Annotated in this window: 43 protein-coding genes; 26 read left to right on the top strand and 17 right to left on the bottom strand. The window is 70.1% G+C overall.

Annotation, left to right across the window (positions count from 1 at the left end):
* Window positions 1-327 precede the first annotated feature (327 nt).
* Window positions 328-1,902: a serine hydrolase domain-containing protein gene (locus tag ACYVD1_RS22385; protein WP_460776200.1), complete on the top strand. Its 1,575-nt coding sequence runs from the start codon at window positions 328-330 to the stop codon at window positions 1,900-1,902.
* 83 nt (window positions 1,903-1,985) lie between these two features.
* Window positions 1,986-3,599, top strand: a complete 1,614-nt coding sequence (locus ACYVD1_RS22380) for a serine hydrolase domain-containing protein (RefSeq protein ID WP_460776196.1) — start codon at window positions 1,986-1,988, stop codon at window positions 3,597-3,599.
* Window positions 3,600-3,657: 58 nt separating this feature from the next.
* Here ACYVD1_RS22380 and ACYVD1_RS22375 read toward each other — a convergent pair whose 3' ends face one another.
* Window positions 3,658-4,350 carry a response regulator gene (locus ACYVD1_RS22375; RefSeq protein WP_460776192.1) on the bottom strand — a complete coding sequence of 231 codons (693 nt, stop codon included), beginning with the start codon at window positions 4,348-4,350 and terminating at the stop codon, window positions 3,658-3,660.
* Window positions 4,343-5,644, bottom strand: a complete 1,302-nt coding sequence (locus ACYVD1_RS22370) for a sensor histidine kinase (protein WP_460776190.1) — start codon at window positions 5,642-5,644, stop codon at window positions 4,343-4,345. The genes ACYVD1_RS22375 and ACYVD1_RS22370 overlap by 8 nt, the downstream gene beginning before the upstream one ends.
* A gap of 207 nt (window positions 5,645-5,851) precedes the next feature.
* Here ACYVD1_RS22370 and ACYVD1_RS22365 point away from each other — a divergent pair, with 207 nt between their 5' ends.
* Window positions 5,852-6,265, top strand: coding sequence for an SdpI family protein (locus tag ACYVD1_RS22365; RefSeq protein WP_460776187.1), 414 nt, complete (start codon window positions 5,852-5,854; stop codon window positions 6,263-6,265).
* Between the two features lie 17 nt (window positions 6,266-6,282).
* Here ACYVD1_RS22365 and ACYVD1_RS22360 read toward each other — a convergent pair whose 3' ends face one another.
* Window positions 6,283-7,167: a 3-methyladenine DNA glycosylase gene (locus ACYVD1_RS22360; protein ID WP_460776185.1), complete on the bottom strand. Its 885-nt coding sequence runs from the start codon at window positions 7,165-7,167 to the stop codon at window positions 6,283-6,285.
* A gap of 50 nt (window positions 7,168-7,217) precedes the next feature.
* Between ACYVD1_RS22360 and ACYVD1_RS22355 the strand changes: the two genes are divergently transcribed.
* A complete protein-coding gene (locus ACYVD1_RS22355) occupies window positions 7,218-7,814 on the top strand; it encodes an HD domain-containing protein (protein WP_460776181.1) in 597 nt (198 codons plus the stop codon).
* Between the two features lie 33 nt (window positions 7,815-7,847).
* Here ACYVD1_RS22355 and ACYVD1_RS22350 read toward each other — a convergent pair whose 3' ends face one another.
* Window positions 7,848-9,668, bottom strand: coding sequence for a hypothetical protein (locus ACYVD1_RS22350; protein WP_460776178.1), 1,821 nt, complete (start codon window positions 9,666-9,668; stop codon window positions 7,848-7,850).
* Between the two features lie 223 nt (window positions 9,669-9,891).
* Between ACYVD1_RS22350 and ACYVD1_RS22345 the strand changes: the two genes are divergently transcribed.
* Complete coding sequence (locus tag ACYVD1_RS22345) at window positions 9,892-11,316, top strand: aldehyde dehydrogenase family protein (RefSeq protein WP_460776175.1); 1,425 nt, start codon at window positions 9,892-9,894, stop codon at window positions 11,314-11,316.
* Between the two features lie 73 nt (window positions 11,317-11,389).
* On the opposite strand, the gene ACYVD1_RS22340 is transcribed toward ACYVD1_RS22345, so the two are convergent.
* Together ACYVD1_RS22340 and ACYVD1_RS22335 are read right to left on the bottom strand one after the other, a co-directional pair.
* Entirely contained in the window at window positions 11,390-12,451 is a 1,062-nt protein-coding gene (locus ACYVD1_RS22340) for a trypsin-like serine peptidase (protein ID WP_460776172.1), read from the bottom strand.
* A gap of 139 nt (window positions 12,452-12,590) precedes the next feature.
* Entirely contained in the window at window positions 12,591-14,225 is a 1,635-nt protein-coding gene (locus tag ACYVD1_RS22335) for a CocE/NonD family hydrolase (RefSeq protein ID WP_460776169.1), read from the bottom strand.
* Window positions 14,226-14,496: 271 nt separating this feature from the next.
* Between ACYVD1_RS22335 and dxr the strand changes: the two genes are divergently transcribed.
* The 7 genes from dxr to ACYVD1_RS22300 all read left to right on the top strand — a co-directional run bounded on the left by dxr (window position 14,497) and on the right by ACYVD1_RS22300 (window position 24,184).
* A complete protein-coding gene (gene dxr, locus ACYVD1_RS22330) occupies window positions 14,497-15,699 on the top strand; it encodes a 1-deoxy-D-xylulose-5-phosphate reductoisomerase (RefSeq protein WP_460776204.1) in 1,203 nt (400 codons plus the stop codon).
* Between the two features lie 28 nt (window positions 15,700-15,727).
* A complete protein-coding gene (locus ACYVD1_RS22325) occupies window positions 15,728-17,086 on the top strand; it encodes a M50 family metallopeptidase (protein ID WP_460776167.1) in 1,359 nt (452 codons plus the stop codon).
* Window positions 17,087-17,292: 206 nt separating this feature from the next.
* The gene (gene ispG / locus ACYVD1_RS22320) at window positions 17,293-18,444 is read left to right on the top strand and encodes a flavodoxin-dependent (E)-4-hydroxy-3-methylbut-2-enyl-diphosphate synthase (protein ID WP_460776165.1); all 1,152 of its coding nucleotides are present in this window, start codon (window positions 17,293-17,295) and stop codon (window positions 18,442-18,444) included.
* Window positions 18,445-18,855: 411 nt separating this feature from the next.
* Window positions 18,856-20,316 carry an amino acid permease gene (locus ACYVD1_RS22315; RefSeq protein ID WP_460776162.1) on the top strand — a complete coding sequence of 487 codons (1,461 nt, stop codon included), beginning with the start codon at window positions 18,856-18,858 and terminating at the stop codon, window positions 20,314-20,316.
* A 198-nt stretch (window positions 20,317-20,514) separates the two neighbouring features.
* Window positions 20,515-21,318, top strand: coding sequence for a carbon-nitrogen hydrolase family protein (locus ACYVD1_RS22310; RefSeq protein WP_460776160.1), 804 nt, complete (start codon window positions 20,515-20,517; stop codon window positions 21,316-21,318).
* A 108-nt stretch (window positions 21,319-21,426) separates the two neighbouring features.
* Entirely contained in the window at window positions 21,427-23,148 is a 1,722-nt protein-coding gene (locus tag ACYVD1_RS22305) for a flavin monoamine oxidase family protein (RefSeq protein WP_460776158.1), read from the top strand.
* Window positions 23,149-23,413: 265 nt separating this feature from the next.
* Window positions 23,414-24,184, top strand: a complete 771-nt coding sequence (locus ACYVD1_RS22300) for an IclR family transcriptional regulator (RefSeq protein WP_460776155.1) — start codon at window positions 23,414-23,416, stop codon at window positions 24,182-24,184.
* A 2-nt stretch (window positions 24,185-24,186) separates the two neighbouring features.
* Here the strand turns inward: ACYVD1_RS22300 and ACYVD1_RS22295 are convergent, their stop codons facing one another.
* Both ACYVD1_RS22295 and ACYVD1_RS22290 read right to left on the bottom strand, forming a co-directional pair.
* The gene (locus ACYVD1_RS22295; RefSeq protein ID WP_460776153.1) at window positions 24,187-25,575 is read right to left on the bottom strand and encodes an MFS transporter; all 1,389 of its coding nucleotides are present in this window, start codon (window positions 25,573-25,575) and stop codon (window positions 24,187-24,189) included.
* A 286-nt stretch (window positions 25,576-25,861) separates the two neighbouring features.
* Window positions 25,862-26,326, bottom strand: a complete 465-nt coding sequence (locus ACYVD1_RS22290) for an Lrp/AsnC family transcriptional regulator (RefSeq protein ID WP_460776150.1) — start codon at window positions 26,324-26,326, stop codon at window positions 25,862-25,864.
* A 143-nt stretch (window positions 26,327-26,469) separates the two neighbouring features.
* On the opposite strand from ACYVD1_RS22290, the gene ACYVD1_RS22285 reads away from it, so the two are divergent.
* Window positions 26,470-28,167 carry an alpha/beta hydrolase gene (locus ACYVD1_RS22285; protein WP_460776147.1) on the top strand — a complete coding sequence of 566 codons (1,698 nt, stop codon included), beginning with the start codon at window positions 26,470-26,472 and terminating at the stop codon, window positions 28,165-28,167.
* An 87-nt stretch (window positions 28,168-28,254) separates the two neighbouring features.
* Window positions 28,255-29,097, top strand: coding sequence for a GNAT family N-acetyltransferase (locus ACYVD1_RS22280; protein WP_460776145.1), 843 nt, complete (start codon window positions 28,255-28,257; stop codon window positions 29,095-29,097).
* Between the two features lie 126 nt (window positions 29,098-29,223).
* On the opposite strand, the gene ACYVD1_RS22275 is transcribed toward ACYVD1_RS22280, so the two are convergent.
* A complete protein-coding gene (locus ACYVD1_RS22275) occupies window positions 29,224-29,799 on the bottom strand; it encodes a CGNR zinc finger domain-containing protein (RefSeq protein ID WP_460776143.1) in 576 nt (191 codons plus the stop codon).
* Window positions 29,800-29,901: 102 nt separating this feature from the next.
* Here ACYVD1_RS22275 and ACYVD1_RS22270 point away from each other — a divergent pair, with 102 nt between their 5' ends.
* From ACYVD1_RS22270 to ACYVD1_RS22250, 5 genes are all read left to right on the top strand, one after another.
* Complete coding sequence (locus tag ACYVD1_RS22270) at window positions 29,902-31,074, top strand: epoxide hydrolase family protein (protein WP_460776141.1); 1,173 nt, start codon at window positions 29,902-29,904, stop codon at window positions 31,072-31,074.
* A gap of 268 nt (window positions 31,075-31,342) precedes the next feature.
* Window positions 31,343-32,572: a multidrug effflux MFS transporter gene (locus ACYVD1_RS22265; protein WP_460776138.1), complete on the top strand. Its 1,230-nt coding sequence runs from the start codon at window positions 31,343-31,345 to the stop codon at window positions 32,570-32,572.
* A 252-nt stretch (window positions 32,573-32,824) separates the two neighbouring features.
* Window positions 32,825-33,538, top strand: a complete 714-nt coding sequence (locus tag ACYVD1_RS22260; protein ID WP_460776135.1) for a type 1 glutamine amidotransferase domain-containing protein — start codon at window positions 32,825-32,827, stop codon at window positions 33,536-33,538.
* Between the two features lie 149 nt (window positions 33,539-33,687).
* The gene (locus tag ACYVD1_RS22255; protein ID WP_460776132.1) at window positions 33,688-34,647 is read left to right on the top strand and encodes an NAD(P)H-quinone oxidoreductase; all 960 of its coding nucleotides are present in this window, start codon (window positions 33,688-33,690) and stop codon (window positions 34,645-34,647) included.
* A 98-nt stretch (window positions 34,648-34,745) separates the two neighbouring features.
* Entirely contained in the window at window positions 34,746-35,867 is a 1,122-nt protein-coding gene (locus ACYVD1_RS22250; protein ID WP_460776130.1) for a saccharopine dehydrogenase family protein, read from the top strand.
* A gap of 87 nt (window positions 35,868-35,954) precedes the next feature.
* On the opposite strand, the gene ACYVD1_RS22245 is transcribed toward ACYVD1_RS22250, so the two are convergent.
* Window positions 35,955-37,214, bottom strand: a complete 1,260-nt coding sequence (locus ACYVD1_RS22245; protein ID WP_460776127.1) for an NADH:flavin oxidoreductase/NADH oxidase family protein — start codon at window positions 37,212-37,214, stop codon at window positions 35,955-35,957.
* Between the two features lie 96 nt (window positions 37,215-37,310).
* Between ACYVD1_RS22245 and ACYVD1_RS22240 the strand changes: the two genes are divergently transcribed.
* Window positions 37,311-37,910 (top strand): TetR/AcrR family transcriptional regulator, encoded by a 600-nt coding sequence (locus ACYVD1_RS22240; RefSeq protein ID WP_460776125.1) that lies wholly within the window; start codon window positions 37,311-37,313, stop codon window positions 37,908-37,910.
* A gap of 79 nt (window positions 37,911-37,989) precedes the next feature.
* On the opposite strand, the gene ACYVD1_RS22235 is transcribed toward ACYVD1_RS22240, so the two are convergent.
* From ACYVD1_RS22235 to ACYVD1_RS22205, 7 genes are all read right to left on the bottom strand, one after another.
* The gene (locus tag ACYVD1_RS22235; RefSeq protein WP_460776123.1) at window positions 37,990-39,267 is read right to left on the bottom strand and encodes an aldehyde dehydrogenase family protein; all 1,278 of its coding nucleotides are present in this window, start codon (window positions 39,265-39,267) and stop codon (window positions 37,990-37,992) included.
* A 149-nt stretch (window positions 39,268-39,416) separates the two neighbouring features.
* Window positions 39,417-40,370, bottom strand: a complete 954-nt coding sequence (locus ACYVD1_RS22230) for an alpha/beta hydrolase (protein WP_460776120.1) — start codon at window positions 40,368-40,370, stop codon at window positions 39,417-39,419.
* 33 nt (window positions 40,371-40,403) lie between these two features.
* On the bottom strand, window positions 40,404-41,321 hold the full coding sequence (locus ACYVD1_RS22225; RefSeq protein ID WP_460776118.1) for an acetoacetate decarboxylase family protein: 918 nt from the start codon (window positions 41,319-41,321) through the stop codon (window positions 40,404-40,406).
* Window positions 41,322-41,593: 272 nt separating this feature from the next.
* Window positions 41,594-43,033: an MFS transporter gene (locus tag ACYVD1_RS22220; RefSeq protein ID WP_460776115.1), complete on the bottom strand. Its 1,440-nt coding sequence runs from the start codon at window positions 43,031-43,033 to the stop codon at window positions 41,594-41,596.
* Between the two features lie 1,305 nt (window positions 43,034-44,338).
* Window positions 44,339-45,664 carry an HNH endonuclease signature motif containing protein gene (locus ACYVD1_RS22215; RefSeq protein WP_460776111.1) on the bottom strand — a complete coding sequence of 442 codons (1,326 nt, stop codon included), beginning with the start codon at window positions 45,662-45,664 and terminating at the stop codon, window positions 44,339-44,341.
* Between the two features lie 829 nt (window positions 45,665-46,493).
* The gene (locus ACYVD1_RS22210) at window positions 46,494-47,687 is read right to left on the bottom strand and encodes a sialidase family protein (RefSeq protein WP_460776108.1); all 1,194 of its coding nucleotides are present in this window, start codon (window positions 47,685-47,687) and stop codon (window positions 46,494-46,496) included.
* Window positions 47,688-47,735: 48 nt separating this feature from the next.
* On the bottom strand, window positions 47,736-48,542 hold the full coding sequence (locus ACYVD1_RS22205; RefSeq protein WP_460776105.1) for a FadR/GntR family transcriptional regulator: 807 nt from the start codon (window positions 48,540-48,542) through the stop codon (window positions 47,736-47,738).
* 105 nt (window positions 48,543-48,647) lie between these two features.
* On the opposite strand from ACYVD1_RS22205, the gene ACYVD1_RS22200 reads away from it, so the two are divergent.
* The 6 genes from ACYVD1_RS22200 to ACYVD1_RS22175 all read left to right on the top strand — a co-directional run.
* On the top strand, window positions 48,648-50,225 hold the full coding sequence (locus ACYVD1_RS22200) for an ABC transporter substrate-binding protein (RefSeq protein WP_460776101.1): 1,578 nt from the start codon (window positions 48,648-48,650) through the stop codon (window positions 50,223-50,225).
* 69 nt (window positions 50,226-50,294) lie between these two features.
* The gene (locus tag ACYVD1_RS22195; protein ID WP_460776098.1) at window positions 50,295-51,245 is read left to right on the top strand and encodes an ABC transporter permease; all 951 of its coding nucleotides are present in this window, start codon (window positions 50,295-50,297) and stop codon (window positions 51,243-51,245) included.
* A gap of 4 nt (window positions 51,246-51,249) precedes the next feature.
* Complete coding sequence (locus ACYVD1_RS22190; protein ID WP_460776096.1) at window positions 51,250-53,235, top strand: dipeptide/oligopeptide/nickel ABC transporter permease/ATP-binding protein; 1,986 nt, start codon at window positions 51,250-51,252, stop codon at window positions 53,233-53,235.
* Window positions 53,232-54,212 (top strand): oligopeptide/dipeptide ABC transporter ATP-binding protein, encoded by a 981-nt coding sequence (locus ACYVD1_RS22185; RefSeq protein ID WP_460776094.1) that lies wholly within the window; start codon window positions 53,232-53,234, stop codon window positions 54,210-54,212. Before ACYVD1_RS22190 ends, ACYVD1_RS22185 begins: the two co-directional genes overlap by 4 nt.
* Window positions 54,209-55,138 carry a dihydrodipicolinate synthase family protein gene (locus ACYVD1_RS22180; RefSeq protein ID WP_460776091.1) on the top strand — a complete coding sequence of 310 codons (930 nt, stop codon included), beginning with the start codon at window positions 54,209-54,211 and terminating at the stop codon, window positions 55,136-55,138. Before ACYVD1_RS22185 ends, ACYVD1_RS22180 begins: the two co-directional genes overlap by 4 nt.
* Window positions 55,135-55,574: ROK family protein (locus tag ACYVD1_RS22175; protein ID WP_460776088.1), on the top strand; the 440-nt coding region annotated here is incomplete at its 3' end. The genes ACYVD1_RS22180 and ACYVD1_RS22175, both read left to right, overlap by 4 nt.

The raw sequence follows: 55,574 nt of genomic DNA, 5'->3' as shown, positions 1-55,574 counted from the left end.
TAGCCGCCAACCCGCCGTCGTAGCGGAGCGGGTCAAGGTGGAGCGCCGTTGATGCGCGAAGCGCTCGATGGCGACGACCTTGAGGCGCGCAGCGGAGACGGCCACAATCGGGCGGCGGGAAAGGAGGACACACCAGCCAACAGGGCGACCCCCACCAGCGAGGGCACCCCAGCCCAGCGAGGGCACCCCCACCAGAGCAGGCAACCCCCACTGTGCCAATACAGGATCTGTTGATGACAGTTGTCATCCCGGAACCATCGGATTGTCATGGCAGGGCGATGACAGCAGCGACTACCGTTGGACAGCAGTCCGCGAAAGCCTGGAGGTATGGCTCTCTCCTACTCCCCGCGCCCCCGGGCGGATCCACGCCCCCTGGCGGCCCCGCGTGGTGTCTGGCTGGTCGCCCTGGCTGTCGGCATCGTCGTGGCGGTTCTGGCCCACCTGTTCGCGCCGGTGCGGCCCACGCCAGCCAGCGAGGTCACCGGGGACGGGCCCCTTGCCGCTGACGTCGAGGAGACCCTCGGCGACCGGCTCAACGAGATCCAGGGGCTGGCCGTCGCCCGCTTCGACCTCGACGACCCGGACGCGGTCGAGTGGGCCCAGGCCGGTACCGCCGACGGGACCGTCCACTTCGACGAGCACACACCCGTCGAGACCGGTTCGATCTTCAAGGGGATCACCGGCATGCTCCTCGCCGACATGGTCGCGGAGGGGGAGACCACCCTGGACCGCACCCTGGCGGATGTCCTCCCGGAGGTCGACTACACGGACCCCGAGGTCGCCTCCATCACTCTGGAGGAGCTGGCCACCCACCATTCCGGGCTGGGGGCGGTCGCCGACCCGGACCTTCCCGCCTCCGTCCTCGGCACGCTGCCCATGACCGGCCCCTACCGCCACGTCGACGCCCCACTGGAGTCGCTGGCCAACGCCGGGGCACAGAGCAAGGGCACCTACCTCTACTCCAACTTCGGCTTCGCGGTCCTGGGCGAGGCGCTGGCAGCGGAGGCAGACACCCCCTACCCCGAGCTGGCCCGCGAGCGGATCCTCGACCCGCTCGACATGGACGACACCGTCATCGCCGGTGAGGACCTCCCCGAAGGCGCCGCGCACCCCTACTACGAGCCCGGTGTGCGCATCGCGCCGTGGACCAACGCGGACTACGCCCCGGCCGGGATCGGTACCTGGAGCACCACCGCCGACCTGACCAAGCTCGCCTCCGGGCTGACCGACGGCAGCGCGCCCGGAGCGGACTCGACGGACACCGTTCTGGAGGACATCGTCCCCGACAGCTCCGGGGCCGTCTCGAGCGGCCTCGCCTGGCAGCACCACGAAACGGAGGAGTTCGGACCGGTCACCCTGCACGGCGGCATGGTCTACGGCGCTTCCACGATGCTGCTGTTCAACGACGACCGCGCCGTGGTCCTCATGGGCAACACCGCCGTCCTCCAAGAGTCGGTACTGGCCCTCAACCTGCTGTCCAGTCCCGAGGGCACCGACCCCCTGAGCGCTGAGCTCAGCGTCCTCCTCTACTCGGCGCTCGTGGTCTTCCTCCTGATCGTCCCGCCGGGCCTCCTGATCTCCCTGGCGATTCGCCGCCGGACCCTGATCACCCAGCGTCCGATCGACCGGCTCCGGGTGGTCTCCCTGTCCCTGGGCAACCTCGCGTGGCTCGCCTTCCTCCAACGCAGCGGCATCTGGTTGGAGGTGCACCACGTGTTCTTCTCCCTGTCCGCGGGGGCGGTCGCCGCGTCCCTCGCCGTCCTGGCCTGGCACTTCGTCCGGGTCCCCACCGAGGCCGGGCGCTTCCGCTGGCTGCACGTCACCGTGTTCGTGTTCTCGGTGCTCTTCTCCCTGACCCTGGGGTCGCTGATGACCTGGGGCCTCATCGCGGCCTACCTGTGAACGGAAGGCATAACTGGAAAACGTGACCGGTCCATGACATCAGTGACTGGTCCGCACACGCCTTCCCTCTAGAGAATCGCCGTATGACAGCTCCCGACGTACCCTCGCCGGCCGCCGCGGCCGAACAGAACGTGCCGTCCCGCGGACCAAGGCCCAGAGCCCAGGCCGCACCCGGCCGGACACTGCTCGTGGCCCTGGCGGCCGGTGCCGCGGTCGGCCTCATCGCGTTCCTGCTCTTCCCGCTCCTGCCCCACCGCACCGCGTCCGGGGCCGAGTTCGAGGGGGACGCCCCACTGGTCGACGATGTCTCGGCCGCCCTCGACCCGGAGCTGGTCCAAGGCCTGGCTGTCGCCCGCTTCCCGAACGAGGACGCGGACGGGGTCGAGTGGGTGACCGCGGGGACCGCCGACGGTACCGAGCCGATCGGCCAGGACACCCTGTTCGAGACCGCGTCGGTGTTCAAGGCCTTCACCGCGATGACCCTCGCGGACATGGTCGAGAACGGCGAGACCTCGCTGGACCGCACCCTCGCGGACGTCTTCCCCGAACTCGACTTCGCCGACCCGGAGATCGCCGACGCCAACCTGGAGGAGCTGGCCACGCACCACGCCGGGTTCGTGACGGAGGCGGAGACCGGTCTCCGCGGACCCGTGGCGACCATGGTGTCCGGCGACATGTACCGCGCCGCCACGCCGCCCCTCGAACACGCGACCGCCACCATGTCCCTGAACCGGGGCTCCTACCAGTACAGCAACGCCGGTTACGCCGTCCTCGGTGAGGCCCTGGCGGCCGAGTCCGGCACCGACTACCCGGACCTGGTCCGCGAGCGGATTCTGGACCCGCTGGGCATGGACGACACGTACGTCGTCGACGACGGGGTGCCGGAGGGAGGCGCCGGTCCGCACGCCGAACCCGGCGCGCGCGTCCAGGAGTGGCGCAACACCGACTACGTGGCGGTCGGGATCACCACCTGGAGCACCGCCGATGACCTGGTCCGCTTCATGGCCGCCGTGGCCGACGGCAGCGCACCGGGCCTGGACTCGATGGACCCAGTCCACGACCCCTTCGACGCGGCGATCCCGGGGCAGATGTTCGACGGGACCGGTATCGGTCTGGGCTGGCACCTGCTCGACGTCTCCGATGTCGGTCAGGTGACCTGGCACAGCGGCGGCACCCTGGGCAGCCGGAGCATGGTTGCCACGGACGGGGAGCACTCCGTCGTGGTCATGTCCAACAGCTTCTCGACCGACTCCGTCAACCTGGCCTTCACCCTGCTCGGGGACGACCCGGAGCCTCTCGCCCCGACCTTCGCCCCGTGGTTGTTCCTGTCGCTGACCCTGGCCATGGTGCTGCTGCCGCCGCTCCTGCTGTTCGCCCTGGTGCTGCGCCGCCGCACGCTCGTCATCCAGCGCCCCCTCGACCGGCTGCGCATCGTCTCGCTCACCCTCGGGTCCGTGGCCTGGCTGCTCGCCGCCCTGCGGGTCGGCGGTTGGGTGGACACGCCTCCGTTCGTGTGGGCTGTCGGCGTCGCCCTGGTTGCCGCAGCGCTCACGGTCGCCGTGTGGCACTGGAGCCGGGTGCCCGTCGAGGCGGCCCGGTGGCGCTGGGTGCGCATCACGTTGTTCGTGCCCTCGGTGCTTTTCTCGCTGGCCCTTGGCTCACTGGCGCTGTGGGGCACCCTCACCGCCTGGTCCTGAGCCGCGACCCGGCCCTGAGCCGCGACGGTGGAGCGGGCGCCCTTGGCCCCGATCCACCTCAGGTGCCGGGCGCTCTCCCGCGGCTGGGGTGGTGGCCGGTGTACCAGAGCGCGAGGGCGGTGCGGTCCCGCAGGTCGAGCCTGCGCAGGATACTGCTGATGTGATTGCGGACGGTGCCCTCCGACATGTGTAGGGCACGCGCGATCTCTCGGTTGGTGGCGCCGGAACCGACCTGGTGCGCCACGTCCGACTCCCGTTCGGTGAGACCGTGGTCGACCGGGGGAGACACGGGTGAAACGGGAGGTGGGTCCGGTGGGGTGATTCCGGCGATCATCCGTTCGGCGGCGTACCCGAGCAGTGTGCTCTCCCCACGGGCCGCCCGATGGACGGCCCCGGCGACGTCGTCGGGTTCGGCGTCCTTGAGCAGGTATCCCTTCGCCCCGCCTCGCAAGCACGCGAACAGGTGCTCGTCCTCATCGAAGCTGGTCAGGACCACTACCGCGATCCCGGGATGCTCCACCCGGAGGCGCTCGACCAGCTCCGTACCGTTCATCCGCGGCATGTGCACGTCCACCAGGGCCACGTGCGGCGGCTCGGCGAGATCGGCCGAGGAGAGGAGTTCGAGCGCCTCCACACCGTCGGCCGCCTCGCCGACGATGTCCACGCCCGCCTCGGCGGCCAGCAGCCGGGACAGACCGCGCCGCATGATCCGGTGGTCGTCCACCAGGATCACCCGGACCCGCTCAGTCACAACGCCCCTCCCATTCGCGTGCCCGCTTGTGCGGGTACGCCGTTGCCGGAACCCGGGCCCGGAGTTCGAACCCGCCACTCGCGCCAGGCCCCGTATCCAATGCTCCACCCAGAGCGGCAAGGCGTTCGCGCAATGCTGTCAGCCCGAATCCCGGCGCCCCGTCCCCCGGTCCCTGGCCGTTGTCGCTGACCACGAGGTCCAGCCGGTCCGGCCCGGCATGTGCGGCCACCTCGATCCGGGTGGCGCCGGAGTGGCGCAGTGCGTTGGTCAGCGCTTCCTGCACACACCGGTAGGCGACCAGCTGGGCCTCCCCGTCCAGTCCGTCGGGCCAGGAACCGGTGCTCGCGAAACCGGTGGAAACCCCCAGGTCTCCGAACGACTCCGTGAGCGAGCGCAGCGCGGCCGGACCGGAACGCTCAGCCAGCCCGAGAGGCTTGAGGGCACGCACCCAGCGGCGGGTGTCGGCCAGGGTCTCCTTGGTGAGCCTGCGCGCCTGACCGATGTCCTCGCGGAGGTCGTCCAGGAGGTCGCGCGGCAGGTCCCCGGGCAGGGCCGCGACAGCGCGTTCGGCATTGGCCAGGCACAGGTGGACGGCGCTCAGATGGTGGCCGGTGCTGTCGTGCATCTCTCTGGCCATACGGGCTCGTTCGTCCGCGATGGCGCGTTCCCGGTCGCGGGCGGCGTGCTCACGCAACAGTGTGTGCGCCTCCGCGAGCTCCACCAGGAGGTCACGGGTGCGCTGGCTCTGTCGGGCCGCGCCGACCAGTACCAGTACGGCGGTGACCGGTACCAGGCCGTAGGCGAACATCAGCGCTCCGTTGAACAAGGCATAGCCGAGTGGAAGGCCCGGGAGTGCCAGCCCGGCCACAGTGTTGACCACGGCGAACACCAGAGCCTGGGCCAGCCCGCCCGTCGTGCCGAACGCGCACGTGGCAAGGGCGACGGACACGGCGACCAGCCCGAAGGCACCGAAATCCATGGCCGGGATGAGGAGGGCGGTCGCGGCGAGGAAGCTTACGGTCAGGGCCCGTCTGTGGGCGGGTGCCCCTCGCTCCCACGTAGTGAACGGCCACAGGGCGCACACGGGGAGGAGAGCGCCGAGCATGACCAGGAAGACGGGGTCGGGATGTGGGAACGGTGACGGGATGAACCGGCCTTCCGCCATGGCGTTGAGGGCCCGCACCAGGACGAAGCCGAGCACGGTTGCCCCGAACAGCAGGTGGAGTGCGAGGCGGGGGCGGGGGCCGCGCGGGTCGAGCAGGTCGGGGAGTGGCCGCTGGCGGAGTTCGGGCATGGTGGGAGTCTGCCAAACCCGAACCACGGACACGAAGCGCGGACCGAGGAGAAGCGCGTCCATGACAGCGCGCCCATGACACCCGTGACTGTTGGATCAGCCGGGCTCTCGGCCACCATGGTGCCGGATCCCCGCCCCGCCCCTGTCAACCCCCGTCGCCTTCAACACTGCCCCGACCGCCGTGCACCGGCTGGAGGAAGACCGACCATGCATTCCTTGGCCGATGCCCAAGACCAGATGATCCCCTTCGTTCCGCTTCTGCTTCTCCTGTCCAGCCTCGGCCTGATGTCGGTCGTGCTGGTCGTCATGGGGATCATGGGGCGCAGGCGGATGATTCGGCCGAACCGCTTCTTCGGAATCCGCACTTCGTACACGTACTCCAGCGACTTAGCCTGGTACACGGTGCACGAGGCCGCTTCGCGGTGGTCGCTGTTGGCCGGTGTGGCGATGCTGCCCGCGCTGGCCCTCATCCCGGCGGTCACGACCGTGAACGGTCAGCTGGCCGCGACGCTCGCCCCGACCGCGGTGAGCCTCACCCTGCTGTTCATCGGCATGTGGCGGGCGCAGCGGTTCTCCCGGGAGTGTGAGGCACGGGAGGCGGGCCGCGCCGACCTGCCCTGAACCCCGGCGGACAGAGGTCAGCCCGCCGCGCGCAGCGTCCGGCACACGGCCAGGAGCCGCTCGCGCAGGACCGCGCCGCGTTCGGCGAAGTCGCGCTGGTACTCCATGTACGCGGCCTTGCCCTCGGCGGTCTCGATCCGGACCGGTTCGTATCCCCACTCCACGAGGTCGTACGGCGAGGCCCGCATGTCCAGGGTGCGGATCTCCTTCGAGAGTTCGAAGCAGTCCACCACCAGCTCTGACGGAACCGCGGGCGCGAGCTTGTACGCCCACTTGTACAGGTCCATGTTGGCGTGCAGGCACCCCGGCTGGTCCAACTCGGCCTGCGCCTCCCGGGTGGGCTGGAGGGTGTTGCGCGGGCGGGCCTCCTCGGTGAAGAACCGGAACGCGTCGAAGTGCGAGCACTGGATCCGGTGCGACTCCACGACCCGGTCGGTGCCCTCGTGGCCCAGCCGCAGGGGGACCTGCGAGTGCCGGACGTCCTCGGTGCGGTACACCATGGCCCACTCGTGCAGCCCGAAGCAGCCCAGGTGCGCGGGGCGCCCGGCCACCGAGGACAGCAGCCGCTCCACGAAGTCCAGGACCGGGCGTGCGGCGAGGAAGCCGGGTACGTCCAGCCCCACCCCGCCGTCGACCTCGGTGTAGAAGCGATCGGACAGCCGCTCGCGCGCGCCCTCGCCCAGCAGCACCGGGCCCGCCCCGGGGTGCCAGCGCCGCAGCTGCGCGGGCTTGAGGTTGTAGTAGGTGAACAGGAAGTCCTCGACGGGGTGCCGTTCGCCCGCGCGCCGCCGCCGCAGGTGGTCTCCGACCAGTGCGTCCACGCGCCGCGCGTGCCGCTCGGCGCGCCCGCGCCACTCCACCTCCGCCAGGCCCGTCAGGGTCTCGGTACTCGTTCCCGTCACGGGCCCCAGGGTATGTGCCGTGCTCCGCGCACCTGGCCTAGGCTGCGGACGTGCTGATCCCCACCGACGAACAGATCCGGGCCCTCCACGAGCGCTACGCGCCCACAGCCGAGGCCTTCGAGCGCGTGTACACGCACTGCCGTGCCGTGTGCGAGGTGGCGGAGCAACTCCTCGACCGCGCTTCCCCGAGTGTGAACGCTGATCTCGTGCGGGCCGGCTGCCTGCTCCACGACATCGGCGTGTACCGGCTGATGGACCCCTCCGGCCGGATCGACTACGCCCGCTACGTCAGCCACGGGGTCCTCGGACACGATCTGCTGGCGGGGGAGGGGCTGCCCGAGACCCTGTGCCGGTTCTGCTCCCACCACACGGGTGTGGGTGTGACCAGCGAGGATGTGCGCTCCCAGGGGCTGCCCATCCCGGTCGACGACTACCTGGCCGAGTCGCCCGAGGAGGAGCTGGTCATGTACGCGGACAAGTTCCACAGCAAGAGCCAACCGCCGGCGTTCCTCACCGCCGACGCCTTCGCGGCCAAGGTGCGGCGCTTCGGTGAGGACAAGGAGCTGCGGTTCAAGGAGCTGGTGGAGCGCTACGGCGAACCGGACCTGGCCGCGCTGTCCGACGCCTACGGCCACACGGTGGTCTGACCCGCGGAGCAGCCCGCCCCGCGTGGAGCCGCCTCAGTTCGACTGCTGTACCGGCAGGTGGCGTCCCAGGTAGCCCACGTAGACGCGGTTGGTGGTGTCGGGGCCCAGGTGCGGGAAGAAGTACAGCCGCGGGCAGATGCCGTATTCGATGTCCAGTTTGATGTGCGCGTACATCGGGACCCGGCCGGCCGGGTCCACCTCGGGCGGGACCCGGAACACCCGCTTCTCGTTGAGTTTCCCCCGGTTGCGGACGTAGTCGGACTCCTGCGAGGCCAGGCGCTTGACCGGGATCACCCGGTAGCCGTTGGGCGGGTCGCGCAGGTAGGAGTGGAAGCCCAGCCCGCTGCCCGGGTTGTCGAACTGGTAACGGGCGTAGTCGTTGAGCGCCAGCAGCGCCTCCCAGGCCCGGGTGACCCACAGGCCCTCCTTGCGGCTGTCGGACAGCTCGTACACCGTCTGGTCCTCGATCGTGAAGAACAGGTGCGGCAGGGCCGTGCCGTCGGTGATCCGTTCCAGCAGCTCCCGGACGCTGGCGGGGGCGCGCTGGTCGGGGTCGCGTGGGGCCGGGGCCGCGGCCAGCCGGTACAGGCCCTCCTCGCGTACCCGGTCGCGCAGCCACCGGTTCTCGTAGCGGGCCTTGCGCCCCTCCTCCCTGGCCGTGGCCAGCTCGTCGGCCAGGTCCGCGGTCTCGGCGAGCAGGGCCTGGCGCTCGTCGGACAGCTCCTCGATCCGCCCGCTCAGCCGGCGGACCTCCTCTCTCAGCCGCTGTGTCTGCTTTTCCTGTGCCTTGGCGGCAGCGGCGGCCGCCAAACCCGCCGTGCCGTCGGAGTCCTGTTCCGACTGGTGCGCGATGACGTGCCCCGATCCGGTGGGCGGCGCCTGCTGGGGGACCGCGGGCCTGGTGCGCGGGCCCGCGCGGAGGTCGTCGGTCTCCTCGGTCAGAAAGGCGTCGATCGCCCTGAGCGGTTCCGGAAGTTCGATCCCCACAGCGTTGTCGCGCACCCGCCGGGACAGCGCGGCGCCGACCCAGTTGCGGATGCGCTCGCCTTCGCGGGCGGTGTCGAGGGTGTTCGGGCTCATCCGCGGGTGCCGTCCGGCGTCCTCATCGTCGGCGAGGTCCACCTCTGGTAAGAACGTGCGCACACCGCCCGCGGGCACGTCCAGGTCCCGGGGGAGGGCCCCGCCCACCCGCTCCAGGGCGGCCGCGTCCAGCACGTACCCGGCGCACATGCCGGTACAGCGGGACAGGGCCCCGGCCATGGAGTTGCGCCATTCGGCGACGGTCACGTCCCGCGGCGCCCCGGTGGCGACGATCGCCAACCGCCTGAGGGGATCGCGGACGGCCGACAGTAGTGCGTCCACGGCGGCGTCGTCGCGGCCCCGCACGATCTTCGGTGTCGGTGGCAGCGGGTGGGTGCCGTCGTGGGCCCTGACCGAGTCGAGGAGCATCCGTGCGGCCTCTGGCGGCATCACGTCCAGCCGGGGGGCTTCGGCCGGGTTGCCGGAGTTGCCGGGGGCGAGCTCGGGGTCGACGGTCATGTCGAGCCACACGAAGTTCCAGGGGGCGAGCTCGGGGTCGACGACCACGGTGACCAGGGTGCGCCACACGCCGTCCGGCTTCTCGGACTCGGTGACCAGGCGCAGGAAGGTGAGGCCCTCGTCGGTGTTGTCGTGCCGGGCGACCAGGGCGCGGGAGCGGTTGCTCAGCTCGTAGCGGCCGGAGGTGCTGAAGTCCACGCGCGCGCCCGAGTTGCCGCGTTTGCTGAGCCACCGGGAGAGGAAGCCCGAGGTAACGGCGACGAGTTCCCCGTCCGAGTTGGGTACTGCGACGAGCGTGCGGTAGACGAGCGGCAATGGGCCCTCCCGGGTTCCCGTCGGCGGCGGTGGACCCGAGGGTCTGGCTGAACGTACTGGCAGAGCCCTCTCCACCACTGTGTATCAAGGATCGCGCGGATGCCAGCGGTTGACCAAAGATCCCCTGACGTCGTTGCCCGTGCTCCACTGTGGCAAATCCCGGTGGGTAGGTTGGATGGTCTGGACAAGGCGGGTGCCGTCGGTCGGGGCTACCGTCGCCCACATGACCACGCACCCGTTCTGGCTGGCCGGCACCGCCGCGACCGGCGACACCGAAATGACCGTCCTCAACCCCTACACCGGTGCGGCGGCGGGCACCGTCTCCGTGCCCACCGAGGCCCAGGTCGAGCAGGCCGTCGCCGCCGCGCACGCGGTGGCCGACGAGGCCGCGGCCCTGCCCGCGCACGTGCGTGCCGGTGCACTCGACCACGTGTCCCGCCGGATCGGCGAGCGCGCGGAGGAGATCGCCCAGGTCATCACCGCTGAGAGCGGCAAGCCCGTCAAGTGGGCCCGTGCCGAGGCGGGCCGCGCGGTCTCCGTGTTCCGCTGGGCCGCCGAGGAGGCCCGCCGTGACAGCGGCGAGCTGCAGCGCCTCGACACCGACCCCGGCGGCACCGGCCGGATGGCCATGATCCGCCGGGTCCCCAAGGGTCCGGTCCTGGGCATCTCCCCGTTCAACTTCCCGATCAACCTGGTCGCCCACAAGGTCGCCCCCGCCGTCGCCGTGGGCGCTCCGGTGATCCTCAAGCCCGCGCCGGCCACCCCCATGACCGCCCTCATCCTCGGTGAGATCCTCGCGGAGACGGACTTGCCCGCGGGCATGGTCTCGGTACTGCCCATGCCCAACGAACTGGCCTCCCCGCTGATCACCGACGAGCGGCTGCCCGTCGTCTCCTTCACCGGCGGTCCGTTCGGCTGGGAGATCCAGCGGCGCGCACCGCACAAGCACGTCACCCTGGAGCTCGGCGGCAACGCCGCGGCCGTGGTGCTGGACGACGCAGACCTCGACTGGGCGGCCCAGCGGGTGGCCCTGTTCGGCAACAACCAGGCCGGTCAGGTGTGCATCGGGGTGCAGCGGGTGGTGGTCACCGACGCCGTCCACGACGACTTCCTTCCCCGCCTGGTCTCCCAGGTCGAGGCGTTGGGCACCGGTGACCCCGACGACCCGAAGACCGACGTCGGGCCGCTGGTCGACGAGGCCTCCGCCGAGCGGGTGGCGGCCTGGATCGACGAGGCGGTCGGGGCCGGGGCCACCCTCCTGACCGGCGGCACCCGTGACGGCGTGACCGTGGCGCCGACCGTCCTGGCCGACGCGCCCTCCGACGCCAAGGTGGTGCGCGAGGAGGTGTTCGGCCCGGTGCTGGTCGTCCAGCGGGTCGCCGACACCGACGCTGCCTTCACCGCGGTCAACGACAGCGACTTCGGCCTGCAGGCGGGCGTGTTCACCCGTGACCTGCCCACCGCCTTCCGCGCCCACCGGGAGCTGGAGGTCGGTGGTGTGGTGGTCGGTGACGTGCCCACCTTCCGCGCGGACCAGATGCCCTACGGCGGGGTCAAGGGCTCGGGTGTGGGCAAGGAGGGCCTCCGCGCCGCGATGACCGACCTCACCCACGAGCGGGTCCTCGTCCTCACAGGCATCGACCTGTAGCGGCAGTGGGTGCCGGGCCCAGCACCCGGCTCCGGCCCGGCGCCCCGGCCGCAGGCCGCGGCGCCGGGCACCCTTACAGCTGGGCCGCGTGGTTGTAGAGCCGTTCGGCCTCCGCGCCCAGGCGCGGCCCGTACTGGGTGTCCCGGTCGTCGGCGTACTTGAAGCTCACGACGGACGAGATGGCGCCCTGGCCGCTGTCGGGGTCGAAGTCGGAGAACCAGGGTCCGCCGCTGGATCCCTGGGTCATGGTGCAGCGCATCCCGTTGGCGGTGGTGCCTCCGGTGTCGGGGATCGTCCGGCCGGAGCAGTAGTGCAGGTCCCGGCCGTCGAAGGGGGACGCGGCGGGGTAGCCGAAGGCGTACACCTGGACCCCGTCGGCCACGCTCTGCTCGGTCCAGGTGTCGAAGGCCAGGGAATGGGCGCCGACCCGGTCCTGCACCGCGGCGCCCTCGTCCTCGTTGAGGACCACCATGGCGAAGTCGTAGCTGTCGTCCGCTTCGTTGGCCCACTCGGGGGCGACCAGCATGTCGCGGGCGGTGTACCTGCCGTGCGGGCCGTCGCCGTCGGAGTAGCCGGGCACGAAGGTCCAGTTGCGCGCCCAGGAACCGGTGCCGTCCTTGGCGCAGTGTCCGGCGGTTACCAGGGTGCTGCGGTTGTCGGCCTCCACGACCGAGGCCGAACAGGTGAAGTCGCGGTCGTCCATGGTCAGGAACACTTTGCCGGTGGTTTCGGTGACCAGGCCCCCTTCGCCCCACGGCTCTCCGTCGCTGTCAGGGTGGGCGGCCTGCGGTTCGGCGTCGGCCCCGTCCGGTTGGTTGAGCTCGGTGAGTTCGAGGGCCGGGTCGAGCATGCTGGTGATGGGCTTGGCCGCGGCCATGCGGTCCGCGGTCCAGTAGTCGAGGACGGCGGCGTTCTGCTCGTTGGTGACCGCCCCGTTCTGGTGAACGACCCCGTCCATCCGGGAGGAGGCCTGCTGTACGGGTGCGGCCTGTGCGGCGGGGGCGTGCGATGCGTGGATGGCCTGGGTGACCGCCGACGCGGGGGCCGGGAGTTTGTCGACGAGGGCGAGGCCGCCGAGGGCGACCGCGGCGGCGGCCAGCGGGGCGAGGATCTTGTGTGCGGAGGACGAGGTCATGGCCACGATTTTTGCACACTTGGAGTAACCTGTTGACTACTTTAAGTTTGTGGCGTGGCTTTCCCGGGAAGGTGGCCGACCGGCACTGCGGGAGTCGTGCCGATCGGCCACCGGTTCTGCCGGTTCCTGGACCCTCCCGTTACCCGAACGGGATGGTGACCTGGGTCGGGTTCTCCTCAGGGGAGCTCACCTCGACCGTGTTCCCGATACCGCTCTCACTCGTGTAGCGGGCGTCGTCGCTGTCCACCACCACGGCCAGCCGGTGTCCGGCCGGGACGTCCCAGACCACCGAGGAGAGCTCGGTCTCCACGGTCACCGGCTCACCGGGGGTGCCGTCGCGCAGGGTGTACGGAGCGTGGCTGAGCAGGGCGCCCGTGCCCCGGTCGTTCATGGCGTACAGGTACACGTACACCGACTGCTCCTCCGCGGTGGGGGTGAACGTGAACGTCACTTCGGGTGTTCCGGCCACGCGGGCGCCGTCGGGGTAGTCGGGGCTGGTCCACACCGCCGCCCGGTGCCGGTCCACGGTGGGCAGCGAGACGCCGGTGGGCACGTCGAAGAACTGCTGGAGGGCCCCGGACACGATGACCGTACCGCTGCGCGCCGTCGTGCCGATGCCGGTGCGGAAGTCGTACTCCCAGCCGGTCGCGGGCTCGGGCTCCATGGCGCCGCTGCTCTGCCAGCGCCCCCAGTCGGTGCTGGGCTGGTCGAGGTAGTACTGGTCGCTGCCGGTGGTCACGGAGGGCCAGTCCGGGTGGGAGGTCCAGTCGCCGCCGCCGTTGTTGGGCTTGACGTGCACCGGGTCCTCGGCGCCGATGCCGTTGTCCTCTCCCTTGAGGTGGTGGTCGAACCAGCGCGTGAGGTCCTCCCAGGTCTCGTTGGGCAGCCCGACGGCCCCGAACGCCTCCTGGGTGGCGTGGTCGCCGGGGGCCAGCATCAGCCGCTTCGGGCCGGAGAGCTCTTCGTGGAAGTCGGCCAGGTGGCTGACCGGGAACATGCCGTCGTTCCAGCCGTGCGCGATCATGACCGCCGTGCCGTTGGCGTTGATCTCGTCCACCTTGGTGGCCGCGGAGCGGTCCGGTGCGTGTTCGAGGATGGGGTCGACGTTGCCGTTCCGGTACTCGCGCTCCATCTCCTGGAGCGTCTCGCCGGGCGTGCCGAGCAGGTTTCCGGCCAGGAGCAGGAGCTCCGCGGACTGCTCGTCGATGGTCTCGTTGGGGTAGAGCGAGGCCTCCAGATCGGCCCAGCCGCTCATGGACCCGACCGCCTTGACCCGTTCGTCCTCGGCCGCGGTCAGCAGGCTGATGCCGCCGCCGTAGGAGATCCCGGCCATGCCGATGCGGTCGGCGTCGGCCTCGGTGTTGTCCAGGGCCCAGTCGATGACGGCGCTGGCGTCCGCGCGGTCCTCGGGCCCGGCCACCTCGATCCCGCCGCCGGAGTCCCAGAAGCCCCGTGAACTGTAGGCGACGACCTGGTATCCGGATTCCTCAGCGAGACGCTTGGCCGCGCCGACGTAGAGGATGTGCGGGGTGGCCCACGCGGACGGCATGACCAGCAGCGGGTGCGGTCCCTCGGTACCGGTGGGGGTGATGACCTTGGCCTTCAGTTCGGTGTCGTCATGGCTGACGATCGTCTCGTAGCTGATGGTGGAGCCGGCGGTGTCGGCCGCGGCGGGGGTGGGGGATACGGTCGCGGCGGCGATCACGGCCGCGAAGGTGCAGGCGAGCGTTTTGGTGCGCGGGCCCGCGGTGTCGCGTGACGGGGAGGAGAGCATGGCGGGAACCTCGGGGGTGGTGGGCGGGGGAGGCTCCGATGGACTGTCGCGCCGTCGCCATCGGGGAGGGCCGGTCGGGGTGCGGCCGTACCGGGTGTGATCGGTGTCGCTCTTTACTGTGAAGTAGGTTACTAACGAGTTAAGTTAAGCCATTCGCACGCCGCTGTAAAGACACGCACCTGTAAAGACCCGGGTTCCCGAAGGGCCGAGGCCTCTACTCCGGCGGGTGCGTGACAATGGAGGGGTGCGAGAAGAACAGCAGCGAACAGTAGTGATCCTGGGTTCGACCGGTTCGATCGGCACCCAGGCCATCGACATCGTCCAGCGCAATCCCGAGCGCTTCCGGGTGGTGGGGCTGGCCGCGGGCGGCGGCCGCGTGGATCTGCTCGCCAAGCAGGCGGTGCAGCTCGGGGTCGACCGGGTGGCCGTGGCGGACACGGCCCAGGCCGCCGAGCTCACGCGGCTCGTCGGCGAGCAGGGCGGTACCGCCGAAGTGCTGGCCGGGGCCGACGGTGTCGCCGAACTGGCCGGCTCGCCGTGCGACGTCGTCCTCAACGGGATCACCGGCGCGCTGGGCCTGGAGTCCACGCTCGCCGCGCTGCGCGCCGGGAACACCCTCGCCCTGGCCAACAAGGAGTCCCTGATCATCGGCGGGCCCCTGGTCCGCGACCTGGCCGAACCCGGCCAGATCATCCCGGTCGACTCCGAGCACTACGCCATCGCCCAGTGCTTCCCGTACCGCCCCTGGGAAGAGTTGACCAGCCCGGCCCAGGGCCTGGTGCACGCCCGGCTGAGCGAGGTGCGCCGCCTGGTCGTCACCGCCAGCGGCGGCCCCTTCCGCGGCCGCCGCGGCGACGAGCTCGCCGACGTCACCCCGGCCGAGGCGCTCAACCACCCGACCTGGAGCATGGGCCCGGTCATCACCGTCAATTCCGCCACCCTGGTCAACAAGGGGCTGGAGGTGATCGAGGCCCACCTGCTGTTCGACATCCCCATCGACCGGATCGACGTGGTCGTGCACCCGCAGTCGATCGTGCACTCCATGGTCGAGTACGTGGACGGCACCACCCTGGCCAAGGCAAGCCCGCCCAGCATGATGATCCCGATCGCCTACGGGATCGGCGCACCGCAGCGCGTCCCCGACGTGGCGCCCGGCATGGACTGGACCAAGGCGCAGAGCTGGACCTTCGAGCCCCTGGACGACGGGGCCTTCCCCGCCGTCCGGCTGGCCGCGGAGGTCGGTTCGGCGGGCGGAACCGCCCCGGCCGTCTACAACGCGGCCAACGAGGAGGCGGTCGACGCCTTCCTCGGGGGAAACCTCGCGTTCCCGTCCATCATGGACACCGTTGCCCAGGTAGTCTCTGAACACCAGCGGACGGACCGGCCCGGGGCCCCGACCCTGACCCTGGACGACGTGTACGCCGCTGACACCTGGGCCCGAACCCGCGCGCACGAGCTGCTCGCCCGCGGCTGAGGACCGACACTGGCTTGAGGAGAGATACATGGTCGTGCTGCTGACCGTGGTCGGGATCATCCTGTTCTTCGTGGGACTGCTGTTCTCGATCGCTTGGCATGAGCTCGGCCATATGTCCACGGCCAAGATGTTCGGGATCAAGTGCACCGAGTTCATGGTGGGCTTCGGCAAGACCCTGTGGTCCTTCCGCAGGGGCGAGACCGAGTACGGGATCAAGGCCGTGCCGCTGGGCGGCTTCGTGCGCATGGTCGGCATGCTCCCGCCCGGGCAGCGGGCGGCCGACGGCAGTTCCCGCAAGATGTCGCGGTGGCGGGCGATGGCCGAGGACGCCAGGGAGGCCTCCTACGTGGAGCTGGCCCCCGAGGACCAGGACCGGCAGTTCTACCAGCGCGCCCCCTGGAAGCGCCTGATCGTCATGTTCGCCGGTCCGGGGATGAACCTCATCCTCGCCACGTTCCTGCTCGGCGTGGTCTTCATGGGTTTCGGGGTCCCCAAGAGCAGCACCGAGGTCGGCGAGGTCCAGGACTGCGTGGTCCCCGCCGGTTCCACCGTCACCGAGTGCACCGACGAATTCGACCCCACCCCCGCCGCGGAGGCCGGGCTGGAGGCCGATGACGTCATCGTCTCCGTCGGCGGAGTGGAGACCCCGGAGTGGGTGCACGCCAACCAGCAGATCCGCGATTCCGTCGGCCCCACGGAGTTCGGTATCGAGCGCGACGGCGAGCGCTTCACCACCACCGTCGACCTCATCGAGAACGAGCTGCCCGCCCGCGACGCCGAGGGCGACTACGTCTACGAGGTCGACGAGCAGGGCGACCACGTCTACGACGACCAGGGCCACAGGGTCCGGGCCACCGAGACCGTCGGCTTCCTGGGCATCGTGTTCGTCCAGGAGCGCGAACCCCTCTCGGTGACCGAGTCCGCCGCCGAGGTGGGCGTCATGCTGGTCAACGTCGGTGAGGCGATCATCGCCCTGCCCAGCCGGGTGCCCGAGGTGTTCGGCGCCGCCTTCCTGGGCGAGCAGCGCACCGAGGACTCCCCGGTGGGCATCGTCGGCATCTCCCGGATCGGCGGCGAGATCATGTCCCAGGGCCTGCCGGTGGTGGACACCGCCGCGATTATGCTCAACATCCTCGCCGGGGTGAACCTCTTCCTCTTCGCCTTCAACATGCTGCCGATCCTGCCGCTGGACGGCGGCCACATGCTCGGGGCGATCTGGGAGTCCATCAAGAAGTGGACCGCGCGGCTGTTCCGCAAGCCGGACCCAGGGCCGGTCGACGTCGCCTTGCTGACACCTGTGGCCTATGTCGTGGTGGCCTGTTTCCTGGTGTTCAGTGTCATTTTGCTCGTGGCGGACCTGGTCAACCCGGTGCTCCTGTTCGGCTGATCCGGTGTGAATGCTCCCACTTCGGCCGTGCGTTCCCTCAAGGGCGGGTAACCTTGGGGTCGCGTTCCGGGAACGGCGCCGCGGCCGAGGCCGCTGGTACAGGTGCACCCGAACGCGGCTCCGGGCGCTGTTCCGGGCGCCCTTCCTCACGAACCGGACGACCACAAGTGCCGCCCCCCTCCGGCGGCAGACGAGGTGAATCAAGCGTGACCATCGATCTCGGTATCCCCGCAACTCCGCCGCGCCCGATGGCGACCCGGCGCACGACGCGGCAGATCATGGTCGGGAACGTTCCCGTCGGTGGGGACGCCCCGGTGTCCGTGCAGTCGATGACCACCACCCGCACCGCCGACATCAACGCGACGCTCCAGCAGATCGCCGAGCTGACCGCCTCCGGTTGTCAGATCGTCCGGGTGGCCGTGCCCACCAACGACGATGCCGAGGCGCTGCCGGTCATCGCGAAGAAGTCGCAGATCCCGGTGATCGCCGACATCCACTTCCAGCCCAAGTACGTGTTCGCCGCGATTGAGGCCGGCTGCGCCGCCGTGCGCGTCAACCCGGGCAACATCAAGAAGTTCGACGACAAGGTCGCGGAGATCGCCAAGGCGGCCGGCGACGCGGGCACCCCGATCCGGATCGGGGTCAACGCCGGTTCGCTCGACAAGCGCCTGCTGGAGAAGTACGGCAAGGCCACGCCCGAGGCGCTGGTGGAGTCCGCGCTGTGGGAGTGCTCGCTGTTCGAGGAGCACGGTTTCCGCGACATCAAGATCTCGGTCAAGCACAACGACCCGGTCGTGATGGTCAACGCCTACCGGCTCCTGTCCGAGTCGTGCGACTACCCGCTGCACCTGGGTGTCACCGAGGCCGGCCCGGCCTTCCAGGGCACCATCAAGTCCTCCGTGGCCTTCGGCGCGCTGCTGTCGGAGGGGATCGGCGACACCATCCGCGTCTCCCTGTCGGCCCCGCCGGCCGAGGAGGTCAAGGTCGGTGCGCAGATCCTGGAGTCCATGGGCCTGCGCGAGCGCGGCCTGGAGATCGTGTCCTGCCCGAGCTGCGGCCGCGCCCAGGTGGACGTGTACACGCTCGCCGAGGAGGTCACCGCGGGGCTCGAGGGCATGGAGGTGCCGCTGCGCGTTGCCGTCATGGGCTGCGTCGTCAACGGCCCGGGTGAGGCCCGTGACGCCGACCTCGGTGTAGCCTCCGGCAACGGCAAGGGCCAGATCTTCGTCAAGGGCGAGGTCATCAAGACGGTGCCCGAGTCCAAGATCGTGGAGACCCTCATCGAGGAGGCCATGCGCATCGCGGAGGAGATGGGCGAGAGCGGGGCCGAGGGCGAGCCCAGCGTGTCCGTCGCCTGACCGGCCGGCACCACACCGCTTCTGAGGGGGAGCACGGCGAACGCCGTGCTCCCCCTTTTGCGTGGGTGGAACAGCGCGTGGTCGAGACCGTGTGCGGGGGAACAGTGTGCGGGCGGAACAGGTCGGGGCTCGGGGCGCTTACATCTAACGATGCGCTCAGGTCGCCCAACGTTGCAGGTCAAGCGAGTGTCATCACGGAGAGTCAGGTCATATGGCATGCGTCACTCTTGTGTGCGTTTTCTTGCGCGCAGACGCATGATTGCGCCGGAGAAGCCAGACAAACGCAACGTATGTGGGTCATGTTACTCAGGCAACGCCATTAACGTTGCCTAGGGCACATTTGGGGCGCCGTTGGTTCGAGACGGCGCCGAACTTGTGTCTCAGTCCCGTAGAACGTCGAGGAGTCATTTCGTGGTGGACCAGAAGACCCGCGTGCCCGAGGGCACGGGTGTGCCCACGCTCGGGCAGCGCCTGAGCCGGCGCAAGCCCGTCGAGAAGCTGGTGGCGGAGACCGAGAGCGGAACCGGGCTGCGCCGCACCATGGGCTTCTGGCAGCTGTCCATGATCGGTATCGGCGCCACTCTGGGCACCGGTATCTTCGTGGTCCTCGGCGAGGCCGTCCCGATCGCCGGCCCCGCCGTCATTCTGGCGTTCGTCCTGGCCGGCGTCACCGCGCTCTTCTCCGCCCTCGCCTACGCCGAGATGGCCGGGATGATCCCCGCCTCCGGTTCGGCCTACTCCTACAGCTACGCCACCATGGGCGAGTTCATGGCCTGGGTGTGCGGCTGGTGCCTGATGCTCACCTACGGCGTCTCCGTCGCTGCGGTCGGCGTCGGCTGGGGCCAGTACATCAACGAGCTCCTGTACCTGACCACCGGGCTGGCTCTGCCCGTCGAGTTCCTGGTCGGCCCCATGGAGGGCGGCCTGATCAACGCGCCCGCCGCGATCGTGGTCCTGCTGTCGATGTTCGCCCTGCTCGCGGGAGTCCGCGAGAGCACGCGCGCCAACGCCGTCATGGTGGTCATCAAGGTCGCCGTCCTGGTGATGTTCGTGGCCATCGCGATCACCGCCGTGCAGGACGGCAACTTCGCCCCGTTCATGCCGATGGGCATGGCCGGTGTCTCGGCCGCCGGCGCCACCCTGTTCTTCTCCTACATCGGCTTCGACTCCGCCTCCACCGCGAGCGAGGAGGCCAAGAACCCGCAGCGCGACCTGCCGCGCGCCATCATGTTCTCGATGATCGTGGTCACCGCGATCTACTGCCTGGTGGCCTTCAGCGCGGTCGGCGCACTCAACTGGACGGAGTTCGCCGAGGGGGAGACCTCCCTCGCCGGGATCCTGACCATGGTCACCGGAACGCCGATCTGGGCGGTCGTCTTCGCGGCCGGCGCCGTGTTGGCCCTGGCCAGCGTCGTCCTGGTCGTGCTCTACAGCCAGACCCGCATCCTGTTCGCGATGTCCCGGGACGGGCTCATCCCCAAGGCCTTCTCCAAGGTCGACGCCAAGGGCACCCCGCGCGCCAACACCGTCATCACGTCGCTGTTCATCGCCTTCCTGGCGGCGCTCATCCCGCTCGGTCCGCTCGCCGACGCCACCGCGATCGGCACGCTCTTCGCCTTCGCCCTGGTCAACGTGGCCGTCCTGGTCCTGCGCAAGCGCCGCCCCGACCTCAAGCGCGCCTTCCGGATGCCCGGCGCCCCGGTCACCCCGGTCCTCGGCGTCCTGGCCTGCGCCTACCTGATGTTCAGCATGTCGTTGAGCGTCTGGGTGGCCTTCGGTGTCTGGCTCGCGCTGGGCCTGGCCATCTACTTCGGTTACGGCATGCGCCGTTCCGCCCTCGAGACCGAACCCGCCTTCGAGGTCCGTTCCTAGCGCTTCCGCCCCGCCCCGGCCCACCGCGCCAAGCCCGAGTCGGTGGGTCGGGGCGCGAAGAGGAGATTGTGCGCAACAGAACACTGCCGTTCGGCGGGAAGTCGCAACAGAGTGCACGCCCGGCGCACGGTTTCCACGCGGGTGTCCACCTAGAGTGGACGCGGCCGAACAGCGACGACACACCGGGGGTGAAGAGCGATGCCCACACCACTGCGCGTGGCCCTCGACCAGGGCACGGGACGCAGCGGCGACACCGCCGACGCCCTCGACCGGCTCCGGGACCGGGCCCGAGTGGCCGCGGCCCACGGCGCCGCCCTATTGGTCAGCCCGGAGATGTCGCTGACCGGGTACAACATCGGTGCTGAGGTCGACCGGCTGGCCGAGCCCGCGGACGGGCCGCTCTTCGACGCGGTGTCCCGGATCGCCGCCGACACCGGCTTGGCGATCGTCTACGGCTTCGCCGAGCGCGCCGACGGGAATGTGTACAACGCGGTACAGCTCGTGGACGCCACGGGGGCTTCCCAGGCGTTGTACCGCAAGGCCCACCTGTACGGCGGCCTCGACCGGGACCTCTTCAGCCCCGGAGGCGAGCTGGTCGTCCAGGCCGACATCGGGGGCCACCGGCTCGGCTTCCTGGTCTGCTACGACGTGGAGTTCCCCGAGGCGGTGCGCGCGCACGCGCTGGCCGGGACCACGTTCCTCGTCGTGCCCACCGCCCTGATGGGCCCCAACACCTCAGTGGCCACCCTCCTCGCCCCGGCTCGGGCGATGGAGAACCAGATCCACCTCGCGTACGTCAACCGCTGTGACACCGAGGGTGAGCTCGACTACGTCGGGCTGAGCGCCCTCGTGGGGCCCGACGGCACCGAACTGCTGCGCGCCGGTCCCACGGAGGCCCTGCTGGTCGGCGACGTCGACCCCGCGGCCGCCGAGGAGACCCGGGCCGAGCTCTCCTACCTGGGGGACCGCCGCCCGGATCTGTACTCCGCCCCGCTGAACTGACCGGCACCGACCACTCCGGGAAGTCTGCGGACACCGAACACCCCGGGAAGGCCGCGGACACCACGCGCACCACACCCGCCATCCCCGTGCCCAGTGAAGGAGGGCCTCATGACGTCTGCCGTGCCCACGGCCGCCGGTAACGCTCCCGCCAACGCCTCGGCGGACGACCGTCCCCTGACCATGTCAGGGCCCGACTTCCCGTTCGCCTACGACTCCTTCCTGGCCTCCCCGGCCGGGCTGGGCCAGGTGCCCGCCGAGCACCACGGCGCCGAGGTCGCGGTCATCGGCGGCGGCCTGTCCGGCATCGTCGCCGCCTACGAGCTCATGAAGATGGGTCTGCGGCCAGTCGTGTACGAAGCGGACCGGATCGGCGGGCGCCTGCGCACCGAGCGCCTGCCGGGCTGCCCCGACGACGTGGTCGCCGAGATGGGCGCGATGCGCTTCCCGCCGTCGTCCACCGCCTTCTGGCACTACGCGGACCGGATGGGCCTGCGTACCAACGCCTTCCCGAACCCGCTCTCCGACGCCACCCCGAGCACCGTCGTCGACCTCAAGGGCGAGTCGCACTACGCGACGCACCTGGACGACCTGCCCGACGTCTACCGCGACGTGGCGCAGGCCTGGGACCGGACGCTGGAGAGCGTCGACCACACCCGGATGCAGACGGCGATCCGGGAACGCGACGTGGCCGCGCAGAAGGAGATCTGGAACCGGCTGGTCGAGAAGCTGGACAACCAGACCTTCTACGGATTCCTGTGCGAGTCCCCGGGCTTCTCCTCCTTCCGCAACCGGGAGATCTTCGGTCAGGTGGGCTTCGGCACGGGCGGCTGGGACACCGACTTCCCCAACTCCATCCTGGAGATCCTGCGGGTCACCTACACCGGGGCGGACGACGACCACATGGGCATCGTCGGCGGCGTCGACCAGCTCCCGCTGCGCCTCTGGGAGGACGCACCGGACAAGCTCGTGCACTGGGCCCAGGGCACGTCTTTGTCCTCGCTGCACGGCGGCGAGGCCCGCCCGGCGGTCACCGCCCTGCGCCGCACGTCCGCCAAGGGCTCCCCGGCGGGCAACATCACGGTCACCGACGCCTCCGGTTCCACCCGGACCTACCCCTCCGCGGTGTTCACGGCGCAGTCGTGGATGATGCTGTCCAAGATCGACTGCGACGACGACCTGCTGCCGATCGACCACTGGACGGCGATCGAGCGCACCCACTACATGGAGTCCTCGAAGCTGTTCGTGCCGGTGGACCGCGCCTTCTGGCGCGACAAGGACCCGGAGACCGGCAGGGACGTCATGAGCATGACGCTCACCGACCGCATGACCCGGGGTACCTACCTGCTGGAGGGCGAGGACCCGGACGGCCCCGCGGCGATCTGCATGTCGTACACCTGGTGCGACGACTCGCTCAAGTGGCTGCCGCTGTCGGCCAACGAGCGCATGGAGGTCATGCTGGCGTCGCTCGGCAAGATCTATCCGAACGTCGACATCCGCTCCCACATCACGGGTGACCCGGTCACCGTCTCGTGGGAGGACGAGCCGTACTTCATGGGCGCGTTCAAGGCCAACCTGCCCGGCCACTACCGCTACCAGCGGCGCCTGTTCACGCACTTCCACCAGGAGGACCTGGCCGAGCGCCACCGGGGCCTGTTCCTCGCCGGCGACGACGTGTCCTGGACGGCGGGCTGGGCCGAGGGAGCGGTGCAGACCGCCCTGAACGCGGTGTGGGGCGTCATGCACCACTTCGGCGGCGAGACCGACCCGATCAACCCCGGCCCCGGCGACCTCTTCGACGAGCTCGCCCCGGTCACCCTCCCGGACGACTGACCCGGCGAACGGACCGCGCTGGGCCATGGCCCCTCCGAGTCCCTCCGGGGTCTCGGCCCACGGGCTGTGGAGGATGCGGGCGTCCGTGTACTGTCCTCAGGCAGGGAAGGCACCCGTGGTACCTGCGGTCCCCCGTGTCCGGAGGGGCGCTCGGCCACGGGTACGCCTCCCCGCCGGCGAGGAACGGGAGCCGTGCGAGACGGTCATGGCCGTTGCGTCCAGGGCCAGCACGGCCCCGGCCCGTGCTCGAACCCTGAGGACGACGATGGCGAACGCGGTGGACGGAAGAAGGTCGGTCACGAGCAAGGTGCTGGCGCTGTTGGGCGCCTTCACACCCGACACGCCCGAACTCAACCTGACCGAGTTGGCCCGGCAGGCCCGAATCTCCCTGCCCACCGCGCACCGCCGGGTCTCCGAACTCGTCGAGTGGGGTGCGCTGGAACGCGGATCGGACGGCCGCTACCGGATCGGTCTGCGCCTGTGGGAGGTGGCCTCCCTGGCCCCTCGCGGCCTGGGCCTCCGAGAGGCGGCCAGGCCCTTCCTGGAGGACCTGTACGAGGTGACCCGGGAGAACGTGCAGCTCGCGGTCAGGGAAGGCAGCGAACTCGTCTTCGTCGAGCGGATCGGCGGGCGGGACGCCGTCCCGGTCCTGACCCGAATCGGCGGCCGGTTCGACCTGCACCCCACCGGCGTCGGCATGGTGCTGCTCGCCTACGCGCCCGCCGACGTCCAGGAGGAGATCCTGTCGTCGCCGCTGCGCGCCTACACCCCGAGGACGGTGACCGACCCCGTGGACCTGCGCCTGAGGTTGGCGGAGGTGCGTCAGAAGGGCTACTCGGTCAGTGAGGGCCAGGTGACCACCGACGCGCTGTCCGTGGCGGCGCCCGTGTTCGGCTCCGACGGCTCCGTCGTCGCCGCCGTCTCTTTGGTGGTGCGGCTCGACGACGCGCGTCCCCGTGCCCTGGCGCCCCTGGTGCAGGAGGCCGCCCGGGGGATCTCCCGGGCACTGAGCACCGCTTCGGCCGGCGACTCCTAGTCCTAGCCTCGGCGGTCCCCTGGTGGCCCTTCGCCGTGTGCTGCCTCCGGTGCCTGGCCGGCCGTGTCGGGATCCGTGGAGGCCAGGCGCGCACCGCTGCCGCGCAGGCAGGCCACGGCGATCCCGCCGAGGACGAACACGCCGGCGGTGACCGCGTAGAGCTGGCCGGAGGACCACCCGGCGTCCAGGAGCGCGCCGGTGATGAGCGGGGCCAGGATCGCGCCGAGCCGGCCCACCCCGATCGCCCAGCCGACGCCGGTCGAACGCACGGAGGCGGTGTACAGCGAGGGCGTGATCGCGTACAGGCCCGCCACGCAGCCGTTGCTGAACAGGCCGATCGCACCGCCGAGCGCGAACGCCAGACCCAGGACCCCGGTGGTGGGCACGAACGCCACTAGCAGGACCGCGGCCAGGAGCATGTACACCACGAGGACGCGCTTCAGGGCGAAGCGGGCGGCGGCCACACCCAGGATCGCGGCGCCGAAGATCCCGCCGACGTTGAGGAGCGTGCCCCCGGTGATGCCCTCGTTGGCGGAGAGGCCCGCCTCCACCAGCAGTGTCGGCGTCCAGGAGGTCACGAAGTAGAAGCCGTACATCACCATGAAGAACGCCACCCACACCAAGAGCGTCGAGCGCACGGTCTCCGGCGTGAGCAGTTGGCGCACCTGGCCCTTGGGCTTCGTGTCCTGTGCGGTCACCGGGGGCAGGGCCTTCAGCGCGGGCTGGCCGATCCTGCGCATCAGCGCGTTGACCCGCTCCAGCGCATGTGCGGGGCGCTTCGAGAGCAGGTGGTCCAGGGACTCGGGAAGCCGGACCAGGACGATGGGGATGAGGACCACTGTCATCAGTCCGCCCACGAGGAAGACCGAACGCCAGCCGAACTGGTCGATCAGCAGCACGGAGAGGACACCGCCCGCGGTCGCGCCCACCGCGAATCCGGCCGAGTTGAGGCTGACCGCCAGTCCCCGCCAGCGCTGGTTGGCGGACTCGCTGGCGATCACGTTCGCCGAAGCGAGCATGGCGCCGATGCCCACGCCGGTGAGGATGCGCAGGAGCCCCAGCTGGGCCGCGTCCTGGGCGACGGACGACAGCAGCATGCCGACCGCGGCGATGACCAGGCTGAGCAGGGTGAGATTGCGGCGTCCGATGAAGTCGCCGAGCGGCGCCAACAGGATGGACCCGGCGGCCATGCCGAACAGCCCCGCGCTGAGGAGGAAGCCGACCTGGGCGCCGGAGAGCCCCCAGTCGGCGGCGACGGCATTGGCGGTGAAGGCCATGACGAGGACGTCGAATCCGTCCGAGACGTTCAGGGCGACGCAGATGATGACCGTCCCCCACTGGAACCGTGTCATCGCGCTGGCGTCGATGCGCTCTCGCAGCTGAGCAGCCATCTGGGACGAACCCTCCGGGGCGGGGATGTGAATCGCACCACATGGTCACGGGTGCTCGTGCGGGGCGCAACATGCCTTTTCACTCAGTGAAAGACTCGTCGCGGTGAACCTCCCTCGGCGACTGGATCCGGACGGTTACCTCGGTCCGCTCGACGTGAGCGCGGTGATGAGACGCCGCCAGTCACCCGGGTGGATCCGCACCCGGACGGCCTCGGGCTGGAGGGCACGGGCTCTCGCAAGGGTTCTGGCCGGCGGGGCTCGGCTGGGGCGTGTCCGCCGGACCACCTTAGGGCAGGTCGGCGGTTCCGGCCAGGATGGGCTGGTCGACCAGGCGCGACAGCACCAGGGTGCTCTTGGTGCGCACGACGAAGGACTCGGCGCCGATGCGCTCGATGACCTCTTCGAGGTGCTGGGTGTCGCGGGCGCGGATCTGCACTATGGCGTCGGCCTCACCGGTGACCGTGCACGCCGAGGTGATCTCCGCGTAGCCCGACAGGCCCTTGCGTATCTCCCCCGGGGAGGTCCGCGCGCGGCAGTAGAGCTCGATGAAGGCCTCCGTCGTCCAACCGACGGCCTGCGGTTCGACCACCACGGTGAAGCCGCGTACGGCGCCCGAGTCGACGAGGCGGTCTACGCGGCGCTTGACGGCGGACGGGCTCAGTCCGACCTCGCCGCCGATCTCGGCGAAGCTCATCCGCGCGTCCGCGCCGAGTATCGCGATGATTCGCTCATCGACGCGATCCAGCCGCATTGTGCCCCTTTGTCTGTGTCTGATCCGACCAGGGCACATGTTACCGCCGGAGTGCCCAAACGGGTCCCGTGTCGTTTCCTTGTGTCACGCTGAGTAGCGGAAAGAATGCTTGGGGGAATGTAGTCGACATCGGGGGTCAACGAGTGCGAGTCCGTACCGGCACACAGCGGGCGGCTGTCTCCGCCGGGGTCCTCCTCGCCTCCCTCGTAGTTGCTCCACCCGTGTCCGCCGACACGGTTCAGTCCGCCGGGCCTGGTGGCCAGGCCGCTGACATCGACCAGGCCGACCGCATCGACCAGAAGGCCCTGGGCTGGCAGCCCTGCACGGACCTCGACCCGGTCGACGGCGAGGACCTCGAGTGCGCCACCGTCACCGTCCCCATGGCACGCACCGCCGACGGCGAGCGCGCCACGGGCCCGGACGGAGACCCGGCCGCAACGGTCGAGATCGCGCTCTCCCGCGTCCCCGCCACCGGGGCCGCCGAGCACACTCTGCTGGTCAACCCCGGCGGTCCCGGCAGCGCCGGTCGCCTGTGGGCCGCGCACACCCACCACCGGATGCCCGAGGAGCTCCGCGAGACCTACGACGTGGTCGCCTTCGACCCCCGCGGCATGGGCGCCTCGGAACCAGCGATCAGCTGCGACCCCGGCTTCTTCGCACCCGTCCGCAAGGACACCGTTCCAGCCGACGCGGCCGAGGAGGAGGCCCTGCACGCCGACGCCGAGGCCTACGCCGAAGCCTGCGCGGAGGACGCCGGTCCGCTGCTGGACCACATGCGCACCGAGGACTCCGCGCACGACATGGACGCCATCCGGGTCGCCCTCGACCTCGAACAGGTCGACTACCTGGGCTACTCCTACGGCGGCTACCTCGGAACCGTCTACGCCTCCCGCTACCCGGACAGTGTGCGGGCCGTGGTCCTGGACAGCGCCGTCAACCCGGACAACCCGTGGCACGAGAGCAACCTCGTGCAGAGCCGTGCCCTGGACCGCGCCGCCGGCAACTTCTTCGACTGGGTCGCCCGCCACGACGACACCTACGGCCTGGGGGCCGACGGCGGAGCCGTCGCGGACGCCTACTACGGCCTGCGCGCCGAGGTCCGCGACCACCCCGTCGGGGACACGGTCGGACCCACAGAGCTGGAGGGGGCCGTCATCGTCGTCGCCTACAGCGGCCAGGCCTGGCCCGCGGTGGCCGACGCCCTGTCCGCCCAGATCAACGACGACGACCCGGCCCCGCTCCTCGACCTCCACGAGACGCACGGGGACCACGCCGAGGACGACCCCGCCTACGGCGGCTACCTCGCGGTGCAGTGCACCGACACCGTCTGGCCCGACGACCGCCAGACGTGGCGCGCCAACGCCCAGGAGGCGCACGAGGACGCACCCTTCATGGGATGGCACAACATCTGGTACAACGCGCCCTGTGCCTCCTGGCCGGGGGAGTCCGACGCCTGGTTCCAGGTCGGTGACGACCCAGGCGATCACCCCGCCTACGACGGCGACGTCCTCGTCGTGCACGCCACCGGTGACGGCGCCACCCCCGTGGAGGGCTCCTACGCCCTCCGCGACCGGCTGCCCGGAGCCTCTCTGGTGATCGAGGAGGGCGGCATCACGCACGGTGTCTCGCTCACCGGAAACACCTGCGTCGACGAGGCCGTCGTCGACTACCTCCAGGACGGAACCCTCCCCGAGCGCGGGGCCGAGGGTCCGGACCTGACCTGCGATGCCCAACCCGCCCCCGATCCGCGCACCGCACAGACCGCCCCTCACGCGCCGCTGACAGGATTTGGTCCAATCGGCACCGAACACCCAGGTGAGTCCGGCCAGGTGGTGGAATAAGCTGGAATCGGCGCGAATTCGTCGTGGGCCCGTGGGCCGATCCGGTATCCCGCCGGACACGGTGACCGGGTAGATGGGGGAGATGCGATGCTGCGGACCTCGCCGGTTCGGATTCTGGGAGAACGCGACCGGGAGGCCGTCCAAGTACTTCTGGACTCCGACCCCGTGGGCAACGTCTTCGTGGCCTCGCGTCTGATGAGCACCGGTATCTCCGGTGGCGGTGTGGGAGCGGAAGTCTGGGGCCATGTCGAGCGCGGCAGGTTGACCGCCCTGTGCTACTCGGGCGCCAACCTCGTTCCGGTCAACGCCGGTCCGGCGGCCGTGCGCAGCTTCGCCGACCACGCCCGCTGGCGCGGTCGCCGGTGCTCGTCGATCGTCGGCCCGGTGGAGGCGGTCAGCGACTTCTGGCAGCAGGTCACCCCGGCCTGGGGCGCGGCCCGGGTGATCCGGGAGAGTCAGCCCGTTCTGGAGATCGACGGTCCGCCCTCCGTGCCCGCGGACCCGCTCGTGCGCCGCGTGCGCGTCGCCGAGATCAACACCCTGGTACCCGCCTGCGTGGCCATGTTCACCGAGGAGGTCGGCGTCCCGCCGGACTCGGGCGACGGCGGTGCCCTGTACCGCGCCCGCGTCGAGGAACTGGTCCGCACCGGTCGGGCGTTCGCGCGGATCGAGGACGGCCGGGTGGTGTTCAAGGCGGAGATCGGCGCCGTGACCAGGCACGCCTGCCAGGTCCAGGGGGTGTGGGTCCACCCGGACCTGCGCGGCCAGGGCCACTCCAGCGCGGGCATGGCCGCCGTGGTCAACTACGCGCTGGCCGAGATCGCACCCAGGGTCACGCTGTACGTCAACGACTTCAACACACCGGCCCGCGCCACCTACCGGAGAGTCGGCTTCCGGCAGGTGGGCGAGGTCATGTCGGTGCTCTTCTGAGGGCTCTTCCAGGCGCGCTCCGCACGGGTTGAAGGCCGGACGGGGAGACTGTCCTGGCCCCGGTGCTTTCCGCGTGCCGCGTGCCGGTTGAAGCGCGGGGCGGCCTTGATGCGCCGAGGGTAACGGTTACTGCGTTGTTCCAGTGTTCTTGCGCTGGCTGGCGTTGAAGCGCGCTTTCTTCTGGCGGTTCCCGCACGTGTTCATGTCACACCATTTGCGGGTGCGGCTCTGACTGGTGTCGAAGAACGCGGCCCGGCAGGTGGGCGATGCGCACAAGGCCAGTTTTCCGTCCCGTTCGCCCGCGATGATGCTGATCGCGTCGGCGGCGACGACGCTGAGGGCGTCCTCTACGCGGGGGGTCGGGCCGAGCCGCCACTGCCGATTTCCCTCGGGCGTCAGAACGGCCGCGGACCGCCCCTGAACGCTGAAGTCATTGATGGTCTGGACAGCGGGCGCTGGGAGAGGGTCCTGATTCGCGGCCGCTGTCGCGGCGGCGTGGATTGCTTCCCTCAGTTCCCGGGCGCGTTCCAGCTGTCCGGTGGTGCAGGAGTCCACGGCGAGCCCGTTCACCCCGAGCCAGTCGACGAGTCGCTGCGGCGTGGGAATGCGCTCCAGGGCGTCGCCGCGGCGCTCCGTCAGTGTCGCCGTGAAGCTGGTCGTCAGCTCGGTGCCGGGGCGGAAGTCAGGGAACTGTGCAGACATGGAACCACCTTAGCTGGTTGCCGTTCGGCGATCCGGGATGCTAGAACCGTCTTAGATGGTTCGCGAGACACGCAACCGGTTCTGCGATGGCCAGGAGGTCTCATGCCCCGTCCAACCAGCGGCGTACAAGCATTCGAAGCCCACGCAACCGCCGCCGACCTCGACGATCTGCGCGCACGGCTGGCCGCGGCGCGACTGCCGGAAGCCGAGACGGTCTATCGCGCCGCACCCGACCCCCGCCGGTGGGAACAGGGCGTTCCCCTCTCCGACCTCGTCGAAGTCGTGGACTACTGGCGCACCGGATACGACTGGCGGTCGTTCGAAGAGCGCCTCAACCGGATCGGCCAGTTCCGCACGACCATTGATGGCCTGGGCATCCACTTCCTGCACCGCCGGTCCGCGCGCGCAGATGCCACGCCGTTGATCGTGACGCACGGCTGGCCGGGCAGTATCGCCGAGTTCGTCGACGTGGTGGACGAACTGGCAGATCCGAAAGACGCGGACGCGCCGGCGTTCCACGTCGTGGTTCCCTCGCTCCCGGGCTTCGGTTACAGCGACAAGCCGACCACCACCGGGTGGGGAACCGAAAAGATCGCGGCCGCATGGGTGGAGCTGATGGGCAGGCTCGGCTACAAGCAGTTCGCAGCCCACGGCGGCGACTGGGGAGGTATCGTCACGACGGTTCTCGGCGGCAGGTTCCCGGAGCAGGTTCTCGGCATCCACACAACGGTCGCGCAGGCACCGCCCGGGTTGTCAACGGACGGGCTGACGGAGGCCGAACGCAAGTGGACCGAGGACACCCGCGATTTCTGGCGCCACCGCGCGGCGTACGCGAAGCAGCAGGCGACCCGGCCGCAGACCACCGGCTACGCGCTCGTCGACTCACCGGTCGGGCTTCTCGCCTGGATTCTCGACAAGTTCGCCGAGTGGACGGACACCGAGGACAGCCCGTTCGAGACGATTTCCATGGACAGGGTTCTGGACAACGTCACCCTGTACTGGCTGACGCGGAGCGGCGCATCGGCGGCCCGCATCTACTACGAAAGCCACAACTCGCTCGATCCCGAACTCCGGGTCGACGTCCCGTCAGCGATCACCATGTATCCCCACGACATCGAGAAGAGCCCGCGCCCCTGGGCACAGGAGCGGTACCGGCAGATCGTCCGATGGAGGTCGCCCGAGACCGGGGGACACTTCCCGTCGCTGGAGATGCCCGGGTACTTCGTCAGGGACCTGCGGGAAGGCCTCGCGGCGGTGCTGGCCGCTTCCCGGTGATTACGGCCGGGTGCCGGGACCGGAACGAGCCCGCGCCCTTCCCGGGGCGGTTCGACCGGACACCCGCACGACCAGCGCGCCCAACCGGCCCCGGTCCACCGGTGCCGTACAAGCGCGGGGAGGCGAGCGGACCCCGACGTCTGGAGGGCTGTTCCTGACGAGTCCGTGTCACATTCGCCGCGCACCCGGGGCGCTCCGGGGCCCTTCTCGGTACCGTGGACACAGTCATCCCACCTCTCCCCGTTCGCTCGTGCCCGAGAGGGGCCCCATGCTCCGCAACCCGACCGGGCGTGACCGCCTGGGTCTGGCCCTCCTGCTCGCCATGCTGACGGTGTTGGGCCCGCTCAACATCGACATGTACCTCCCGGCCTTTCCCGAGATCTCCGAGGACCTCGGGGCCAACGCCTCGCAGGTGCAGCTCAGCCTCACCGCCTGCCTGGTCGGGCTCGCCGTCGGCCAGGTGGTGATCGGCCCGATCAGCGACTCCCGGGGCAGGCGCGGCCCGCTCCTGGTCTGCATCGCCCTGTTCGTGCTGGCCTCGGCGCTGTGCGCGCTCGCGCCCAACACGGCGATGCTGGTGCTGGGCCGGTTCCTCCAGGGGTTCACCGCGAGCGCGGGCGTGGTGCTCTCCCGAGCGGTGGTGCGCGACGTCTTCGACGGCGCCGCCCTCACCCGGTTCTTCGCCCTGATCATGGTCGTGGTCGCGGTGGCGCCCATGGTGGCCCCGATCATCGGCGGCGGGGTCCTGTGGCTGCCCTTCACGGACTGGCGGAGCATCTTCTGGACGCTGGCGCTGCTCGGCGCGCTCATCGCCGGGATCGTCGCGCTGCGGCTGACGGAGACCCTGCCGACGGAACGGCGGATCCCCAGCACCCTGGGAAGCAGCCTGCGCACGATGGGGGTGCTGCTGCGGGACCGCCGGTACCTGGGGTACACGCTCATCGTGGGGCTGCTGCACGGCGGGAGTTTCGCCTACGTCGCCGGGACCCCGTTCGTGTACCAGGACCTGTACGGGGTGTCCCCGCAGGTGTTCGGGTTCCTGTTCGGGGTCAACGGGCTCGCGATCATCCTGGGCAGTGCCGCGGTGGGGCGGCTCAGCGAGCGGTTCGGCGAGCGCCCCCTGCTCCGTGTCGCGGTGGTCACCGCCGTCGCGGCCACCTCGGTGGTGCTCGCCACGGCGTCCCTGCAGGGCCCGCTGGTGCTGCTGGTCGTGCCGATCTTCGTGTACATGACCTGCATGGGGGCGATCCTGACCGGTTCCTTCGCGCTGGCGATGGAGGGGCAGGAGAACCGGGCGGGGAGCGCGAGCTCGCTGCTGGGTGCGCTGCCGATGTTCGTGGGTGCGCTGGTCGCACCCTTGGTGGGCCTGGACGAGACCACCGCCGTGCCGATGGGGCTGTTGCTGTTCGGTAGTTCGGCGCTCGGGCTGCTGGTCATGGTGACGATGACGCGCCCGCCCGCCAGGGCTGCGGTTCCTGAGTCCGACCCGCTTCCGTGAGGGGTAGCGGGTGCGAGTACGCATTGGGTAGATGCCAGCGGTCCACGAAGGGCGCCGCCTGGTGGGGTGCGGACTCGCGAAAGGCGGGTAACAGGAGCCCGCCGGATCCGTCACAGGCTGACCGTCGGCGTCAGGCCCTCGCGTTGAACCAACGCGGCGTCATTGACGGCCGGTGCCTTTCCCCTTAATGTGATCAGTGTATACATTCCGGCCGGTTTGCGTGTGGCGGGATGGTGACGGGAGGGCGGGAAAATGACGAGCGTACTGATGGTGATCACGGCTGCGGACCGGTGGACTCTGAGTGACGGGACCGTGCATCCGTCGGGTTACTGGGCCGAGGAGGTCGCGGTGCCGCACCGGATCTTCTCGGAGGCCGGATGGGATATCACCGTTGCGACGCCGGAGGGGAAGGCCCCCACGCTCGACCAGCTCAGCCTGGGGTTGGCCGGGGGGACTCCGGGCAAACGCCGTGCGGTGAAGAACTACCTGGACTCCATCCAGGGCGTCCTCGACCATCCGGTGGCGCTCGACGGCGTCGATCCGGACGCGTTCGACCTCGTCTTCTATCCGGGTGGCCACGGCCCCATGGAGGACCTTGCCTACGACCCGCTGTCCGGGGCGCTGCTGGCGGAGCGGCTGGAGTCCGGTAGGCCGCTGGCACTGCTGTGCCACGCCCCGGCCGCCGTTCTCGCGGCGACCGGCCCCGGTGGAGCATCCACCTTCGCCGGGCGCCGGATGACCGGGCTCTCCAATCGGGAGGAGCTGCTCAACCGGTTCGCGAAGAAGGCGCCGTGGCTTTTGGAGGACCGCCTGAAGGAGGCGGGTGTGGAGTACTCCAAGGGGCTGATCCCGCTGCGCCCCCATGTCGTGGTCGACGGGAACCTCTATACGGGGCAGAACCCGCAGTCCTCAGAGAAGCTGGCTGAGCGGCTCGTCGCCGACGTCGGTGCTCAGCGGGGCCGTTGATCCCCGGGTAGGCCCAGTGTGGTCGTCGCGCGGTCGTCGCGTGGCGTCCGCCATTGAATGTTGACGCCGCATACTTCGACCTCCTAATGTGAACAGTGTATACATCAGGCGTCTCCGGCGACCTGATCCAGCCCTGTGAACGGAGTGTCATGAAGGCGATCACGATCGATGGGTTTGGTGGTCCCGAGGTTCTGAAGTGGACCGAGGTGGAGGACCCGGTGCCCGCACCCGGCGAGGTCCTCGTGGATGTGGCGGCCAGCGCCGTGAATCGGGCGGACGTGGTGCAGAGGATCGGGCTGTACCCCGTCCCTGAGGGCGCGTCGCCCTACCCGGGCCTGGAGGTCTCGGGGCGGATCAGCGCCCTCGGCGAGGGGGTGGCCGGCTGGCAGGTGGGTGACGAGGTGGCCGCGCTGCTCACCGGTGGCGGCTACGCGCAGAAGGTCGCAGTCCCGGCCGGGCAGCTGCTCACCGTGCCCGAGGGGGTCGGCCTGGTCGAGGCCGCCTCCCTGCCCGAGGCGGCCACTACGGTGTGGTCCAACGTCTTCATGACCGCCGGACTGAAAGTGGGGGAGACCCTTCTCGTGCACGGCGGCGCCGGCGGGATCGGCACCTTGGCGATCCAGATCGCCAAGGCACGGGGCGCGCGCGTGGTCACCACAGTCGGCGGCCACGCGCAGGCCGCCAGGGTACGGGAGCTGGGCGCGGACGTGGCCGTCGACTACCGCACCGGGGACTTCGCCGAGCACGGTCCCTACGACGTCGTCCTCGACATCATCGGCGGGCAGAACCTGGAGCGCAACGTCCGGTCGCTGGCCACAGACGGACGCCTGGTCGTCATCGGACTCCAAGCCGGTTTGGAAGCCCCGCTCAACCTCGCAGAGATGCTGTTCAAGCGCCTATCGGTGTTCGGTACCACCCTGCGCTCCCGGCCCTTGGAGCAGAAGGCCGCCATCGTGGCCGAGGTACAGGAGCAGGTCTGGCCGCTGATCGAGGCCGGGGCCGTGCGGCAGGTCATCGACCAGAGCGTGCCGCTGTCCGATGCCGCCGAGGCGCACCGGCTCCTGGAGGAGGGAAGCCACTTCGGCAAGCTCCTGCTGGTCAACGAGTAGCCCCGCCGCCGGAGGCACCACCTCCAACCGGGGTGGTGCCTTCGCAGCCTTCAACGCCTGCACGGACTCCCCAGACTCCACGAAGGAGAACCGCACCGATGACCAGCCGAATCCTCCTCCTGGGCGCCACCGGTTACACCGGCGGCCTCGTCCTGGACGCGCTCCTGCGCCGCGGCGTGCGACCGACCGTCGCCGGGCGCAACCCTGCTGCTTTGGCTGCCCTCGCCGAAAGCTCCGGCGGACTCGACCACGCGGTGGTCGACGCGGGCGACCCCGCAAGCCTGCGCGAGCAGTTGCGCCGGGGCGACGTCCTCATCACCACGGTCGGCCCCTTCGAGCGCTACGGGTACCCCGTAGCGGAGGCCGCAGCCGACATCGGTGCCCACTACATCGACTCCACCGGCGAGGTCGGCTTCGTCCGCAACCTGTACGAGCGCTACGACCAGCGCGCCAAGGAGAGCGGGGCGGTGATGCTCCCGGCCTTCGGCTACGACTACGTGCCCGGCATCCTCGCCGGAGCCCTGGCCCTGCAGCGGGCAGGGGACTACGCCCGCGCCCTCGACATCGGATACTTCGCTACTGCCCCGCTCCGCAAGGGGATCAGCCAGGGGACCCGCACCACGATGCGCGACGGTCTGACCCTGCCGTCGACGCGCCTGCACCGGCACCGGCTGGTCGACGAGCGCACCGCCTCGCGCGTGCGCGACTTCACCCTGCCCGGCGGCCGTAGATCCGCTTTCCTGGTCTCGGGCACCGAAGTGCTGTTCCTGCCCAACACCTTCCCCGAGCTCAGCGGGATCACCGTCTACAACGGCTGGTTCCCCGCACTCAGCCGCCCGCTCTCCGTGGTGTCAGCCGTTGCCAACGCCGTGAACCGGCTGCCCGGCGGCAGCACACTGACCGAACTCCTGACCCGCCCGATGGCCGGCGGCCCGCCCGGGGGTCCGGACGCCTCCGAACGCGCACGCAACCGCAGCTACGTGGTCGCCTCGGCGTCGACCGGTGTCCCGCGCAGTGTTCCACTGGCCGAGGTCCACGTCGAGGGCCCCAACCCCTACAGCCTCACAGGTGAGCTCATGGCCTGGGCCGCCCAACACCTCGCCAGTAGTTCCGGGGCCACACGGCCGGACACCGCGCCGGGGGTCGTCGGTCCCATTGAGGCCTTCGGCCTCGAAACCCTCCGCGAGGCGTGCGCGGAGATCGGACTCGGCCCTCGTTGACCGGGTAGCTCTCCGAACCGAGGTGGGCCGGTCACGGGGGACGGATACCCGTGACCGGCCCGGTCTGTGGATGGCTGAGCCGTTCGGTCACGCGGCCCGGTCCGCTGTCACGGCGGGCCGCGCGGGCAGCCAGGCGCGGTAGCGGCGCAGTGCCTGGCGCTGGCGGATCTGCTCCGAGAGCAGCGCGTAAGCCGGGTGGATGCCGGGTCTGGGGGCACTTCCTCGGGCGATTCGGCGCAGCTGGACGCGTACCTGCGCCATGCTCGCGAGCGAGGCGAGTGCCTTGTCGTTCCAGGTGACCCGCCGCATCTGCCCGTCGGCCTCTCGGCGGTCGCGCCAGCGGCGGGGCAGGTCCGGGGTGACGGAGAGGGCGGTGCCCATTCCCACCACCGCGACGCCGCTGGCCAGGACCTGCTCGGCGGTGGAACGCTGAGTGATCCCTCCGGTGAGCATCAGCGGCAGAGGGCTGGTCTCGACCAGGTCCTTGGCAAGCTCCAAGAAGTAGGCCTCGCGTGCCTGGGTGCGTGAGTCGGCGGACCGGCCGCTCATCGCCGGGCTCTCATAGCTGCCGCCCGACAGCTCGACCAGGTCGACCCCGAGCGGCTCAAGCATCGCGATCACCCGTCGGGCGTCGTCGGCGCTGAACCCTCCGCGCTGGAAGTCGGCAGAGTTGAGCTTGACTGCCACGGCGAAGGCCGGGGAGACGGCGGCACGGATGGCGCGGACCACGTCCAGCAGCATCCGTGCCCGGTTCTCCAGCGATCCGCCCCAGGCATCGGTGCGCTGGTTGACCAGCGGGGACAGGAACTGCGATAGCAGGTAGCCGTGGGCGGCGTGGACCTCCACACCGTCGAAGCCAGCCTCCTCGGCGCGCCGGGCGGTGACCGCGAACCGTGCCACGGTCGCATCGATCTGTTCCGGGGTCATGGCGACAGGGCGGCCGAAACGGCTGCTGTGTTTGCCCAAGTCGACGCCGACGGCTGAAGGGGCCCACACGACCCCGGGCATGTCGGCCTGGACCTGGCGGCCGGGGTGGTTGATCTGCATCCACACCGCCGAGCCACCGGACTTGGCTGCCTTGGCCCACGCGGCGAACGGCCCCAGCGGTGCGGCATCGTCGAGCACGACCCCGGCAGGTCCGGTCAGCGCCTCGGCGTGGACCATAACGTTGCCGGTGATCAGCAGTCCGGTGCCGCCAGCGGACCAGCGCTGGTAGAGCGCGAGCAGCTGTTGGTCGGGAAGCTGTCCGTCACCTGCCATGTTCTCCTCCATGGCGGCTTTCGCGATCCGGTTGCCGAGGAGTGCCCCGGAGCGCAAGGGTAGTGGCGAGAACAGGTGGCTAGTCATCCGGTTTCCCCTTTTTTGTCTGTTTCGAGTAATATGTATTCATTGCTTACATTAGACGACTGATGTAATCACCGTAAACATTAGGGAGTGTGATCCGTGTCCCAGGCCGGTTCCTCGTACCACCACGGAGACCTGCGCGCCGCTTGCTTGAGGGCGGCACGGGAACTGCTGGAGGAGAGCGGCGGCAGCGGGCTGTCGCTCCGTGCCGTGGCCCGGCGGGCCGGAGTGTCAGCCGCGGCCCCGTACCGCCACTACTCGGACCGCGACGAGCTCATCTCCGCCGTTGCGGGGGAGGGCTACCGTGAGCTCGCCGGGTACCTGGCCGCGGCCCACCCCGACCCCAGGACCCTCGACGACCTCACCGAGATCGCCGCCGCCTACGTGCGCTTCGCGATCGAACGCCCGGCGTTGTTCCGCGTGATGTTCGCCGAACCCTGCGACCCGGACAACGAGGAACGCGTCCAGGCGACCGCCGCCATCTGGGAGTACGTGACCGGCATCGCCGAGAAGGCCTTCCCAGGGGCCGACACGGACACCTTGGCCACTGCGGTCTGGGCCCTGGTCCACGGTCTGGCCTTCCTGCACCTGGACGGCAAGCTCGAGGCAGACACCCCCGACGCGGTCAACCAGCACGTGCGGTCCGCGGTACACGTGCTTTTCGCCACGAACGCGGCTCCTGCCGCGAGCCCCGAATAGGACAGAAGCGCGGTGCACTTGTCGAGCACCGCGCACCTGCCCTCAGCGCACCTCGGGCTCATCGCGCCCCGGGCCCGACTCAGCGGGAGCCGACTGCCTTCAGGGCCCGCAGCACGCCGGTCAGGACCAGGCTCCAAGTCCGGGGCGAGACCCCGGAAGGCGGATAGAAACTCTGGACACGCTGGTGGGCGACGGTCTGGGGTTCGGTGTACTTGAGCAGGCCGTCGGCACCGTGGCGGCGGCCCAGACCCGAGTCGCCCATCCCGCCCATCGGGGCGTCGATGCTGCCCCACGCGGCGGCGAAGGCCTCGTTGACGTTGACCGTTCCGGCCTGTACACGGGCGGCGACAGCGCGCCCCCGGGCCCCGTCACGCGTCCACACGCTGGCGTTGAGCCCGTACGGGGTGCTGTTGGCTCGCTCGACCGCCTCGTCCACACCGTGGAACCGGTAGACCGAGACGACCGGGCCGAAGGTCTCGTGCTCGTACACGGTCATGTCCGGGGTGACACCGGTGAGGACGGTCGGCTCGTGGAACAGCGGCCCCAGGTCGGGCCGGGCCCGACCACCGGCCAGGACGGTCGCCCCCTTGGCCACGGCGTCCGCGACGTGCCGGGTCACCGTCTCCAACTGGTCGGGGGTGGTGAGACTGCCGACGTCGTAGTCGAAGTCGTAGCCCGCGCCCATCCGCAACCCCTTGGTGCGGGCGGCGAACTCGGCCACGAACTCGTCGAAGATCTCGTCCGCCACGTACAAGCGCTCGGTGGACACGCACAGCTGACCGGCCGAAGGGAAGCTCGCGTTGATCGCGCCGTCCACGGAACGGCCGATGTCGGCGTCGTCCAGGACGAGCATGGCGTTCTTTCCGCCCAACTCCAGGGACGCCCCGATCAGGCGCTGCCCGGCGCCGCCCGCGATCCGGCGCCCGCTTGCGGTAGAGCCGGTGAACATCATGTAATCGGTATCGTCCATGAGAGCCCCGCCGATGGAACTGCCCCGGCCGACCACCATCTGCCACACACCCACCGGTAGCCCGGCCTCGTGCATCAGGTCCAGCGCCTCGTCACGGCGGTCCAGAACCAGGTCGTGGAAGCGCAGCATGATCCTCCTGCGCTCCGGCAGGGGTGTGGCGGCCCAGATCTTCTGTGCTGCTCGGGCACGCGCGAACGCCGCGTCGACGTCCCCGGGGGTGGAGACCGGCAGGTCGGCCAGCGGGGCCCCGGTGTAGGGGGCATGGGTGGTGACCCGCGCGGCCCCCGGCGCCGCCGCGATCTGTGCCGTAAGGCGGTCGAGGAAGGCGGAGGTCAGGGACGGCGGTAGCTGGGCAGCACGGGTGCGCGTGGCCTGGGCTGTGGACATGACGGGGCTCCAGAAGTCGGTCGCGGGCGGCGGGCACGGGTGCAGAGCCGTGCGCGGCAGGGGTCGGTACGGCGTGGCCGCGTGCGGCGGATGGGAACTGTGGATGGGAGGCCGGTGCGGACCCGGTGCGTGGGCCCGCACCGGGGCTTTTAGTGCAGCGCTTCGCGCAGGGTGTCCTGCGCCAGCTTGATTCCTGCCTTCGCGCCGTGGGTCGTGCGCAGGGCGTTGAGCATCATGAAGTCGTGGATGACCCCGCCGACCCGCACATGGGTGACCGGGACCCCGGCCTCGCGGAGCTTGGCCGCGTATGCCTCGCCCTCATCGCGCAGCACGTCGGCCTCGGCGGTGATCACTAGGGCCGGAGGCAGCCCGCTGAGCTGTTCTAGCGAAGCCCGCAGCGGGGACGCGTGGATCTCGCCGCGCTGCGACTCGTCCTGCGTGTACTGGTCCCAGAACCACTTCATGCCCTCCCGGGCCAGGAAGTAGTGCTCGGCGAACTGGTGGTACGACGGGGTGTCGAAGTCGGCGTTGGTGACCGGGTAGAGCAGCACCTGCTGCTGGATCCGGACGTCGCCGCGCTCCTTGGCCATCAGGGTGAGCACGGCGCTCATGTTGCCGCCCACCGAGTCGCCTGCCACCGCGAACCGCGAGGCGTCCAGGCCCTTCTCGGCCCCGTGGGCGAACACCCACTGCGCTGCGGCGTAGTTCTGCTCGATCGCGGTCGGGTACTTGGCCTCGGGTGAGAGGTCGTACTCGGGGAACACTGCGGCGGCGCCGGCGCCGACCGCGAGTTCGCGGACCAGCCGGTCGTGGGTGTGCGCGTTGCCGAACACCCACCCGGCCCCGTGGATGAAGAAGAGGACCGGCAACGTCCCGGTCGACCCGGCGGGCCGGACGATGCGGACCTTCACGCTGCCAGTCGGACCGCCCTCGACGGTGAGCCACTCCTCCTCGATGTCCGGCTTGTCGATGTCGCCGGACTGGACCTCGTTCACCGTCGCGCGGCCTTCGGCGGGCGTCATCTGGAACAGGAACGGCGGGCTGTCCGTGGCTCTGGCGAACTCGGCGGCCTCGGGCTCCAGTACCGGTGTGATCTCAGGCATCATGCGCTCCTTCTGCTCTCGGTTCTCGCTTTCCTATTTCCGGCCCCGGATCGAGGTCGGAACGGGCATGTGGAGGGCGATCTGCGATGCCGTGGTGACGTCGAGCTGGACGTTCCGGATCGGCTTGAGGGAGCGCAGGTCGTCGGACAAACGGCCCTGCCCGGCCTTGAGGTGGAGTTCGCGAGGGGAACGCGTAGTCCCGGAGGTGAGCACGTTGGTCTGGCTCGTGGTGGAGTGCCAGGCGCCGTTGATCGTTGTGTAGGAGGTGAGTGTGGAGACCCGTTCACCGGTCGGGTAGCCGGTCTGGGCGGGCGTGGCCACGGAGAGGGAAAGGTCCGTCCCGCCGGAGGCGTTGGCCACGTGCGCCGTGGCCGTGCGGTCATCGATGCTGACGTCGAGCTCGGTGGTCCACTTGGGGAAGCCGTAGCCGTCGTGGCCGCGCACCTGGGCGATGTCGGTGTTGACCGGCAGGGAGAGGACGTAGGTGTGGAGGTGGTCGTTCTTCAGGCTGCTGACGAGGTCGACGAAGCCGAGCCGCCCGTGCCTTGCCGGTCTGACCGCGATCCCGACGGCGGCCTCGGTGTAGAAGTCGATGTCGCACACCTCGTAGCGGAAGACCATGACGGAGACCAGACCGAGGCCGGGTGCGATCTCGAGGGGGTCCAGTTCTTCGGGCAACCGGGCGCGGATCGCTCGGGAGGGGGCGAGCATCGTGAGCCGGGCGGTCGAGACGGCGTAGTAGAAGTTCGGCGTGTGGGTCGTGCCGATGGGAGAGTCGACCTTCGCCTTGGGGAGCCGCTGGAAGAAGTCCACGCTGCTGACCCGGGGGTCGCGGGCGACCTCTTCGAGGTCGGTGTTCATCCGGTACCGGTCGTAGAGGCCGCCCTTGGGAACCTTGACGGTGCGGCCGCCCAAGTCGACCTTGACCGTGTCCTTGTGAGTCGACGGCATCGGCTCACCCCCTCAAATGTGTTCAGTGTTAACATGAGCCTAGGCCGAAATGTAATCACTGTCAACAATGGGCTGGGTCACTTCCAGTGTGCGGGCAGGAGGCCACGCACCTCTAGGCCTCTGCCAGGTCTTTTACCCTGCGGGGTCGGGTTCGGGTGTGACTCGGGAGAGGTGCCGCGCACAGTCTGGGACGCGGCCCCGGGGTGTGTCGGGACGGATTGAACCGGGGCGGGCTGTCCATTCGGGCAGCCCGCCCCGGCTCGGACAGGTGTTCAGCGCAGCGCCTTCGGGGTTCTTCCGGCCAGGACTGCGGTGACCAGCGAAAGCAGCGCCACGCTCACCCAGATCCCCTGAAAGGCGGAGAGCGTGGGCTCGCCGGTACCGGCCGTCAGGAAGTAACCGAGCACCCCTGCCGAGACCGCACCGCCGATGCTCCCGCCGAGCGTCTTGAGGTTGTTGTACACCGCCGAGGCGCTTCCAGCGCGGTCGTCCGCGCTGGCCTCCACGACCAGCGTGGGCAGGGCGCCCAGGGCCAGGCCGCAGCCGAGCCCGATCGCGGCGAACGAAATCAGGAAGGGCCAGAGCAGGGCCCATGAGAGCGCCAGCCCCAGGGTTCCGGCCGCCATCAGCACGAAAGCGAGGAAGACGATCCTCCGGTAGCCGAAACGCGGGGCCACGGGCGCCGTGGTGACGGCGCCGAGGAAGGCCAGGACGGTGGGCACCATCACCGTCAGGGAGATGGCCATGACATCCAGCCCGAACCCGTAGCCGACGCTGCCCGGCGAAGCCGACACGTACAGCACGATGGCGCTCTGCCCGCCGAACATCACCACACCCAGAGTCGCCCCGGCGACGTACTGGGGAGCCACCAGGGCCGAGGACACGGCGCGCACGTCTACGAGCGGGTGTTCCGAACGCAACTCCACCCGAACCCACACCAGGAACAGCACCGCGGCCAGCACCAGCCCGGTGAAGAACAGCGGGGAGGTCCAGCCCCAGGTGTTGCCTTGGGAGACCGAGCCCAGCAGGGCTACCAGCGACAGGCCCAGCAGAACCCCGCCGAGCCAGTCCATGCCGCCCCGGGCCCGGGTCCGTGACTCGGGGATGAAGAAGGAGAGGGCCAAGCAGCCGATCGCGAACGCCGCCAGCATGCCGAGGGTCACCCGGACGTCACCGATCTGTCCCTGCACCATGCCCGCGAGCAGGGCGCCGAGGAGGGATCCCAGGGTGATCGCACCGACCAGCATGCCGATGGCGCGACGGCTCTGTTCCGGGGTGAGGCGGTCCCGGACCAGCCCGATCTCCAAGGGGAGCAGGGCGGCGAGTGGACCGAGAAGGGCCCGTCCGAGGAGCAGGACCGTGAGGTTGGGCGCGACCGCGACGACCACGCTTCCCGCTGCGATGAGCACGAGCGCCACCCGCAGCATCCGCCGGTGACCGTACAGGTCGCCGAGGCGGCCGAAGATGGGAACGCACACCGCTGCGGCCAGGTACTGGATCGCCTGCACCCAGTGGAGGTAGGCACTGGGGATGTCCAGCTCCGCTTGGATGGAGGGCAGTAGGGGGCCGGTCGCGCCCTGGATCATCCCGCTGGTCAGCTCGAAGAAGACCAGCAATCCGACCACGGCGACCACACCGGAGGCCGCCTTCCCGGCTGATTCCGCCGCTTTGGTTCCTGGCGCCTCAACGGTGTCGCGGCTGCGTTCACTCACAGGCTGAGCCTTTCTGCGCATGGGGGATGGTGATGGGTGTGGGCTGGGGGTGAGGCGGAGCGGAGCCAGGTGCCGGCACCCGGTCTCGGCCAGCAGCTTCGCCATCCGGCCTAGGACGGCATCGGCGAAGCCGGTCTGTGACGAGTGGTGGGGCCAGTCCCGAGAGGGCAGCACACGGGTCGGGGGTATCGCCCCGGCGCCTCGCACGGGGCGAACGAGAACTCCCCGGTACAGGCACATCCCCCCAATGTGATCAACGTTAACATTGGCTCAAGCATGTATGTAATCACTGACAACAATGAGGTGGGTCACCATCGTGCGGCCTGTTCGGGCCGGCGGCTCCTGCTGGCGACACCGACTGTGAACCGCCGGGCCCGGCATCGTGCCGGTCGGTACCGATTCAGTAGTTCGGTGCTGGAGTCGTTGGTTGTGGTGGCGATGACGCGGCCGACCGCTAGGGCTACGGTTCTTGAGACCGGCCCCGCTATCCTGGCCCGGCCCTCGAAGCGGCACGATGCTGTGCAAGGCCTGGCAGGATCCGGGCCCTGACGGGATCAGCGGGTGAGGGCCCGCAGAATGTGGTGCCAGGCGGAGGGCTCGAAGGCGAGGCGCCCGAGGCCCCAGTTCCGGGTATCGCGGGCGGCTGCTGTCAGGCTCTCCCGAGGGCAGGCGGATCGGCGATCGCTGAAGTTACTTCGGAGTTGATACCTGTGCTCTGAGGCTGCAGAACGGCGTCGGGTTAGCTGATGGTCCGGGGTCCGGACTGGGTGGGGGCTTGCCTTCGGATGCGGGTGGTTTCCCCCGTTTCCTGCCGCTTGATGGTGGCCGTCTCCGCTGCGCGCGTCAAGGTCGTCGCCATCGAGCGCTTCGCGCGTCAGTGGCGCTCCACCTTGACCCGCTTCGCTGCGACGGCGGGTGGGCGGCTATCAGGAAACGGGGGACGTGTGGTCGGGGTAGCGATGGGCCCCCAAGGGGCCCGAAGGGCCCCTACGGCACAAGCACGGCCTGGCGGCCGTCAGCTGCCACTCCGCCGGAGCGGTGACGCTTGGCGGTGTCGCGGCCGGTCATGCTCTGCTGCGAACCCCTCGGCCTAGTGTCTGGGTGTGGGTGTGAGTGTGGGTGAACCCCCCTGTTGGAGGCAAAAACAGGGGTGAGCGTGACTCTAGGACCAGGGCTCACGAACCTTCCCCCGGGGGTGGCGGGGGCTCGGGTCCGGGTCGGCATCTGGCCATCCAGAGGCAGTGAGGGCGCGCGGGGATAGAGACCCGGCGCAAGCGGGTGGAGGCTCTGTTGGGCGGTGGCCGGTTACGGGTGCGGTGCTGGGGCTGGGTCCCCATCCGGGTCCGTGGCCCCACCCCGGGTGCGGCTTCGGTTGCGGCCCGACCACATCCGGCGGTCGGTGCGCACCGCCCACCGGTGCTTGATCTGGCTATGGGTCGCACACAACGGCTGGATGTTAGCGGCACTGGTGGTGCCGCCCTGCCAGAACTCCACGATGTGATCAGCCTGCGTCCAGGGCAGCGGCACATCGCACCCGTACTGCCACGCACAGGACGTGTGGCCGTGGAAAGCGGCCGCCCGGATCTTGGGCGGAGCCAACCGGCACGAGCGGCCCACATCCAACACCTGCCCGCTCTTCTGCTCCACCACCAGGCGGCGCACCCAACTCTGACCGATCAACTCACGCACCACCGAGATCGGCACCACCTGCCCGGTGTCGGTGGTAGCCGGACCAGCGTCTTCGGCTTCCTCGTCCCCGGCCAGGCTGCTACCGGGCACGGTGATGTTGATCAACGCCGTCGCCGTGGTCGGGGTCTGGCACCCCTGGTGGGACTGGGCGAACCCCAACGCGGCCATCAGCGCGTCGTAGGTGCGCTCGTACTTGGACAGCCCGTCCTGGGGGTGGAAGGGCACCTGGTAGTTGTCCAAGGCCACCTGAACCTTCAAAGCATCAGCGGGCGAGCCCCACACCTGGAAGAGGAACGTGCGGTCGAAGGTGGTGACCAGCTGGGCGCCCCGGGCGGCGTGGGCGGCCGCGTGGTCGGCCTCCACTTTGCCCGGGTTCAGGCTCAGGCACAGCTGGTGGGCCAAGCGGGTGATCTGGCCCACCGACATGTTGGGGCGCGACTCTTTGAAGTCCAGGATGCCGCATTCCATTTGCGCGCGGAACAGCTCCGCATCGGGGTGGTCGCCCTTCTGCCTTTTCTCCACCCCCGCGTCGGCGCCCTTGATGACGGCGGCGGCCTCACCCACCGACAGCACCCCGGAGTGCAACGCCTGAAGGGTGGGGGCCATGTCCTGGCGGAATTGGGCCCGCCCGATCAGGGCCAGGTCGTTGGCCTGGGCGGCGGGAATGCCGAAGGCGTGGCGCAGCCACGCCTGCAGGCTCTTCTGCCCGCCCTGCTCCAACAACTGCCCGGTGGCCTCCAGCTGGGCCAGACGGGCGGCCATGCTGATTTTGATCTGGTCGAGGTGTTCCCACACCCGGGTGGCCTGGTCCAGCACCTCGCCCGCCGCCCCCAGGGGCACGTCCCGGTTAAAGAAGGCGGTGGTCTCGTCCCGGGCAGCGGCCACCGCGGCATCCACCGGGGTGTGTCCGGTGGTGGTGGGTGCTTCAGGAGAGATCGTCATTCTTCTATTGTAAGCGAAAAGGTCGGAGAATGGAAGACTTCCGCTGGTCCGAACTGAATTCATGACTTTCTCCAGGGGTGCCCCCTGGCTTTCTTCTAGCCCCCAATTCAGGCCACCTGGTGTGGTGTTTATGCCCACCTGGAATTCCAGGTTTCTGGGTTCTTTTTCGCCTCGCGCATTGACCGGCCGCGACACCGCCAGCCGTCAAAGCGCCGGCGGAGTGGCCCCCGGCCGAAGGCCGAGGGGTTCGCAGCAGAGCATGACCGGCCGCGACACCGCCAGGCGTCAACGCTCCGGCGGAGTGGCAGCTGACGGCCGTCAGGCCGTGCTTGTGCCGTAAGGGCCCTTCGGGCCCCTTGGGGGCCCATCGCCTCCCCGACCACACGTCCCCCGTTTCGTGATAGCCGCCAACCCGCCGTCGTAGCGAAGCGGGTCAAGGTGGAGCGCCACTGACGCGCGAAGCGCTCGATGGCGACGACCTTGAGGCGCGTAGCGGAGACGGCCACCATCGGGCGGCAGGAAACGGGGAAACCCGCACCCACCAACAAACCCCCACCCAGGAGGCGCCCCGGGCTCTGGCCTTGACTGGATCAGCGGCTGCGGGTCCGGAAGAGATCGTGCCGCGGGAAGGCCCCGAAGACGAGGTGCCCGAGGCCCCTGTTCGGGGTATCGCCGCCGCAGCCGTCCGGGCCTGCAAGCTTCCGCTCCAACCATCGGCTAAGGGGGAACGCCACCGACGCCCCGAACGGTCCGAGGCGGGACCGTCGGCCGGTCCCGCCCCGCAGTCCCGCCCCGCAGTCCCGCCCCGCAATTTCGCCCCGTGAAGTGGCTAGCCGCCGAGCGGCGGGCAGTCCTCACCGAGCCACGCGGCGTTGAACCGGGCGAAGGTGATGTGCTCCACGTCCCCTCGCTCGTAGAGGACACCGAACTCGTCGTCGCCCAGGGCCACGATCGTGGAGTAGGCGGCCTCACCCTCGTCGATCACCCGGGAGACCGGCCAGTTCTCACCGTCGTCGCAGGACATGCGCACCGTGAGGTTCTCCCGCGAGCTGGCGTGCGCGGTGTTCGTGAACAGGAGCTGGTGCGCCTCGGCCGTGCCCTCCTCCGCGTCGGCGTCGTAGCGGACCAGGGCCCCGTTGTTGGCGGGGTCGACCAGGGTGTGGTCGGGGACGGGGTCGCTGTAGGTCTCGCCGCCGTCCTCGGAGTAGGAGACCAGGCGGTAGGGGCCCTCGGCGGTGCGGCTGTTGAGCATGATCCGCCCGTCGGCGAGTTCCGCGGTCTTGTTCTCGTCCATGCCCGGGCCCACCGGTTCGCCCGCCTGCCAGGTCTCGCCGTGGTCGTCGGAGTAGACGCTCACCGCGTAGAAGCCGTCACCGGAGTCGTAGGCGTACTGCTGGACCAGGCGCCCGTCGGACAGCTGGATGCCGGTGCCGGAGGAGGCGAAGATCCCGAACCAGGAGGGGTCCTTGACGTCCTCGGTGATCCTGCGGGTCTCCCAGGTCTCGCCGCCGTCGTCCGAGTAGGAGTAGTCGGTGTGCAGGATCGAGTCGCTGTCGTTGGAGTTCCCGTCGGACGAGTTGAAGAACCCGACTCCGTCGGGGGCGTAGGCGTGGAACAGGAACAGCCTCCCGGTCTCCCGGTCCAGCAGGAGGCTCGGGTCGCCGGCGCCGACCCCGTCGTCGTAGTCGATGACGGCTTCGGGCTCGGTCCACGTGCGCCCCTGGTCGTGGCTGCGGCGGACCATGATGTCGAGGTCTCCGGGCAGGTCGGAGGCGTCCTCGTTGCGCCGGTCGTAGGCGGCGACCAGGGTCCCGTCCTCGAGGACCTCGAGGGCGGGGATGCGCCAGGTGTGCGCTTCTTCTCCGGCCGTGGCCAGGTCGGTGGTCTCGAAGAGGGGGTCGGCACCGGTCGCGTCGGTGGTGCGGGGCGGGTCGTGCGGCGCGTCGTGGGCCGCGGCTGGCGCCAGGGGGAAGGCGACGGCCAGGCCGACGGCCACGACGGCGGGGGTCGCGTACTTTCGCATTGATACCTCCTGTTGGGGGGAGGCATCAGACATCAGACGTCTGTGACGTTAGGTGGAGGTCCCCTTTCGGTCAACCCCCGTAGCCCCGGGTTCCCCCATTTTCCCGGTGCCTCCCGTCGCCCCGAGGTCCCCCGAAGCCCCGAGTTCCTTGAGGTGGTTGAGGATCGGGGCGTAGTGGTCGGCCACGGCGGCCACGAAAGCCCCCAGGTCGCCCGCGTGCGCGGCGTCGATGATCGCCCGGTGCGCGCTGGCTGTCTCGCGGGCGTCCTCGTCGGTGGTGAGCAGGAGCGGTGCCACGACCGCCTGCACGTCCCAGAAAGCGCCGGTGAGCTGGGTGACCAGCTGGTTGTTCAGGGGGCCGAGCAGCATCAGGTGGAAGGTGCGGTCCTCCTCCACGAAGCTCTCGCCTTGCTCGGCCGCCTCCTCCATCTGGGTGACGAGCGTTTCCAGGGTGCGGTGCTGGTCGTCGTCGTACTCGCGGATGATGGCATCGCCCATGCCCTGTTCGAGGACCATGCGCACGGTGACCAGTTCGGACAGGGTCGCGAGGTCGTCCCCGCTGCTCAGCCGGCCCCGGAAGGTCAGGCTCTCGACGAGCGCGTTGAGGGACAGGCGCCCGACGTAGGTCCCGTGTCCGTGGCGGACCTCGACTATGTCCAGGGCGCTGAGCCGCTTGATCGCCTCGCGGACGCTGGAACGGCTCGCCCCGAGCTCGGAGCAGAGTTCGGACTCGGTGGGCAGGGGGTCTCCGGGCGTCAGGCCGTTCCGCAGGATGAAGTTCTTGATCTGCTCAGTCACCTCGTGGCCACGCAGGGGGCTCCGGGGCGCCACCGCTTTGGTCAATTCCTCGGTCAACGTATTGACCCCTTTCCAGATCCGTGTCTAGAGTCACACCCTACAGGCATCAGACATCAGACGTCATACACCTAGAGGCCTGCCTCCCCCCGGCAAGGAGCGATCGTGTCCCACTTCGACCCCGGCGCCATGGAGCGCCGACGTTTCCTCAAACTCGTCGGTGCCTCGGGCACTGCGACGGCCCTGGCCGGCGCGCTCAGCGCCTGCGGTGGATCCTCTGGGGGAGGGGCGTCCACCACGCGCATCGAGGCCGGCCTCTCCTACACGCTTTCCACGGGCTTCGACCCCATGACCGCGACGGGCGCCCTCCCGCAGGCCGCCAACCTGCACGTCTTCGAAGGCCTCGTGGACCTCGACCCCGTGACGCGCGAACCCTACGCCGCCCTCGCCGCGGACATGCCCGAGCAGGTCGACGACCAGACCCTGCGCGTCGGACTCCGCGAGGAAGCGGTCTTCCACAACGGGGACCCCGTCACCGCGGAGGACGTCGCCTTCAGCTTCGAACGGGTGCTGGACCCCGACAACAACTCGCTCATGGCGCAGTTCATCTCCTTCGTCGAGGAGGTGACCGAGGTCGACGGGTCCACCGTCGAGATCCACCTCAAGCACCCCTTCGCGCTCGCGGTCGAACGCCTCGGGATTATCAAGATCGTGCCCAAGGCGCTGGTCGAGGAAGACGCCGAGGCGTTCGACTCCAACCCGGTCGGCTCCGGCCCCTACGCCCTGGCGTCGGCCAGCGCGGCCGACAACATCACCTTCGAGCGGTGGGAGGCCTACAACGGGCCGCGCGAGGCCCGCGCCGAGGAGATGGTCTGGCAGCTGCTCGACGATCCCAACGCCCGGGTCACCGCGCTCCAGTCGGGCCGTGTCAGCGTGATCGAGGACGTGCCCTACCTCGACGCGGACGGGGTCGCGGAGACCGCGACGGTCGAGCAGGAGCAGTCGTTCGGCCTGCTCTTCCTCATGTTCAACTGCTCCGAGCCGCCCTTCGACGACAAGCGCGTCCGCCAGGCGCTGCACTACGCCATCGACCACGAGACGATCATCGAGACCGCCATGATGGGCGGGGCCACCGCCGCCACCGGCTACCTCCCGGAGACGCATCCCGACTACCGGGAAGCCGGGACCGTGTACCAGTACGACCCCGAGCGGGCCCAGGAGCTGTTGGAGGAGGCCGGGGTCGACGGCCTTTCGATCGACCTGGTCACCACCAACACCGGCTGGGTCCAGGACGTGGCACCCCTCATCAAGGAGACCTGGGACGCGATCGGCGTCGAGACCACCCTCGACATCGGCGAGTCCGGCGGGCAGTACGCCAACAAGGTGGAGACCGGCCAGTTCCGGGCCATGGTGGCGCCCGGAGACCCGTCGGTCTTCGGCAACGACCCCGACCTCCTCCTGCGCTGGTTCTACGACGGCGAATGGCCGACGAGCTACTACTTCTGGTCCGAGACCGAGGAGGCCGAACGCGTCCTCGACATCCTCGACGACGCCGCCCAGACCGAAGACGAGGCCGACCGCGCGGAGCTGTGGGGCGAGGTCGTGGACCTGATCTCCGACGAGGTGCCCATCTACCCGATCCTGCACCGAAAGCTCGTCACCGCTTGGAACGCCGACGAACTGGACGGTTTCCAGCCGATCACCACCACCGGCCTGTCCTTCCTGGACGTCGGCCCCTCCTGAACCCCGACTCGGGGCCGGGCACCCGCACGGTGACCGGCCCCGGCCCTCCCCACGAGGAGAAACACTCCGATGCGCGTCTTCGTGCGCCTCGCCCTGCGCAGAGCGCTGGTCCTGCCGGTGATGCTCCTGGGCGTCTCACTGCTGGTCTTCGTCATCCTGCAGTTCTCGCCGAACGACCCCGCCTTCAACGCCCTGGGCGTCGGCGCCAGTGAGGAGGCCCGTGCCGCCTACGCCGCGGAGCACGGGCTCGACCAGCCCCTGCCGGTGCGGTACTTCCTGTTCCTTTCGCAGCTTCTCCAAGGCGACCTCGGGATGACCGCGCCCCCGGCGACCCCGGTCGTCGACCGGATCGCGGACGCCTTCCCGCTCACCCTCGAACTCACTCTGCTGGGTATGGCCGGAGCGATCGTGTTCGCCCTGGTCATGGGGGTCACCGGGGCCCTGTGGCGGGACCGCTGGCCGGACCAGGTCACCCGGATCCTGTCCATCGCCTGCGTGGCGCTGCCCCCGTTCTGGTTGGCGATCCTGCTCATCCAGCAGTTCTCGCTCGGCCTCGGGCTCTTTCCCACCGGCGGCTACGTGGCCCCGGCCGACGACTTCGGCGGCTGGCTGGCCACCATGACGCTGCCCGCCGTCGCCGTGGCGGTCCCCGTGGGAGCCCAGCTGTCCCGCTTGGTGCGCACCTCGATGGTCGAGGAACTGGACCGCGACTACGTGCGCACCGCGACCGGCAACGGACTGCCCCGGTGGCTGGTGCTGCGCGGAGCGCTGCGCAACGCGCTGATCACGCCGCTGACGGTGCTGGGATGGCGGTTCGGTTACGCCCTGGGCGGTGCCGTGGTCATCGAGACCATCTTCGACCTGCCCGGTATGGGCCAGCTCCTGCTCACTGGCGTGACCAACGCCGACGTCGCCCTCGTCCAGGGCGCGGTGCTCACCGTCGCCGTCTCCCTCCTGGTCGTCAACCTCGTGATCGACCTGCTCTACGTCGTCGTCAACCCACGGATCCGAGAGGTGTGATCACGTGCGCCCACGGCTCGCGTCCCGCCTGATGGGGCTCTCGAAGCCCACTCGAAAGCGCCGCCTCTCCGTCTCGGCGAGGATCGCGCTCGGGGTCATGCTGGTGATCTGCGCCCTCGCGATCACCGCGCCCCTTTTCGCCCAAGACCCGCTGGCCACCGGTACCCCGGCTCAGCCGCCCGGCCCCGAACACTGGTTCGGCACCGACCGGGCGGGCCGCGACGTCTTCGCGCGCGTCGTGTACGGGGCCCGGTACTCCCTGCTCATCGGCCTCGGCGCCACCCTGCTCGCGCTCGTGGTCGGCGGCATCCTCGGCGGTATCGCCGCCACGTCCCACCGGGTGGTCAACGAGTCGATCATGCGCCTGCTCGACGTCGTCATGGCCTTCCCCGGTATCGCCCTGGCCGCCGTGCTCGTCGCGGTCTTCGGCAGCGGGATCCCCGTCCTCATCGTGGCCATCGCGGTCATCTACGTACCGTCGCTCACCAGGGTCGTCCGGGCCAACGTCCTGGCGCAGTACGGGGAGGACTACGTCGCCGCCGAACGCCTGATCGGGGCGCGCCGCCACTACGTCCTGCTCAAGCACGTCGCCGTGAACTGCGCGGCGCCGGTCATGGTGTTCGCGACCATCCTGGTCGCCGACGCGATCGTCTACGAGGCCAGTCTGGCCTTCATCGGGGCCGGCATCCAGGACCCGCTGCCCAGCTGGGGCAACGTCATCTCCTACGGCCGCCAGCTCCTGCTGTCCGGCGGATGGTGGGCGACGTTCTTCCCCGGCCTGGCCATCCTGCTCACCGTGCTCGCGCTCAACATCCTCTCCGAAGGGCTCACCGACGCCTGGGCCGCGCCCGAAGCCGGGGTCCGCACCGGCGGTGACGACTCCGAGGGCACCGACTCCGAGGCCAACGGGTCCGGAGCCGGGACCGCCAACGGGGTCCCGGCCGAGCAGGGCGACCAGACGCAGACCCTGGCCCGCCTCTCAGCGGTCGTCCAGGACCGCGAGGAGACGGTACCGCCGGTCGCCGAGGACGCACCCACCCTCCTGTCCGTGCGCGACCTGCGCATCGGATTCCCGGAGAGCCACGGCGACGTGTCCGTGGTCGACGGCGTCTCCTTCGACGTGCGTGCGGGGGAGACCCTCGGCCTGGTCGGCGAGTCCGGCTGCGGAAAGAGCCTCACCAGCCTCGCGCTGATGGGCCTCCTGCCCCGCCAAGCCGAGGTCGGAGGGCAGATCCTCTACGACGGCCGGGACCTGCTGACCCTCACCCCGAAGGAACGCCGCGCCCACTCCGGCCCGGAACTGGCGATGGTCTACCAGGACGCCATGTCCTCCCTGAACCCGTCGGTCCTGGTCGGTACCCAGCTGCGCCAGCTCACCCGCCGCGGCGCCGACCAGAGCCCCGCCGAACTCCTGGACCTCGTCGGGCTGAGCCCTGAGCGCACCATGCGCAGTTACCCGCACGAGCTCTCCGGCGGCCAGCGCCAGCGCGTCCTCATCGCTATGGCGCTCTCCCGCAAACCGCGGCTCCTCATCGCGGACGAGCCCACCACCGCCTTGGACGTCACCGTGCAAGCGCAGGTCGTGGAGCTGCTCGGGCGCCTCCGGGAGGAGCTCGGCTTCGCGATGGTGCTGGTCTCGCACGACTTGGCCCTCGTCAGCGAGATGTCCCACCGCGTCGCCGTCATGTACGCGGGCCAGCTCGCCGAGGTCGGACCGGTCCGGGACCTGCTCACCCGGCCGCGCCACCACTACGCCAGGGGGATGCTCGGTTCGGTCCTGTCGCTGGAGGCCGGGGCCGAGCGCCTGCACCAGGTCCCGGGGGTCGTGCCGGCCGCGCAGGACTTCGGCGCGGGCTGCCGCTTCGCCGGTCGCTGCCCCGCTGTTCAGGACGACTGCCTGACGGCGCCGCCGGCCCTGGCCGTCGACAACCCCGGCCACGAGTACGCCTGCCTGCATCCCGCCCCGGTGACGAAGGGGGTCCTGCTGTGACCGAACCGATCGTGGAACTCGACGGCGTGCACGTCGTGCACACCGCCCGTACCGGGGGACTGCTGCGCCGCGACCGCGTCCACGCCCTGACCGAGGCCACCGCCGGTGTGGGCAGGGGAGAGGTCCTGGGCATCGTCGGAGAGTCCGGATGCGGGAAGTCGACCCTGGCCAAGGTGGCCACCGGCCTGCAACGGCCCACCCACGGCACGGTCCGCTTCCGAGGCGAGGACCTGTGGGCGATGCCGACGGCCCGCCGGAGGAGGGAGTTCGGTTCGGCGATGGGCGCGGTCTTCCAGGACCCGTCGACCGCGCTCAACCCCCGCCTGTCGGTCCGGGCGATCCTGCGGGACCCGCTCGACGTCCACCGCCGCGGCACCCGCGCCGCCCGGGAGGAACGCGTCGACGAACTCGTCTCCCTGGTCGGCCTGCCCGGGCACGTGGGCGACGCCGTACCGGCACAGCTGTCCGGGGGCCAGCGCCAACGGGTCGCCGTGGCCCGGGCTCTGGCCCTGCAACCGGACGTGGTGGTCGCCGACGAGCCCACCAGCGCCCTGGACGTGTCCGTCCGCGCCCAGGTGCTCAACCTCCTCGTCGACCTGAGGTCCCGCCTGGGGCTGGGCATGGTGTTCGTGTCCCACGACATCCAGACCGTGCGGCACCTGGCCGACCGGATCGCCGTGATGTACCTCGGCCGCATCGTCGAGGAGGGGCCGGCCGAACGGATCGTGGCCGAACCCCGCCACCCCTACACCCGGGCCCTGTTCTCCGCGACTCCGAGCCTGCTCCACGGCTCGGAGCGGATCATCCTGCACGGCCCGGTGCCGTCAGCCACGGCACCGCCCTCCGGGTGCCCTTTCCGCACCCGCTGCTGGAAGGCCACCGACACCTGTGCCGAGGCCTTCCCGGACAGCGAGTCCGAGGACGGGCACACCTGGAACTGCGTCCACCCCGAAACAACCGCGAGGAGCACCGCATGAGTCAGAGCACGCCGAAGTACACGGGCGTGGTCCCGCCGCTCGTGACCCCCCTGGGCCCGAACGGCGAGGTCGACACCGTGTCGCTGGAGCGGCTGGTCGGCTCCCTCCTCGAAGCGGGGGTCTCCGGCGTCTTCGCCCTGGGAAGCTCCGGCGAGAGCGCGTACCTGACCGAAGCCCAGCGCGACACCGTCCTCGACACCGTCGTCGGCGCGGTGTCCGGCCGCGTCCCCGTCATGGCCGGGTGCATCGAGACCACGACCAACCGGGTCGTGGAGCGGGCCGAGGCCGCCGCCAAGGCGGGCGCCGACGCATTGGTGGCCACCGCACCCTTCTACACGCGCACCCACCCCACCGAGGTGGACCGCCACTTCCGCGAGCTGCGCTCCCGGAGCGACCTGCCGCTCCTCGCCTACGACGTCCCGGTCTCGGTGCACAGTAAGCTGTCCGCCGACCAAGTCCTCGACCTGGCCGCGGACGGCGTGATCGACGGGGTCAAAGACTCGAGCGGCGACGACCCCGGCCTGCGCGACCTGGTCATCGGTGCGCGGGAGGTCCCCGGGTTCTCCGTGCTGACCGGGCACGAGGCCGTGGTCGACGCGATGATGCTCGTCGGCGCGCACGGCGCCGTCCCCGGCCTGGCCAACGTCGACCCCCGCGGCTACGTCCGCCTGCTGCACGCCTGCGAGGAGGGCGACTGGGCGGGGGCCGGACGGGAGCAGGAACGCCTCATCCGGCTGTTCCGCATCGTCCGGGCCGTGGACCAGAGCACCGCGGGCGGCTCCACCGCGGGTCTCGGCGCCTTCAAGTGCGCCCTCGCCCTGCTGGGCGTGATCGCCGACGCCACACCGGCGCCGCCGATGCGCCCGCTCACCGAGGCCGAGACCGGACGGGTGCGCGCCAGCCTGGAGGAGGTCGGTCTGCTGTGAGCCCGGTGGCGGCAGCCCTGGACATCGGCGGCACGAAGATCGCGGCGGCCACGGTCACCGCGGAAGGGGAGGTCGGTGCCCGGCACTGGCGCCCCACCCCGGCCGGGAAGGGTCCCGAGCGGATCCTCGGCACCGCCGCCGACCTGGTCCGCGAAGCGGTGGGAGACCTCGACACCGTCGGTGTCGGGGTCGGCAGCGCCGGGGTCGTCGACCCGGCCACCGGGCGGGTGCGTTCGGCCACGGACGCCCTGCCCGGCTGGGCCGGCACCGACCTCCGGGGCGGTCTGGCCGACGCCCTCGGCCGACCGGTCACCGTGGCCAACGACGTGCACGCCCACGCGCTGGGCGAGTACTGGCGGGGCGCGGCCCGCGGCCGTCCGACCGCCCTGGTCCTCGCCGTCGGGACCGGGGTGGGCGCCGCCCAGATCGGAAGAGC

The organism is Nocardiopsis nanhaiensis, from assembly GCF_054778635.1.
The sequence above is the reverse complement of the archived record's forward strand: the minus strand, read 5'-3'. Positions and strand labels throughout refer to the sequence as shown.

What these genes read in the sequence shown, in the direction of transcription:
- ACYVD1_RS22385 (WP_460776200.1), top strand. Translation starts at nt 328, where the DNA reads ATGGCTCTCTCCTACTCCCCGCGCCCCCGGGCGGATCCACGCCCCCTG.
- ACYVD1_RS22380 (WP_460776196.1), top strand. Translation starts at nt 1,986, where the DNA reads ATGACAGCTCCCGACGTACCCTCGCCGGCCGCCGCGGCCGAACAGAAC.
- ACYVD1_RS22370 (WP_460776190.1), bottom strand. Translation starts at nt 5,644, where the DNA reads ATGCCCGAACTCCGCCAGCGGCCACTCCCCGACCTGCTCGACCCGCGC.
- ACYVD1_RS22365 (WP_460776187.1), top strand. Translation starts at nt 5,852, where the DNA reads ATGCATTCCTTGGCCGATGCCCAAGACCAGATGATCCCCTTCGTTCCG.
- ACYVD1_RS22345 (WP_460776175.1), top strand. Translation starts at nt 9,892, where the DNA reads ATGACCACGCACCCGTTCTGGCTGGCCGGCACCGCCGCGACCGGCGAC.
- ACYVD1_RS22340 (WP_460776172.1), bottom strand. Translation starts at nt 12,451, where the DNA reads ATGACCTCGTCCTCCGCACACAAGATCCTCGCCCCGCTGGCCGCCGCC.
- ACYVD1_RS22335 (WP_460776169.1), bottom strand. Translation starts at nt 14,225, where the DNA reads ATGCTCTCCTCCCCGTCACGCGACACCGCGGGCCCGCGCACCAAAACG.
- ACYVD1_RS22325 (WP_460776167.1), top strand. Translation starts at nt 15,728, where the DNA reads ATGGTCGTGCTGCTGACCGTGGTCGGGATCATCCTGTTCTTCGTGGGA.
- ACYVD1_RS22310 (WP_460776160.1), top strand. Translation starts at nt 20,515, where the DNA reads ATGCCCACACCACTGCGCGTGGCCCTCGACCAGGGCACGGGACGCAGC.
- ACYVD1_RS22305 (WP_460776158.1), top strand. Translation starts at nt 21,427, where the DNA reads ATGACGTCTGCCGTGCCCACGGCCGCCGGTAACGCTCCCGCCAACGCC.
- ACYVD1_RS22300 (WP_460776155.1), top strand. Translation starts at nt 23,414, where the DNA reads ATGGCGAACGCGGTGGACGGAAGAAGGTCGGTCACGAGCAAGGTGCTG.
- ACYVD1_RS22295 (WP_460776153.1), bottom strand. Translation starts at nt 25,575, where the DNA reads ATGGCTGCTCAGCTGCGAGAGCGCATCGACGCCAGCGCGATGACACGG.
- ACYVD1_RS22290 (WP_460776150.1), bottom strand. Translation starts at nt 26,326, where the DNA reads ATGCGGCTGGATCGCGTCGATGAGCGAATCATCGCGATACTCGGCGCG.
- ACYVD1_RS22280 (WP_460776145.1), top strand. Translation starts at nt 28,255, where the DNA reads ATGCTGCGGACCTCGCCGGTTCGGATTCTGGGAGAACGCGACCGGGAG.
- ACYVD1_RS22275 (WP_460776143.1), bottom strand. Translation starts at nt 29,799, where the DNA reads ATGTCTGCACAGTTCCCTGACTTCCGCCCCGGCACCGAGCTGACGACC.
- ACYVD1_RS22270 (WP_460776141.1), top strand. Translation starts at nt 29,902, where the DNA reads ATGCCCCGTCCAACCAGCGGCGTACAAGCATTCGAAGCCCACGCAACC.
- ACYVD1_RS22265 (WP_460776138.1), top strand. Translation starts at nt 31,343, where the DNA reads ATGCTCCGCAACCCGACCGGGCGTGACCGCCTGGGTCTGGCCCTCCTG.
- ACYVD1_RS22260 (WP_460776135.1), top strand. Translation starts at nt 32,825, where the DNA reads ATGACGAGCGTACTGATGGTGATCACGGCTGCGGACCGGTGGACTCTG.
- ACYVD1_RS22255 (WP_460776132.1), top strand. Translation starts at nt 33,688, where the DNA reads ATGAAGGCGATCACGATCGATGGGTTTGGTGGTCCCGAGGTTCTGAAG.
- ACYVD1_RS22250 (WP_460776130.1), top strand. Translation starts at nt 34,746, where the DNA reads ATGACCAGCCGAATCCTCCTCCTGGGCGCCACCGGTTACACCGGCGGC.
- ACYVD1_RS22245 (WP_460776127.1), bottom strand. Translation starts at nt 37,214, where the DNA reads ATGACTAGCCACCTGTTCTCGCCACTACCCTTGCGCTCCGGGGCACTC.
- ACYVD1_RS22235 (WP_460776123.1), bottom strand. Translation starts at nt 39,267, where the DNA reads ATGTCCACAGCCCAGGCCACGCGCACCCGTGCTGCCCAGCTACCGCCG.
- ACYVD1_RS22230 (WP_460776120.1), bottom strand. Translation starts at nt 40,370, where the DNA reads ATGCCTGAGATCACACCGGTACTGGAGCCCGAGGCCGCCGAGTTCGCC.
- ACYVD1_RS22225 (WP_460776118.1), bottom strand. Translation starts at nt 41,321, where the DNA reads ATGCCGTCGACTCACAAGGACACGGTCAAGGTCGACTTGGGCGGCCGC.
- ACYVD1_RS22215 (WP_460776111.1), bottom strand. Translation starts at nt 45,664, where the DNA reads ATGACGATCTCTCCTGAAGCACCCACCACCACCGGACACACCCCGGTG.
- ACYVD1_RS22210 (WP_460776108.1), bottom strand. Translation starts at nt 47,687, where the DNA reads ATGCGAAAGTACGCGACCCCCGCCGTCGTGGCCGTCGGCCTGGCCGTC.
- ACYVD1_RS22195 (WP_460776098.1), top strand. Translation starts at nt 50,295, where the DNA reads ATGCGCGTCTTCGTGCGCCTCGCCCTGCGCAGAGCGCTGGTCCTGCCG.
- ACYVD1_RS22180 (WP_460776091.1), top strand. Translation starts at nt 54,209, where the DNA reads ATGAGTCAGAGCACGCCGAAGTACACGGGCGTGGTCCCGCCGCTCGTG.